45 protein-coding genes and 2 tRNA genes (1 of these 47 running past the window's edge) are annotated in these 57671 nt (G+C 71.3%); 29 read left to right on the plus strand and 18 right to left on the minus strand.

Annotation, left to right across the window (positions count from 1 at the left end):
* Window positions 1–237: 237 nt before the first annotated feature.
* Entirely contained in the window at window positions 238–2820 is a 2583-nt protein-coding gene (gene pepN / locus ADK86_RS16400; RefSeq protein WP_053697249.1) for an aminopeptidase N, read from the minus strand.
* A 122-nt stretch (window positions 2821–2942) separates the two neighbouring features.
* Here pepN and ADK86_RS16405 point away from each other — a divergent pair, with 122 nt between their 5' ends.
* Window positions 2943–3608 (plus strand): DsbA family protein, encoded by a 666-nt coding sequence (locus ADK86_RS16405; RefSeq protein WP_053697250.1) that lies wholly within the window; start codon window positions 2943–2945, stop codon window positions 3606–3608.
* 156 nt (window positions 3609–3764) lie between these two features.
* Here the strand turns inward: ADK86_RS16405 and ADK86_RS16410 are convergent, their stop codons facing one another.
* The 3 genes from ADK86_RS16410 to ADK86_RS16420 form a co-directional block, all read right to left on the minus strand.
* A complete protein-coding gene (locus ADK86_RS16410; protein WP_003983757.1) occupies window positions 3765–4406 on the minus strand; it encodes a superoxide dismutase in 642 nt (213 codons plus the stop codon).
* Window positions 4407–4599: 193 nt separating this feature from the next.
* Window positions 4600–6105 carry an amino acid permease gene (locus tag ADK86_RS16415; protein WP_053697251.1) on the minus strand — a complete coding sequence of 502 codons (1506 nt, stop codon included), beginning with the start codon at window positions 6103–6105 and terminating at the stop codon, window positions 4600–4602.
* A 220-nt stretch (window positions 6106–6325) separates the two neighbouring features.
* On the minus strand, window positions 6326–7738 hold the full coding sequence (locus tag ADK86_RS16420) for an amino acid permease (protein WP_053697252.1): 1413 nt from the start codon (window positions 7736–7738) through the stop codon (window positions 6326–6328).
* A gap of 312 nt (window positions 7739–8050) precedes the next feature.
* On the opposite strand from ADK86_RS16420, the gene ADK86_RS16425 reads away from it, so the two are divergent.
* Complete coding sequence (locus ADK86_RS16425) at window positions 8051–8650, plus strand: biotin transporter BioY (RefSeq protein WP_030375084.1); 600 nt, start codon at window positions 8051–8053, stop codon at window positions 8648–8650.
* A 91-nt stretch (window positions 8651–8741) separates the two neighbouring features.
* On the opposite strand, the gene ADK86_RS16430 is transcribed toward ADK86_RS16425, so the two are convergent.
* A complete protein-coding gene (locus ADK86_RS16430; protein WP_234345892.1) occupies window positions 8742–9581 on the minus strand; it encodes a hypothetical protein in 840 nt (279 codons plus the stop codon).
* On the opposite strand from ADK86_RS16430, the gene ADK86_RS16435 reads away from it, so the two are divergent.
* Window positions 9562–11301, plus strand: a complete 1740-nt coding sequence (locus ADK86_RS16435) for a serine/threonine-protein kinase (protein WP_053697254.1) — start codon at window positions 9562–9564, stop codon at window positions 11299–11301. The two genes, ADK86_RS16430 and ADK86_RS16435, sit on opposite strands and share 20 nt — an antisense overlap.
* Here the strand turns inward: ADK86_RS16435 and ADK86_RS16440 are convergent.
* Window positions 11262–12764, minus strand: coding sequence for an amino acid permease (locus tag ADK86_RS16440; RefSeq protein WP_053697255.1), 1503 nt, complete (start codon window positions 12762–12764; stop codon window positions 11262–11264). The two genes, ADK86_RS16435 and ADK86_RS16440, sit on opposite strands and share 40 nt — an antisense overlap.
* Window positions 12765–12968: 204 nt before the next feature.
* On the opposite strand from ADK86_RS16440, the gene ADK86_RS16445 reads away from it, so the two are divergent.
* Together ADK86_RS16445 and ADK86_RS16450 are read left to right on the plus strand one after the other, a co-directional pair.
* The gene (locus ADK86_RS16445) at window positions 12969–13457 is read left to right on the plus strand and encodes a ribose-5-phosphate isomerase (protein WP_053697256.1); all 489 of its coding nucleotides are present in this window, start codon (window positions 12969–12971) and stop codon (window positions 13455–13457) included.
* Between the two features lie 85 nt (window positions 13458–13542).
* The gene (locus tag ADK86_RS16450; RefSeq protein ID WP_053697257.1) at window positions 13543–14352 is read left to right on the plus strand and encodes an Fpg/Nei family DNA glycosylase; all 810 of its coding nucleotides are present in this window, start codon (window positions 13543–13545) and stop codon (window positions 14350–14352) included.
* 30 nt (window positions 14353–14382) lie between these two features.
* On the opposite strand, the gene ADK86_RS16455 is transcribed toward ADK86_RS16450, so the two are convergent.
* Entirely contained in the window at window positions 14383–15612 is a 1230-nt protein-coding gene (locus ADK86_RS16455; protein ID WP_053697258.1) for a GNAT family N-acetyltransferase, read from the minus strand.
* 127 nt (window positions 15613–15739) lie between these two features.
* Between ADK86_RS16455 and ADK86_RS16460 the strand changes: the two genes are divergently transcribed.
* Window positions 15740–16882, plus strand: coding sequence for a PP2C family protein-serine/threonine phosphatase (locus ADK86_RS16460; protein ID WP_053697259.1), 1143 nt, complete (start codon window positions 15740–15742; stop codon window positions 16880–16882).
* Between the two features lie 139 nt (window positions 16883–17021).
* Window positions 17022–17483, plus strand: coding sequence for an SRPBCC family protein (locus ADK86_RS16465; protein WP_053697260.1), 462 nt, complete (start codon window positions 17022–17024; stop codon window positions 17481–17483).
* Here ADK86_RS16465 and ADK86_RS16470 read toward each other — a convergent pair.
* Entirely contained in the window at window positions 17425–18630 is a 1206-nt protein-coding gene (locus ADK86_RS16470; RefSeq protein WP_053697261.1) for a cation:proton antiporter, read from the minus strand. The two genes, ADK86_RS16465 and ADK86_RS16470, sit on opposite strands and share 59 nt — an antisense overlap.
* Before the next feature lie 323 nt (window positions 18631–18953).
* On the opposite strand from ADK86_RS16470, the gene ADK86_RS16475 reads away from it, so the two are divergent.
* Entirely contained in the window at window positions 18954–19775 is an 822-nt protein-coding gene (locus ADK86_RS16475) for an ABC transporter ATP-binding protein (protein ID WP_053697262.1), read from the plus strand.
* A gap of 16 nt (window positions 19776–19791) precedes the next feature.
* On the opposite strand, the gene ADK86_RS16480 is transcribed toward ADK86_RS16475, so the two are convergent.
* Window positions 19792–20907 (minus strand): acyltransferase family protein, encoded by a 1116-nt coding sequence (locus ADK86_RS16480; protein ID WP_234345894.1) that lies wholly within the window; start codon window positions 20905–20907, stop codon window positions 19792–19794.
* 575 nt (window positions 20908–21482) lie between these two features.
* Between ADK86_RS16480 and ADK86_RS16485 the strand changes: the two genes are divergently transcribed.
* Window positions 21483–21677 carry a hypothetical protein gene (locus ADK86_RS16485; RefSeq protein WP_003983743.1) on the plus strand — a complete coding sequence of 65 codons (195 nt, stop codon included), beginning with the start codon at window positions 21483–21485 and terminating at the stop codon, window positions 21675–21677.
* 44 nt (window positions 21678–21721) lie between these two features.
* Here ADK86_RS16485 and ADK86_RS16490 read toward each other — a convergent pair whose 3' ends face one another.
* From ADK86_RS16490 to ADK86_RS16500, 3 genes are all read right to left on the minus strand, one after another.
* Entirely contained in the window at window positions 21722–22099 is a 378-nt protein-coding gene (locus ADK86_RS16490) for an arsenate reductase family protein (RefSeq protein WP_053697264.1), read from the minus strand.
* Window positions 22100–22163: 64 nt separating this feature from the next.
* The gene (locus tag ADK86_RS16495) at window positions 22164–22352 is read right to left on the minus strand and encodes a hypothetical protein (protein ID WP_053697265.1); all 189 of its coding nucleotides are present in this window, start codon (window positions 22350–22352) and stop codon (window positions 22164–22166) included.
* A 71-nt stretch (window positions 22353–22423) separates the two neighbouring features.
* A tRNA-Gly gene (locus ADK86_RS16500) sits at window positions 22424–22497 on the minus strand.
* Between the two features lie 182 nt (window positions 22498–22679).
* On the opposite strand from ADK86_RS16500, the gene ADK86_RS16505 reads away from it, so the two are divergent.
* From ADK86_RS16505 to clpX, 5 genes are all read left to right on the plus strand, one after another.
* A tRNA-Pro gene (locus ADK86_RS16505) sits at window positions 22680–22756 on the plus strand.
* Window positions 22757–23060: 304 nt separating this feature from the next.
* Window positions 23061–24449 carry a trigger factor gene (gene tig / locus ADK86_RS16510; RefSeq protein ID WP_053697266.1) on the plus strand — a complete coding sequence of 463 codons (1389 nt, stop codon included), beginning with the start codon at window positions 23061–23063 and terminating at the stop codon, window positions 24447–24449.
* 337 nt (window positions 24450–24786) lie between these two features.
* Window positions 24787–25389 carry an ATP-dependent Clp protease proteolytic subunit gene (locus ADK86_RS16515; protein ID WP_030020548.1) on the plus strand — a complete coding sequence of 201 codons (603 nt, stop codon included), beginning with the start codon at window positions 24787–24789 and terminating at the stop codon, window positions 25387–25389.
* A gap of 70 nt (window positions 25390–25459) precedes the next feature.
* Window positions 25460–26143 (plus strand): ATP-dependent Clp protease proteolytic subunit, encoded by a 684-nt coding sequence (locus tag ADK86_RS16520; protein ID WP_053697267.1) that lies wholly within the window; start codon window positions 25460–25462, stop codon window positions 26141–26143.
* Window positions 26144–26305: 162 nt separating this feature from the next.
* Window positions 26306–27595, plus strand: a complete 1290-nt coding sequence (gene clpX / locus ADK86_RS16525; protein WP_030588820.1) for an ATP-dependent Clp protease ATP-binding subunit ClpX — start codon at window positions 26306–26308, stop codon at window positions 27593–27595.
* Window positions 27596–27674: 79 nt separating this feature from the next.
* On the opposite strand, the gene ADK86_RS16530 is transcribed toward clpX, so the two are convergent.
* Together ADK86_RS16530 and ADK86_RS16535 are read right to left on the minus strand one after the other, a co-directional pair.
* Window positions 27675–28535: a hypothetical protein gene (locus tag ADK86_RS16530; protein WP_053697268.1), complete on the minus strand. Its 861-nt coding sequence runs from the start codon at window positions 28533–28535 to the stop codon at window positions 27675–27677.
* 35 nt (window positions 28536–28570) lie between these two features.
* Window positions 28571–29479 carry a hypothetical protein gene (locus ADK86_RS16535; RefSeq protein WP_053697269.1) on the minus strand — a complete coding sequence of 303 codons (909 nt, stop codon included), beginning with the start codon at window positions 29477–29479 and terminating at the stop codon, window positions 28571–28573.
* Between the two features lie 159 nt (window positions 29480–29638).
* Between ADK86_RS16535 and ADK86_RS16540 the strand changes: the two genes are divergently transcribed.
* Window positions 29639–32278: a valine--tRNA ligase gene (locus ADK86_RS16540; RefSeq protein WP_053697270.1), complete on the plus strand. Its 2640-nt coding sequence runs from the start codon at window positions 29639–29641 to the stop codon at window positions 32276–32278.
* Here ADK86_RS16540 and ADK86_RS16545 read toward each other — a convergent pair.
* Window positions 32244–33467 (minus strand): hypothetical protein, encoded by a 1224-nt coding sequence (locus tag ADK86_RS16545; RefSeq protein ID WP_234345895.1) that lies wholly within the window; start codon window positions 33465–33467, stop codon window positions 32244–32246. The two genes, ADK86_RS16540 and ADK86_RS16545, sit on opposite strands and share 35 nt — an antisense overlap.
* Window positions 33468–33784: 317 nt before the next feature.
* On the opposite strand from ADK86_RS16545, the gene ADK86_RS16550 reads away from it, so the two are divergent.
* The 9 genes from ADK86_RS16550 to rodA all read left to right on the plus strand — a co-directional run bounded on the left by ADK86_RS16550 (window position 33785) and on the right by rodA (window position 44333).
* Entirely contained in the window at window positions 33785–35233 is a 1449-nt protein-coding gene (locus ADK86_RS16550) for a peptidoglycan D,D-transpeptidase FtsI family protein (RefSeq protein ID WP_053697272.1), read from the plus strand.
* Between the two features lie 72 nt (window positions 35234–35305).
* On the plus strand, window positions 35306–36844 hold the full coding sequence (gene folC / locus ADK86_RS16555; protein WP_053697273.1) for a bifunctional tetrahydrofolate synthase/dihydrofolate synthase: 1539 nt from the start codon (window positions 35306–35308) through the stop codon (window positions 36842–36844).
* 2 nt (window positions 36845–36846) lie between these two features.
* Window positions 36847–37206 (plus strand): DUF4233 domain-containing protein, encoded by a 360-nt coding sequence (locus ADK86_RS16560; RefSeq protein WP_030373684.1) that lies wholly within the window; start codon window positions 36847–36849, stop codon window positions 37204–37206.
* Between the two features lie 229 nt (window positions 37207–37435).
* Window positions 37436–37849 carry a nucleoside-diphosphate kinase gene (gene ndk, locus ADK86_RS16565; protein WP_003985181.1) on the plus strand — a complete coding sequence of 138 codons (414 nt, stop codon included), beginning with the start codon at window positions 37436–37438 and terminating at the stop codon, window positions 37847–37849.
* A gap of 287 nt (window positions 37850–38136) precedes the next feature.
* Window positions 38137–39156, plus strand: a complete 1020-nt coding sequence (locus ADK86_RS16570) for a rod shape-determining protein (protein WP_003985182.1) — start codon at window positions 38137–38139, stop codon at window positions 39154–39156.
* A gap of 175 nt (window positions 39157–39331) precedes the next feature.
* The gene (gene mreC / locus ADK86_RS16575) at window positions 39332–40264 is read left to right on the plus strand and encodes a rod shape-determining protein MreC (protein ID WP_053697274.1); all 933 of its coding nucleotides are present in this window, start codon (window positions 39332–39334) and stop codon (window positions 40262–40264) included.
* A 3-nt stretch (window positions 40265–40267) separates the two neighbouring features.
* Window positions 40268–40990 carry a rod shape-determining protein MreD gene (mreD, locus tag ADK86_RS16580; RefSeq protein WP_030588847.1) on the plus strand — a complete coding sequence of 241 codons (723 nt, stop codon included), beginning with the start codon at window positions 40268–40270 and terminating at the stop codon, window positions 40988–40990.
* On the plus strand, window positions 40987–43128 hold the full coding sequence (gene mrdA, locus ADK86_RS16585; protein WP_053697275.1) for a penicillin-binding protein 2: 2142 nt from the start codon (window positions 40987–40989) through the stop codon (window positions 43126–43128). Before mreD ends, mrdA begins: the two co-directional genes overlap by 4 nt.
* Complete coding sequence (rodA, locus tag ADK86_RS16590) at window positions 43125–44333, plus strand: rod shape-determining protein RodA (protein WP_030588852.1); 1209 nt, start codon at window positions 43125–43127, stop codon at window positions 44331–44333. Before mrdA ends, rodA begins: the two co-directional genes overlap by 4 nt.
* A 33-nt stretch (window positions 44334–44366) precedes the next feature.
* Here the strand turns inward: rodA and ADK86_RS16595 are convergent, their stop codons facing one another.
* From ADK86_RS16595 to ADK86_RS16605, 3 genes are all read right to left on the minus strand, one after another.
* Entirely contained in the window at window positions 44367–44831 is a 465-nt protein-coding gene (locus ADK86_RS16595; RefSeq protein ID WP_053697276.1) for a hypothetical protein, read from the minus strand.
* Between the two features lie 144 nt (window positions 44832–44975).
* Entirely contained in the window at window positions 44976–46793 is a 1818-nt protein-coding gene (locus ADK86_RS16600; RefSeq protein WP_053697277.1) for a SufS family cysteine desulfurase, read from the minus strand.
* Window positions 46780–48159 carry a family 2B encapsulin nanocompartment shell protein gene (locus ADK86_RS16605; RefSeq protein ID WP_053697278.1) on the minus strand — a complete coding sequence of 460 codons (1380 nt, stop codon included), beginning with the start codon at window positions 48157–48159 and terminating at the stop codon, window positions 46780–46782. The genes ADK86_RS16600 and ADK86_RS16605 overlap by 14 nt, the downstream gene beginning before the upstream one ends.
* A 297-nt stretch (window positions 48160–48456) precedes the next feature.
* Here ADK86_RS16605 and ADK86_RS16610 point away from each other — a divergent pair, with 297 nt between their 5' ends.
* The 5 genes from ADK86_RS16610 to ADK86_RS16630 form a co-directional block, all read left to right on the plus strand.
* Entirely contained in the window at window positions 48457–50247 is a 1791-nt protein-coding gene (locus tag ADK86_RS16610; RefSeq protein WP_053697279.1) for a CYTH and CHAD domain-containing protein, read from the plus strand.
* A 184-nt stretch (window positions 50248–50431) separates the two neighbouring features.
* Entirely contained in the window at window positions 50432–52357 is a 1926-nt protein-coding gene (locus tag ADK86_RS16615; protein ID WP_030588867.1) for a TIGR03960 family B12-binding radical SAM protein, read from the plus strand.
* Window positions 52358–52460: 103 nt separating this feature from the next.
* Entirely contained in the window at window positions 52461–53675 is a 1215-nt protein-coding gene (locus tag ADK86_RS16620; protein ID WP_063789015.1) for a hypothetical protein, read from the plus strand.
* Window positions 53676–53791: 116 nt separating this feature from the next.
* Complete coding sequence (locus tag ADK86_RS16625) at window positions 53792–54535, plus strand: TIGR03936 family radical SAM-associated protein (RefSeq protein ID WP_053697280.1); 744 nt, start codon at window positions 53792–53794, stop codon at window positions 54533–54535.
* Between the two features lie 251 nt (window positions 54536–54786).
* On the plus strand, window positions 54787–57671 hold the 5' portion of the coding sequence (locus ADK86_RS16630) for an Rne/Rng family ribonuclease (protein ID WP_053697281.1). 1087 nt of this gene lie beyond the right edge of the window; 2885 of the gene's 3972 nt are visible here — the first part of the coding sequence; the start codon lies at window positions 54787–54789; its stop codon lies beyond the right edge, outside the window.

Here is a 57671-nt window from a genome sequence, read left to right on the forward strand (position 1 = left end):
TACCCGCCCCATTCCCGCCCCCGTCCCGCCTCCTAACGCCTGTTACACGCCCGTCGACAAACCCGGACAACGCCGTCCTAAAGTACGGGCGTTCGATCGCCGAAAATGGCAGGTTCGGCCCGGGGCGGCGAGCGCCGGGGTGCGCGCCCGGTCAGACGTACGGGTGCGAACCCCGGCCGCCCGGTCGTACGGACGCGCCCACCGGTCGCCCGCCGGGCGGGAGTTCGGCGGCAGGCCCTACCGCGCGGCCTGCGCGTCGCAGGTCTGCGCCCGCAGCGCCCGCGCCAGGTCGTCCCGCGCCTCCGACACCAGCCGCCGCAGCGCGGGCGGTGCCGACGGGTGCTCCGTCAGCCACGCGTCCGCCGCGTCCAGCGTCTCCCGGTCGCCCTGGAGCATGGGGAACAGCCCCCGCACCACGGCCATGCCGATCTCGATCGACCGCTCCCGCCACACGCGCTCGATGGCGGCGAAGTACTTGGGCGCGTACGGGGCCAGCAGCTCCCGCTGGTTCGCCTGCACCAAGCCGGAGATCGTCGCCTCGACCAGGGCGTTGGACAGCGCGTCGGACTCCACCACGTCCGCCCAGGCGCGCGCGTTGACCTCGGGCGAGGGGCGGGCGGCCAGGCAGCGGACGTGGTGGCGGCGGCCGGAGGCGGTGTCGTCGCGCCGCAGTTCGGCGTCGATCGCCGCCTCGCCGGCGGCGTCGTGCGCGGCCAGCGGCTCCAGGAACGTCCAGCGCAGCTCCTGGTCCACGTCCAGGCCGTCGATCCGCGCCGTACCGTCCAGCAGGCCCTGGAGCAGCTGGAGGTCGGCCGCCGTGGTGGCCACCGAGGCGAAGAACCGGGCCCAGGACAGCTGGTGGCCGCTGCCCGGCTCGGCCAGCCGCAGTTCGTGCAGCGCGCCCTGCGCCAGCTCCTGCGCGGCCAGGTCGCGGTGGTCGGCCGCCGTGTAGTGGGTGAGCGCGTAGCGGGCCTGTGCGTGCAGCGTCTGGAGCACGCCGATGTCCGACTCGCGGCCCGCGAAGGCGAGCACCAGCGCGAGGTAGTCGCGGGCGGGCATCAGGCCGTCCCGGGTCAGTCCCCACACCGCGGACCAGCACAGCGCGCGCGACAGCGGCTCGGTGATCTCGCCGAGGTGGCCGCGCAGCGTGGCCAGCGAACGCTCGTCGAATCGGACCTTGCAGTACGTCAGGTCGTCGTCGTTGACCAGGATCAGTTCCGGGCGGTCGGCGCCGGTCAGCTCGGTGACGACGGTGCGCGGGCCCGAGATGTCCAGTTCGGCGCGGGCGTAGCGCACCAGCGCGCCGTCCGCGTCCTCCCGCCGGTACAGGCCCACGGCCACCCGGTGCGGCCGCAGTTCGGGGTGCCCGGCCGCCGCCTCCTGCTGGATGCTCAGCTCGGTGATACGGCCCTCGGCGTCGTAGGTGACCTGCGGGGTCAGCGCGTTGACGCCGGCGGTCTCCAGCCAGGCGCGCGACCAGGTGGCCAGGTCGCGGCCCGAGGTCTCCTCCAGGACGGACAGCAGGTCGGCCAGGCGCGTGTTGCCGTACGCGTGGCGCTTGAAGTAGCGCCGCGCGCCCTCCAGGAACGCGTCCCGCCCCACGTACGCCACCAGCTGCTTGAGGACGGCCGCGCCCTTGGCGTACGTGATGCCGTCGAAGTTGAGCTTGGCGTCCTCCAGGTCGCGGATGTCGGCCGTGACCGGGTGGGTGGACGGCAGCTGGTCGGCGCGGTACGCCCAGGCCTTGCGGCCGTTGGCGAAGGTGATCCAGCCGTTGGTGAAGCGGGTCGCCTCCACCAGCGACAGCGCGCCCATGAAGTCGGCGAACGACTCCTTGAGCCACAGGTCGTCCCACCACTGCATGGTGACCAGGTCGCCGAACCACATGTGCGCCATCTCGTGGAGGATGACGTTGGCGCGGCGCTCGTAGGACGCCTCGGTCACCTTGCCGCGGAAGACGAACTCCTCGCGGAAGGTGACACAGCCCGGGTTCTCCATCGCGCCGATGTTGTACTCGGGCACGAACGCCTGGTCGTACTTCCCGAACGGGTACGGATAGTCGAAGTGGTCGTGGAAGAAGTCCAGGCCCTGCTTGGTGACGATGAAGATGTCCTCGGGGTCGAAGTGCCGCGCCAGCCCCTTGCGGCACAGCGCGCCGAGCGGGATCTCCAGCTCGGTGCCGTCGCCGAGGGTGCGCCGGTAGGTGTCCGAGACGTAGTGGTACGGGCCCGCCACGACGGCCGTGATGTACGTGGAGATCGGCCGCGTCTGCGCGAAGCGGTACGTACCCGCCTCCGGCTCGCCCACCTGGGCGCCGTTGCTGAGCACCACCCAGCCGTCGGGCGCGGTCACCTCGAAGCGGAACGGTGCCTTCAGGTCGGGCTGCTCGAAGTTCGCGAACACCCGGCGGGCGTCGGCGGGCTCGTACTGCGTGTAGAGGTAGACCTCGCCGTCCTCGGGGTCGACGAAGCGGTGCAGGCCCTCACCGGTGCGGCTGTACGCGCACTGGGCGTCCACCACCAGGGTGTTCTCCGCCGCCAGGTCCGCCAGGGCGATACGGGTGCCGTCGAAGACGACGGCCGGGTCCAGCGCGCGGCCGTTGAGGGTGACGGCGGTGACCGACGGCGCCACGAGGTCCGCGAAGCTCGCGGCGCCGGGCTCGGCGCAGGTGAAGCGCACGGTGGTACGCGAGCGGAAGGTCCGCGCGGCCTCGCCCTCCCCGACGGCCGACCGCAGGTCCAGCGCCACGTCGTACCCCTCGACGCTCAGCAGTCCGGCCCGCTCCCGGGCCTCGTCTCGGGTCAGATTCTCACCGGGCACGACGTGACTCCCTCGTCCTCGTCTCGTATATCGAACACTGGGAATCATGGCACGCCGGACACCGGTTGAAGCGGTCACCGATCCGCCGATCGGCCACCGAAGCGAACGCCCGAGGAGCCACCGTGACCGAGACCGCCGCCGCAGCCGCCGGGACCGCCAGGACCCCGGCCGACTTCTGGTTCGACCCGTCCTGCCCGTGGGCCTGGCTGACCTCCCGCTGGATGCTGGAGGTGGAGAAGGTGCGCCCTGTGGAGGTGCGCTGGCACGTGATGAGCCTGGGCGTGCTGAACGAGGACAAACTCGACGAACTGCCCGAGGAGTACCGCGAGAAGAACCGCCCCGGCGGGGTGGTGTGGGGCCCCGTACGGGTGTGCATCGCGGCCGAGCAGCAGTACGGGCCCGAGGTCCTTGCCCGCCTCTACACCGCGCTCGGCACCCGCTTCCACAACCAGGGCCTGCCGCGCACCAAGGAGACGATCGCCGCCGCCCTGGAGGAGGCCGGCCTGCCCGCGTCCCTGGCCGAAGCGGCCGACACCGACACGTACGACACGGAACTGCGCGCCTCCCACAAGGCGGGCATCGACCTGGTGGGCCAGGAGGTCGGCACCCCGGTCATCGCGGTCCCCGGCCCCGACGGCGAGCAGATCGCCTTCTTCGGCCCGGTCGTCACCCCCGCCCCCAAGGGCGAGCAGGCCGCCCAGCTCTGGGACGGCACCCTGATGGTCGCCTCCATCCCCGGCTTCTACGAGATCAAGCGGACGCGGACGCGGGGGCCGGAGTTCGGCTGAGGCGCGGCGCGCGCCGGCCCGGCACGCCGCCGCGCACAGAAAGGCCCCCGCGAGTCACGTCCTCACGGGGGCCTTTCCTTCATCCGCCTGCCGGGTGAAGGTTGAGAAGACGATCACGAGGCAGGGCGTCTGTCCGCGCCGGACGGCGCCCGCCGCTTACGGGGCGAGCAGCAGGTTGTTGGCGCGCTCCTTGGCGGCGGTGTAGCGCTTGGCCACGTCCTGCCAGTTGACGACGTTCCACATCGCCTCGATGAAGTCCACCTTCTGGTTCTTGTACTGGAGGTAGAAGGCGTGCTCCCAGGCGTCGAAGACCAGGATCGGGACCGAGCCCTGGCCGACGTTGCCCTGGTGGTCGTAGATCTGCTCGACGATGAGGCGGCCGGTGACCGGCTCGTAGGCGAGTACGCCCCAGCCGGAGCCCTGCGTGGTGGCGGCTGCCTTGGACAGCTGGGCCTTGAACTTGGCGAACGAGCCGAAGTTCTCCGCGATGGCGTCCGCCAGCTCGCCGACGCCGTCCTTCTCCAGCGGCTCGCCGCCGCCGTCGCCGGTCATGTTGTGCCAGTAGATGCTGTGCAGGATGTGGCCGGAGAGGTGGAACGCGAGGTTCTTCTCCAGGCCGTTGATCGAGCCCCACTGATCCTTGTCGCGCGCCTCGGCGAGCTGCTCCAGGGTGTCGTTGGCGCCCTTGACGTACGCCGCGTGGTGCTTGTCGTGGTGCAGCTCGATGATCTCGGGGCTGATGACGGGCGCGAGCGCCGAGTAGTCGTACGGAAGTTCCGGAAGTGTGTACGTGGCCATGTCGAGCCCTCCAGCTGCTTACGACCTTTAATTGCAACCGACTTGCATCTGCACGTTATCAGCATGAGTGATCACGAACCGGCCGTGGGGAGGGGTCTGGGCCAAAAGAAGGAGGCGGCGCCCGACCTCGGTCCGAGGTCCGGCGCCGCCTCCGAAAAGGGCCGCGCTATTTAGTGAGGTAAGCCTTACCGAACTAGTGGGAATTCTGCGAGGTGACGGCCGACAGATCCTGTCCGGCGGCCTTTTGACCCGCCATTCGCTGCCGGATCAGACCGATGACGACGAGCACCACACCGAATCCGCCGGTGAAGTAGAGCTGCATGCGCTGGTTCTCGTCCCGCAGCATCAGCACCAGCACCGCCACCACACCGGCCAGCGCCACCCACGTCAGCGCGGGGAAGAGCCACATCCGCACCACCAGCTTCTCCGGCGTCTCGCGCTCCAGCCGGCGGCGCATCCGCAGCTGCGCCACGGCGATGAAGCCCCACACGACGAGGATCGCCGCGCCCACCATGTTCAGCAGCCACTGGAAGACGGTCTCCGGCCACCAGTAGCTGAACAGCACCGCGAGGAAGCCGAAGGCCGAGCAGAGGACCACCGCGCGGCGCGGCACGCCGCCGCTGACCGTGCGCAGGAAGCGCGGGCCCTGGCCGCGGGCGGACAGGGAGTGCGCCATCCGGGAGGAGCCGTAGATGTTGGCGTTCATCGCGGACAGCAGCGCGATCAGGATGACCACGTTCATGATCTGGCCGGCCGCCGGGATGTGCAGGTAGTCCAGGACCGCGACGTACGGGCCGTTCTTGGCGATGTCCGCGTTGTTCCAGGGGATGACGGTCACGATGACCGCCATCGAGCCGACGTAGAACAGCGCGATGCGCCACATCGCGGTGCGCACGGCCCGCGCCACGCCGCGCACCGGGTCCTTGGACTCGGCCGCCGCGATCGTCACGGTCTCCAGGCCGCCGTACGCGAAGACGGAGGCCAGCAGGCCGATCACCAGGCCGTCCGAGCCGTTGGGCAGGAACCCGCCGTCGCCGGTCAGATGGGCCGCGCCGGGCGCCGACGTACCGGGCAGCACGCCGAAGATGGCGAGCAGGCCGAGGACGAGGAAGATGCCGATCGCGGTGATCTTCAGCGCCGCGAACCAGAACTCGAACTCGCCGAAGTTGCTGACCGCCGCCAGGTTGGCGCCGCAGAAGACCACCATGAACAGCAGCACCCACATCCAGGGCTGCGTGTCCGGGAACCAGCCGGTCATGATCCCGGCGGCGCCGATCGCCTCGGCGGCCACCGCCACGCACAGCTGCGCGGTGAACATCCAGCCCGTCGTGAAGCCCGCCCACGGGCCGATCGAGCGCCCGGCGTGCACGGAGAACGAGCCGGAGGCGGGGCTGGCCGCCGCCATCTCGCCGAGCATCCGCATCACCAGCATGACCAGGCAGCCGGAGACGGCGTAGGCGAGGACGATGGAGGGGCCGGCCGCCGCGATGCCTTCCTTGGAGCCGACGAACAGCCCGGCGCCGATCACACCGCCGAGGGCGATCATCGACAGATGCCGCTGCTTGAGCCCGTTGGACAGCGGCGGGGCGGCGTCCGGGCCCGCCGGTGCCGGTCCGGTGCTGTCCGGGGACCGCTGGGCGCCCGGGACCCGGCCGGTCCGCTCGCGCTCGGGCGTGGTGGACGAAGGTGTCCGATTCATGGTCGTACCTGTCCCATTAAGTGAGAGCGGAGCGAGACGATCGACGGAAAACGCGCTTAGTTTGAGTGTCCGTGTCCGCTGAGGGCAACAGTCGTGCAGCAGTTGTTCGGTATTCAGACGAGATCGTGACCGGCCGCATTCACACCGTTGTGACACGTGACCCTGGGTGATCCGGAGTGGAAGTGGGGCGACCGGTTCCGGCCGCCCGCCCCCGGCGCGGTCAGCCGCCGGACCGCCGCGCCCGCAGCTCCCGTACGCCCGCGACCACCAGCACCGCGCCGGTCGCGCCGGCCGACCACAGCAGCTGCGGCCGCGCCCCGTCGTCGGTCAGCATCAGCACCAGCACCGCCGCCATGGCCGCCAGCGCCGTCCAGGTCAGATACGGGAACGCCCACATGCGCAGGGTCAGCTTCTCCGGCGCCGTGCGCTCGATCTGCCGCCGCAGCCGCAGCTGCGACACCGCGATCAGGCCCCAGACGAACAGCAGCACCGCGCCGACCGAATTGAGCATGTAGAGGAAGACGGTGTCCGGCCACAGCAGATTCAGCAGTACGGAGACGAAGCCGAACGCCACCGACGACAGCACCGCCCGGCGCGGCACCCCGCCCGCCGTCACCTTCAGCAGCGAACGCGGCGCCTCGCCCCGCTCGGCCAGCGAGAAGACCATCCGCGAGGAGCCGTAGAGGTTGGCGTTGAGCGCGGACAGCAGCGCCACGAACACCACCACGTTCATGATCTGACCCGCGCCCGGTACGCCGATGCTGTCCAGCACCGCCACGTACGGGCTCTTGCCCGGCTGCATCGACGACCAGGGCAGCAGGGTCACCACGACCAGCATCGAGCCCACGTAGAAGAAGAGGATGCGCCACACCGCACTGCGCACCGCGCGCGCCACGTTGCGCGCCGGGTCGTCGGACTCGGCCGCGGCGATGGTGACGACCTCCAGGCCGCCGAAGGCGAAGGCGACGGCGAGGACGCCGGATACCACGCCCTGCCAGCCGTTCGGCAGGAAACCGCCCTGCCCGGTGAGGTTGGTCAGCCCGACCGGGTCGGTGTCCGGCAGCACACCGAAGATCGCGAGCAGGCTGAGCACCAGGAACAGCACGATCGCGGCGACCTTCAGCGTCGCGAACCAGAACTCGAACTCGCCGAAGCTCTTGACCGCGGTGAGGTTGGCCGCCGTGAACACCAGCATGAAGATCAGCACCCAGCCCCACTGCGGGACCGCCGGCACCCACCCGTTGGCAATCTGCGCCGCACCGGTGGCCTCCACCGCCAGCACCACCACCAGCAGGAACCAGTACAGCCACCCCACGCTGAAGCCCGCCCAGCGGCCGAGCGCGCGCTCCGCGTGCACCGAGAAGGCGCCCGAAGCGGGCATCGCCGAGGACATCTCGCCCAGCATCCGCATGATCAGCATGGCCAGCGCGCCCGCGATCAGATACGACAGCACGATGCCCGGCCCGGCCACCGCGATCCCGGCGCCGGAGCCCACGAACAGGCCCGCGCCGATCACCCCGCCCAGCCCGAGCATGGTCAGATGGCGCTGTTTGAGCCCGGCGGACAGCGGCTCGCGCTCCCCGCCGCCATCGCTGAGCGGCGGCGTTCCTGCGGCGGTGGGTGCGTCGTGCATGGGCTCGTACTCTCGCAAAAGGTCTTTGGGGGAACTCCACAGGGCCCCGCGTCGTTCCCCCAGTTTCCCCGCCCGTCGCGCGCTACCACAAAATGCGCGCCCGTCCGTGGCGTCTGCCGTGATGAGCATCACGTGACCTGCGAAGACCGCCGGCGGGCCGGTACGCCCCGGGGGTCCGGGCGATGTTCGGAACTCTCCAAGGAGACCATTGCGCCTTTGTCGCCGCCACACGATGATCGGCCGAGGGGCGCTGGACTAACGTCAACGCGTCCCCAGACTGTCCCCGCCCGACCTCACACCCGCGGAGTCCCGATGAGCACTGCCGACGCAACCACCAGGCCCGGTGCGGTCCTGGCCGATCTGCTGCCCGCAGCCGGCGCCACCCGCGCCCGTGTCCGCGACGCCGCGCTGATCGCCGGCGGCGCCGCGCTCACCGGCATCGCCGCGCAGATCGCCCTCCCGGTCCCCGGCTCCCCGGTCCCGGTCACCGGCCAGACCTTCGCCGCGCTGCTCGTCGGCGCCTCGCTCGGCGCGGGACGCGGCTTCCTGTCGCTCGGCCTGTACGCACTGCTCGGCATGGCGGGCCTGCCCTGGTTCGCGAACGGCGCCTCCGGCGCGGGCGGCGCGACCTTCGGTTACGTCCTCGGCATGCTCCTCGCCGCCACCGCGGTCGGCGCGCTGGCCCGCCGCGGCGGCGACCGCGGCCCGCTGCGCACCGTCGGCACGATGGCCGTCGGCACGGCCCTGATCTACGCGGTCGGCGTCCCCTTCCTCGCGCTGAGCACCGGCATGCCGTTCGGCCAGGCCGTCGCGGCCGGTCTCGTCCCGTTCCTGATCGGCGACGCCCTCAAGGCCGCGCTGGCGATGGGCGCGCTGCCCACCGCGTGGAAGCTGCTCGGCCGCCGCGGCTGACCCCGCGCCCCGCGCCGTACGGACCGGGCCCCGCACCACCACCTCACGTGGCGGCGCGGGGCCCGTCCGCGTTCCGTACGGTCTTATCTCCTCACCTGCGGCTCTGCCGACGGGTGGTGATCCACACCCCGGTCCCCCCGAGGACCAGCAGCGCCGCGGCGGCGCCCGCCAGCGGCAGCACCGAGGGAGCGCCCGTCTGCGGCAGCCGCTCGTCGGGCGCCGCGGAACCGGACTCCGACGGCGCCGGGGTGCTGGTCGCCGAACCGGCCGGTACGTTCGCCGTGTTCAGCATCAGCGGGGTGTCCGGCGCGTCCGACACCGGATTACGGGTGCCGAAATTCACCGGCCCCTGCTGCCACAGCACCGTGTCCGAGTTTCCCAGTGTCACCGGCAGACAGATCTGCCCCTGCTTTTTCAGATCGAAATGCGCGGTGACGTCGAACGTACGGCTCTTGCCGCTCGCCAGGGAACTGATGGCACACGAATAAGCGCTGTTCGCGCCCGCCGGCAACCGCCCCTCGGGCACCTTCGTGCACCCGGCCACATTCTTCACCGTCAGCCCCTGGAATCCGGCCACCGTCAGCCGGATCGCCCCGGTGTCCTTGCCGCCCTTGTTGGTGACCTTGGCGGTCAGCGTGGTCGCGCCGGTGGCGGTCTTCACCGAAATCCGCTCCGGCAGCTCAGTCGTCACCCGATAGCCGGCCGGCGCGGCGGAACCCGCCTTTCCGCCCGCGCTGCTGCCGGGCGTCGGATCGGCCGCCAGGGCCGCCGGACCGGCCGCCAGCGCCAGCCCGGCGGCGGCCGCCGAAATCATGAACGCACCTTTTCCCGGTCGGATCGTGTCCATTCCCGACCCCCCCTTTTCCGCATCCTCGGCCGAGGTATTTGATGGGTACCACAAGATTCCACGGGTGCTGTGGGGGCTGGGCATGGTGGGGAATACGAGCGAGGCGGGTCCCGGCCGGCTGGCGGCCGGCCGTTACCGTCTGCTGGAACTGATCGGCCGCGGCGGAATGGGACGGGTGTGGCGCGCCCGCGACGAAATCCTCGACCGGTGGGTCGCGGTCAAGGAAATACGCATCGACGAACGCGCCGGCGAGGAGAGCGTGGTGCAGCGCGAGCGCAGCCTGCGCGAGGCCCGCGCCACCGCCCGTATCGACCATCCCAATGTGGTGCGGGTGCACGACGTGGCCGAGGAAGGCGACCGGCTGTGGATCGTGATGCAGTTGGTCCAGGCCCGCTCGCTGGAACAGATCCTCGCCCAGGACGGCCCGCTGACCCCGGAGGCGGCGGCCCGGGTCGGCACCGGACTGGCCCGCGCGCTGCGCGAGGTGCACGCGGTGGGCGTACTCCACCGGGACATCAAGCCCGGCAACGTCCTGATCGACGACCGCGGCGCGGTGGTGCTCACCGACTTCGGCATCGCGGCCATGCAGGACGCCACCGCCCTCACCATGGCGGGCATGCTCATCGGCTCGCCGGACTACATGGCGCCCGAGCGGGTGGCGGGCGAGGAACAGGGCCCGCCCTCCGACCTGTGGTCGCTGGGCGCCACCCTGTGCGCGGCGGTGGCGGGCCAGTCACCGTTCACCCGCGCCACGACCCTCGCCACGCTGCACGCGGTGCTGCACGAGGAGCCCGCGATCCCGGCCGCCGCGGGCCCGCTGCGCGAGGTGCTGGTCGCCCTGTTCAACAAGGCGCCCGAGGCGCGCCCCACTCTGGCGGAGGTCGAGGCGCGGCTGGAGCCGCTGGTGCGGCAGGCCGCGGCGGTGGCCCCGACGGCGGCGATGAGCGCGGCGGAGGCCGTGGACGTCCGTACGCCCACGGTGGCCGACCCGGCACCGGACCGCTCCGAGGCGGGGGAGCGGGTGAGGGCGGAACCAGCGGAAGCGGTGCCGCCCGAAGCCGAGGTGCCGTTGGCCGAGATGCCGCCCGAAGCCGGGATGCCGCCCGCCAAGGCGCCGTCCGAATCCGGGACGCCGCCGGAAACCGCCCCCGTGAAGCCCCCCTCCGCGCACCCGCCACCCCCGCCGGCCCGCCCCCGTCGCAAGGGCCACGCCCTGCTCGCCGCCGGGGGCGTCGCCGTGTCGGCCGCCGCGGTCGTGGTGGTCGTCGTGCTGGCGCAGGGCGCGGATTCCGGTGGTACGGGCGGTGCCGGTACGGGGTCCGGGCGTCCGACCACGGCCGGTGCGAGTACCGCCCCCACGACCGGCGGCCCGGCGGCCACGGCCGGGTCCCGCCGTACGGAGAACGGGTTCAGCTGGATTCCGCCCGCGGGCTGGAACCGCACCGAGGAGTCGTCCAGCCACGTCACGTACAGCACGAAGGACGGCTCCACGCTCGTCTCGGCGCGCCAGGACCCGTCCTCGGGCGGCGATCTGCTGACCGTCTGGCGGCAGTACGAGGCGCAGCAGCACGACGTGCCGGGCTACCGCAGGACCCGGCTGGAGCGCACGACCTTCCAGGGGCACCCGGCCGTCGTGTGGGAATTCGCCTACCTCAGGGACGGCCGGCCGGCCCATGGGCGGCAGCTCGGCTTCCGTACCGGGTACCGGACCTATCAGGTCAACCTCTGGTACCTGGATTCCGCCGGGGCCGCCGCCCTGCGCGCCTACGACCGGGTCAAGGAGTCCTTCCGCACGTCCCCCTGATCCGCCGGGCCGCCGTCCGCCGCGGTCGCCGCACCGTCCGCAGCCTTGCGGCGGCGGTCCAGCACCAGGCCCACGGCCAGCACGACCACGGCCGCGACCACCGACAGCACCATCTGCTTGCGCCCGTCGGGGCTGTAGAACATGTAGCCGATGACGAACAGGATCAGCGCGATCGTGGCGTACGTCAGGTACGGGTACAGCCACATCCGTACCGTCAGCCGCTCCGGCATGTCCCGCTCGATGACCTTGCGCATCCGCAGCTGCGAGAAGCAGATGACCAGCCAGACGAAGAGCGCCACCGCGCCGGAGGAGTTCAGCAGGAACTCGAAGACGGTGTCCTTCGAGGTGTAGCTGAAGATCGTCGCGACGAAGCCGAAGGCGACCGAGGCCCAGATGGCGGTCGCCGGGACGCCGCCCTTGTTCACCCGCGCGAAGGACTTCGGCGCGTCGCCGCGCTCACCGAGCGAGAACGCCATCCGGGAGGCGGTGTAGAGGCCGGAGTTCAGGCAGGACAGCACGGCGGTGAGCACCACGATGTCCATGACGGTGCCGGCCGCCGGGATGTCCAGCGACTTCAGCACGGCCACGTACGGGCTCTTGTCGAGCGCCGGGTCGTCCCACGGCAGCAGCGTCACGATCACCGTGATCGAGCCGATGTAGAAGAGCGCGATCCGCCAGATGACGCTGTTGACGGCCTTGCGGACGGCCTGCACCGGGTTGGGCGACTCGCTCGCCGCAAGGGTGACGATCTCGCTGCCCATGAAGGAGAAGACCACCAGCAGCATGCCGGAGAGGATCGCGCCGGGCCCGTTCGGCAGGAATCCGCCGTGGCCGGTCAGGTTCGCCATGCCCACCGCGTGGTCGCCGGGCGGCAGACCGAAGATCGCCAGCGCGCCGATCACGATGAACACCACGATCGCCACGACCTTGATGCCGGCGAACCAGAACTCGAACTCGCCGAAGGACCCGACGGAGATCAGGTTGGTGCCGGTCAGCACGATCATCACCAGCAGCGCCCACGCCCACTGCGGGACGGCGGGGACCCAGCCGGTGAGGATCGAGGCGGCGGCGGTCGCCTCGACGGCCAGCACGACCGACCAGAAGAACCAGTACAGCCAGCCGATGGTGAAGCCCGCCCAGCGGCCCAGCGCCCGGTCCGCGTAGGCGGAGAACGAGCCGGAGGTGGGGGAGGCGGCGGCCATCTCGCCCAGCATCCGCATCACCAGGACGACCAGCAGGCCGGTCAGCGCGTACGAGATCAGGATGCCGGGGCCGGCGGCCGCGATGCCGGCGCCGGAGCCCACGAACAGGCCCGCGCCGATCACACCGCCGATGGCGATCATCGACAGGTGGCGGTTCTTGAGACCTGCCTGAAGGCCGTCGGGAGACTGGCCTCCGCCGGGGCCGCCGCCGGGGTTCCCGGCCGCCCTGCCTGCGTTCATGGTCGGCGGATGCGCGCCCATGTGCACCGTCCTTCTGTGGTTCTCGGTGTCGAGTCCCCGCATTAGAACTGCGTCAACGGCCGCTTTGGAAGGTTTGAATCCGGATCGTTGCGTGGATCTCATTTCCGCATGTCATCGCGTGTACACCGCACGTATGACCGGCGGCAACCCCGGCGGCGCCTACCCCGGGCCCGATCGCCCACACACTCGTGCAACACTCGGCACATGCGCGTGTATCTCGGCTCCGACCATGCCGGTTTCGAACTGAAGAACCACCTCGTCGAGTGGCTCAAGGCCCACGGCCACGAGCCCGTGGACTGCGGCCCGCACATCTACGACGCCGTGGACGACTACCCGCCGTTCTGCCTGCGCGCCGCCGAGCGGACCGCGGCCGACCCGGAGAGCCTGGGCATCGTCATCGGCGGTTCGGGCAACGGCGAGCAGATCGCCGCCAACAAGGTCAAGGGCGTACGGGCGGTACTGGCCTGGAGCGAGGAGACCGCCAGGCTGGGCCGCGAGCACAACGACGCCAACGTGATCTCGGTCGGCGGCCGGATGCACAGCCAGGACGAGGCGACGAAGTTCATCGAGGTGTTCCTGGCCACGCCGTACTCGGGCGAGGAGCGGCACACCCGCCGCATCGAGATGCTCTCCCGCTACGAGAGCACCGGTGAGCTCCCGGAGATCCCGGCCCACCACCCGCAGCAGGGCTGAGCCCGTCTTCCGTACCGCCCGCGCCACCGAAGGCGCGGGCGGGCGCGGTCCGTTCCCGTACCACCCGCCGAGGAGGCACCGGCCCATGCCCGAGGGGCACACGATCCACCGCCTCGCGCTGGACCACCGTGCGCGCTTCGAGGGCGCGCCGGTTAGGGCGAGCAGCCCCCAGGGCAAGTTCTCCGACAGCGCGGCGCTGATCGACGGCCAGGTCATGACCACCGCCGAGGCGCACGGCAAGCACCTCTTCCTCGGCTTCGGGCCCGCCGGGTGGGTGCACATCCACCTCGGCCTCTTCGGCAAGCTGAACTTCGGCGACGCCCCGGCGCCGCCGCCGACCGACACCGTACGGCTGCGGCTGGCCAACGACACGGCCTACGCGGACCTGCGCGGGCCCACCGCCTGCGCGCTGCTCACCGGCGCCGAGAAGCAGGCGATACACGACCGGCTCGGCCCCGATCCGCTGCGTCCCGGGGACGACGGCGAGCGGGCCTGGGCGCGGATCTCGCGCAGCCGTACGTCGGTCGCCGCCCTGCTGATGGACCAGAAGGTGATCGCGGGCGTCGGCAACGTCTACCGCGCCGAAGTGCTCTTCCGGCACCACATCGACCCCTACCGCGCCGGACGTGATCTGCTGCGGTCCGAATGGGACGCGATCTGGGCGGACCTGGTCGACCTGATGCGCGAAGGCGTCCGGCACAATCGCATCGACACGGTGCGCGACGAGCACCTCCCCGAGGCCATGGGCCGTCCGCCGCGCGTCGACGATCATGGCGGCGAGGTCTACGTCTACCGCCGTGCCCTCCAGGAGTGCCACATCTGCCGCTCCGAGATCCGCACCGCGTCCCTGGCCAACCGCAACCTCTTCTGGTGCCCCACCTGCCAGCCGAAGTGAGGCCCCGGCCGGGACAAGCCCCGCGCGTCCTCAGAAGCCGTGCGGCAGCCACGGCTTGATGTGCCAGCCGAAGGCCACCGACGCCTCGCGCAGCGCGCCGGGCCGCAGTTCCCGCACCCGGCCCGCCGCCGCCAGCGCGCTCAGCGAGAAGCCGCCCAGATACGCGGAGCCCAGTTCCCGTACGGACAGGGCCAGATCGGCCGGGTCGTCGGTCCGCTCGCAGGAAGCGCCCCGCCCGTCGCCGGTGAGCCGCCACCGGCCCTCGTTCCAGGGGCAGCCGGCATCGGCCACCTCCAGGACCACGTCCAGCGGCGCCGCGTACGCCCGCGCGGCGAGCGCCGCGCCGACGTCCACCAGCCGGACGAACAGCGACTCGCGCACCTTGGCCTGGCAGCGCCGGATGTCGTCCACCAGGTGCAGCAGCGGATCGTCGGCCGGGCGGTTGCGCACCGTCACACGGGACGTCAGGTCGATGCCGAACAGATAGCGCCACAGCGCCGCGTGGACCGCCGGGTCCAGCGCCTCGATGTCGCGCAGGACCACCGTGCCGTCCGGGCCGCCACCGTCCCAGCCCGCCTTGACCGCGTAGCGCGCGTACCCGCGCACCTCGCCGGCCACCTCGGCCAGCACGCACAGCACCGGACCGGCGCCGTCCCGGTCGGCCTCCGGGTCGAGCAGCGGCAGCCGCTCCCAGCCCGGCTGCCGGGCGAGCATCCCCGGACGGCCGGCGACCAGCTGGTCGTAGACCTTCTCGCAGTCCGGCAGCGCGGTCTCCGGATCGACCAGCCGCAGCCGTACGGCGTCGGTGCCGGGCAGGGCCGGGACGGACAGCCGGAGCGTGTCGAGCGTCATGCTCACCGCCTCGGTCGCCGCGCCGTAGCCGAAGCGTCCGTAGATGGCCGGTTCGGAGGCGGTCAGCACGGCCACCGGCTCGCGCCGGGCCCGTATGTCCGCGAGCTGGTGGCGCATCATCTCGCGCAGCAGGCCGCGCCGCCGGTGCGTCGGCTGCACGCTGACCATCGTCACGCCGGCCGCCGGGACGACCGCGCCGCCGGGCAGCGACAGCCGGAAGGTGAACGCCCCCGCCGTGCCGACGACATCGCCCCCGTCCCGGACGGTCAGGCTGCGCTCGGGCTCCCCCAGACCGCACCACAGGGCGCGTTCCTCCGGGGCCTCCGGAGCACCGCCGAAGACCCGCTCCACCGATGCGTACCAGTCGTCCCACTCGTCCGGGCGCAGCTGCCGTAACTCCGTCGTCATGGGCCATGGGTAGCAGGACGCCTTACGGGCGCGCGACCGTTTTTCGAACGCCGTTTCCGGGCGATTGCGCCAGGCGGCGCGCCGCGAATCGACGCGCCGCCGAACGGGTGGATAAGGTCCCAGAACAATGGCGAGCAGCTCGGGAGCGGAGTCCCTGACGGCCCGGTGGCGCAAGGCGGTCCACCGGGCCCGCATCAGCGTGCGCAAGGCCGGGGTCGACTACTTCCGCGGCGACGGCTCGGACTGGATCGCCCTGGTCGCCCTTCTGATCGCCATCCCCGCCATCGCCTGCGGCACCATCTGGCGCCCCGACTGGATCGCGCCGACCGCGCTGGTCCTGCCGGTCATCGCGGGCGGACTGCTGCTGCGCCCGGCCAATCTGCTCGCCCTGTACGGCACGTCCGCCGCCGCCCTGATCGTCGAGGCGTCGCTGCTCGGCCCGTACGACCAGGGCCGCGACCGGATCACCCCGGGCACCGTCCTGGTGGTCGCCGCCGTCGGCCTGTCCGGGCTGCTGATCGCGCAGTTCCGCAGCCGGGTCGGCGTGCCGTGGCGGCGCGGCGGGACGATGCTCTTCGACCTGCGCGAACGCATCCGCGTCCAGAGCAAGCTGCCCAAGCTCCCGGCCGGCTGGCACCACGAGATGGCGCTGCGGCCGGCCGGCGGGCAGTCCTTCTCCGGCGACTTCGTCGTCGCCTCCCGCACCCACGGCGGCAACATCCTCGAAGTCGTGCTGACCGACGTGTCCGGCAAGGGCATGGACGCGGCCTCCCGCGCCCTGCTGCTGTCCGGCGCCTTCGGCGGCCTGCTCGGCTCGCTGCCGCCGCACGGCTTCCTGCCCGCCGCCAACGGCTACCTGCTGCGCCAGGACTGGGACGAGGGCTTCGCCACCTCCATCCACCTGGTGCTGGACCTGGAGTCCGGCGACTACGAGCTGCTGTCCGCCGGGCATCTGCCCGCCCTCCAGCTCAGCGCGGGCACCGGCCGCTGGGAGGAGAAGGCGGCGGAGGGGCCGCTGCTCGGGGTGTACGACGGGGCGCAGTTCGACCCCGTCAAAGGGACGCTGCGCCCCGGCGATGTGCTGATGCTCTTCACGGACGGCCTGGTCGAGGCCGCCGACCGGGACATCGCCGAGGGCATCGACCGGCTGACCGGTGAGGCCGACCGCTATGTGGCCTGCGGCTTCGCGGGCGCCGCCTGGCATCTGATCGAGGCGGTGGCCAAGGACGTGAACGACGACCGGGCGCTGCTGCTGATCTGCCGCGACTGAGCCGTACGGCGTTTTCCGGCCGTGTCCGGACGCCGCCAACCCGGTGAACACGGTGCGCCGCGGGAGGCGGAAGCCCCGCCGCCCCGGCTCCGCCGCGCTTCATGGGAGCCCGAGACTTCGCACGATCCACGGAGGACCCATGGCCGGTACGCTCACCTTCCGCTACGTCACCTACCTCGCGAGCACGCCCGAAAAGGTCTGGCACGCCCTCACCGACCCGGAGCTGAGCGGCGCGTACTGGGGGCACGGCAACGTCTCCGACTGGCGGCCCGGCTCGCGCTGGGAGCACCGGCGCACCGACGGCTCCGGCATCGCCGACGTCGAGGGGGTGGTGCTGGAGAGCGCTCCGCCCACGCGGCTGGTGACCACGTGGGCGGAGCCCGGTGCGCCGGCCGGCCGGGGCGGGCCGGGCGTCTCCACCGTGACGTTCGGCATCGAGCCGTACGAGGAGATCGTCCGGCTGACCCTGACGCACGAGGACCTGGCCGACGAGGCCGAGCGGGAGGCGGCGGCCGGGGGCTGGTTCGCGGTGCTCGCCAACCTCAAGACGCTTCTGGAGACCGGGCGCCCGCTGCCGAAGGAGCCGTGGACGATGCCGTGAGCGTACGGTCCTCGCCGCCCGGCAGGAGCCGCGCCAGCCACGCCGACCGGCCGGCCGCCAGCGGTCCCAGTACGGCCAGGATCAGCACGTACCCGGCGATGAACGGCGCCAGCCGCTCGTCCAGCCCGGCGCCCGCCGCCATCGTCGCGAGGATCAGCGCAAACTCGCCGCGGGCGAGCAGCGCGGTGGCGATGTTCGCGGCCGGGCGCGGCCCGAAGCCGTAGATCCGGGCCGCGACCAGCCCGGCGACCACGTTCATCACCAGCGTCAGCGCCACCGCGATCAGCACCGGCCACACCACCGAGGGCAGGTCGCCGGGGTCGATGGACAGGCCGAAGGCGAAGAAGAAGATCGCGCCGAAGGCGTCCCGCAGCGGGTGCACCAGCTCCATGATCCGCTTGCCGGAGCCGGTGCTGCCGAGCATCAGACCGACCATGAACGCGCCGATCGCGTCCGCGACGCCGAACCACTCCGAGACGCCCGCCACGAAGACGGCGGCCCCGAGGAAGGAGATGACCAGCAGCTCGTTGTCCTTGGTGGCGATCAGCTTGCCGATCACCGTCGTGCCCCAGCGCGCGACCACGGCCAGGAGCAGCAGGAAGCCGAACGCCTTGCCCGCGTCGGCGGCGGCCGAGGCGAGGGAGTCGGCGCCGGAGATCACCGGCTGGAGGGCGGCCAGGTACAGGGCGAGGAAGATGTCCTCGACCACGATGATGCCGAGGATCGGCTTGGTCTCGGGGTTGCCGAGACGGCCGGTGTCCATCAGGACCTTGGTGACGATCGCCGACGAGGAGATGCCGAGCACCCCGGCCAGCACCAGCGCCTCGGAGGTGCCCCAGCCGACCAGGAAGCCGAAGACGAGGCCGGCGCCGACGTTCAGCGCCAGGTAGGCGGCCCCGGCGACGGCCATCTTCCGGCCGCCTTCTTTGAGGTCGTCCAGGTGGAATTCGAGGCCGAGGTAGAAGAGCAGCAGCACCAGACCCAGCAGGGAGAGCATTTCCAGCTCGTGCGGGTCGTCGACCAGGGCGATGCCGGGGGTGTGCGGGCCGAGCAGTATCCCGGCCAGGATGAACAGGGGGATCGTGGGGAGCCCGATGCGGCTGCCCAGGCGGGCGAGGACGGCGGCGGCCAGAAAGGCCCCGCCCATCGCGAGGAGGGTGTCTGCGTGTCCGATGGCTCCTCCAGAGGTTCGGCCGGACGGTGTTCGGTCAAGGGGGAGTCAAGAAAGCGTTATTAGTTAGTTTACCAAACGACTTTTCCGGCCGGTACGTCCGCTTCCGCCGCACGCTTCGCCGGACCGCCGCCCACCGCTCCACCGACCCGCCTCCGGGACCTTCCCGGGCCTCCCGTCGAGAGCCCTGCCTGGGGTTTTCCCCACCCCGAAGCCACCGGCAGCCGTCATGGCCCAGGTTCACCCCGGCTCCGTACGGTCGAGGGGTGGAACGGACGCGGGAAACGGGGGACGACGCGATGGGCCCGAGGGGCGAGGAGCACCGGCACGGACCGGGGCGCGAGGGGCACCGGCACGGACCGGGGCGGGACGGCGGCGCCTGTGCCGTGGAGCTGCGCGGGGTCCGGCGGCAGTACGGCCGCGGCGCGGGCGCCGTGCACGCCCTGCGCGGCATCGACCTCGCCCTGCCGCACGGCACCTTCACCGCCGTGATGGGGCCCTCCGGTTCCGGCAAGTCCACGTTCCTGCAGTGCGCGGCGGGCCTGGACCGGCCGACCGGCGGCACGGTCCGCGTCGGCGGCACGGACATCACCCGCCTGCGGGAGGGCCGGCTCACCGCCCTGCGCCGCGAACGCCTCGGCTTCGTCTTCCAGGCGTTCAACCTGCTGCCGTCACTGACCGTCGAGCAGAACGTCGCCCTGCCGATGCGGCTCGCCGGACAGCGCGCCGACCGGCGGCGGACGGCCGAGGCGCTGGCCCGGGTGGGCCTGGGGGAGCACGCCGGGCGGCGCCCCGGCCAGCTCTCCGGCGGCCAGCAGCAGCGCGTGGCCATCGCCCGCGCCCTGGTCACCGGCCCCGACGTGCTCTTCGCCGACGAGCCGACCGGCGCGCTCGACGCCGCCACCGCCGCCGAGGTCCTCGCCGTACTGCGGCACGCCGTCGACGCGCTCGGCACCACCGTCGTCATGGTCACCCACGACCCGGTGGCCGCCTCCTGGGCCGACCGGGTGCTCTTCCTCGCCGACGGCGCGCTCACCGGCAGCCTGGAGCGGCCCTCGGCCGAGGAGGTCGCGGCCCGGATGGCGGCCCTCGCGGGACGCGCCCGGAGGGCGGCGGCCTGAGCCGCGCGCCCGGCGCTCAGCGCCCGGCCGGTTCCTTACGGAACGCCCACGCCATCCGGGGCTCCACCACACAGCGCAGGGCCCGGCGGACCGGCGGGGTGCACAGCGCGGTCACCGCGGCCGCCGCCGTCAGGCTGACCGCGATCTCGCCGGGCGGCGAGTGCAGCCACGGATGGTCCTCGAACCAGCCCGCGAAGCGCGTGCCCTTGGTCAGGAAGCCGTGCAGCAGATAGCCGTAGAGGGTGCCGGCGCCCAGCACCGTGAACCACGTACGGCGGGCCGGCACCCAGGCGAGGAAGCAGGCGACGAGCACCAGCGAGCAGCCGAACAGCGCGAGCGTCATCACCGCCCCCGCCCACCAGGGCGCCCCCAACTCCTGCGCGCTCTCCCGGTGGTAGAGCCACGTCGCCGTCATCCGCGGCACCGCCCAGTAGGCGAGCGCCAGGGCGCACGCGAAGACCGGCACCGCCGCGATCCGTACGCCCCGCCGCCGCAGCAGCGCGAAGTGCTCCGGCCGCAGGTTCAGGCCCAGCACGAAGAACGGCAGGAACTGGAGCAGCCGTTGCATGTCCAGGTCGTGGCCGATCTCCGGGGACACCGAGGCCAGTACGGCGACGGCCAGTGCCAGCGGAACCGGCCACCGTACGATCCGCCACAGCGGAGTGGTCAGCCGCCACACGAACAGTGCCGCCAGGAACCAGGTGAGGTACCAGGGGTCCAGGAGACTGACCGGCATACCGGGGTCGGGGACCGCCCGGCGGGCGAAGAGGGTGTAGGCCGTCTCGAAGACGACATACGGCACCACGACACCGGTGACCAGCCGCCGCAGCCGGTCCGGCCGCAGGTCGAAACCGCGCGAGAAATAGCCGGAAATGACGATGAACGCCGGCATATGGAAGGCGTACACCGTCATGTAGAGCGCGCCGGCGGTGCGGCTCTGCCCGGTCAGCGGTTCCCAGGAATGGCCCATGGCGACCAGCACGATCGCCAGGTACTTCGCATTGTCGAAGAAAGCGTCCCGGCCGCTTCCGCCGCCGGTCCCGATGGTCTCCGGCGCGGCCGCCGGGCCCCGGTCGGGAGCCCGCGCGGGCGGCGGAAGCACACGTCGTGAGGTCGGTGCGGCGGAAAGCATCTGCCGCACCCTAGTGGCGGCCGGTGAATGCGCAAAACCCTCGCCGCCGAATGCGCATTACGGGCGGTGCGGCGGGGAATTCTCTTTCGGGCGGCGCTCGGGATTGCGCCGCGATGGCGCTTCCGGGTTTTTGCGGAGGGCCGGTGAATAACTGGTTCCGTACCGCTCTTCCGGTCATGGAAGGGCATATGCACCGCGGCGGACGCGGGGGTGATGTCCGCTTCGCTGCCGGTATGTCGGTGGCGGAAGGGGGGGTGCTGGTCGTGTCCGCGTCAGGTGAATTCACGTACGCACAAAGGGGGTCAGGACGGTCTGCGGACCTTCGGCCGGGCGCCGCGAAAGGATCCGGCCGTTGGCCGGAACGCACCCGGTGGCGTCAATTCCCGTGCGGCCGACGGCGGTACGGCCGGGAGTTGCCGCCCGGCCGTACCGCCTCCTGGCAAAGCCTTGGCCGATGATTCGCCACCCGCCTCCACTGGGCAAGGACTTGGTGGCACGATGGTGCCGAGCGGGGGTGTGCGCGGCTGCATGCTTCCGGGGCCGGCCAGGCGTTCCGACCGAGGGTGTGATCAGTTGTGGCTCTTTCGCTGTCCGTCGTGCTGTTGTTGGGCATCATCATGGTCGTGTTGATACGCGGTAAATCGCTCAAGGCCGGTCCGGCGCTCGTCGCCATCCTCTTCGGCTTCTTCCTCGCCTCCACCGGCATCGCGCCGTCCATCAACCGGTTCCTGAACTCGGTGGCCGAGACCATCAACAACATCAGCTTCTAGCGCATCCGGGCCCCTACCGCGCCCGCAGGGGCCCGGCCGGCACGTCAGCGGTCGTCGCGTCCGCTCCGCGCGACCGCCTCCCGCACGGCCTCCTCGCTGCGCCCCACCAGCGCCGTGCCGTCGTCCGCCGTGATGATCGGCCGCTGGATCAGCCGGGGGTGGCCGGCCAGCGCCTCGATCCACCGCTCCCGCTCGGCGTCCGTACGCCCCCAGTCGCCGATCCCCAGCTCCTTCGCCTCGGCCTCCTGCGTACGCGTGATGTCCCACGGCTCCAGCCCCAGCCGGTCCAGGACCTCCCGCAACTCGGCGGCGGTCGGCGGCTGTTCGAGGTAGTGCCGCACCGTGTACTGCACCCCTTCCCCGTCGAGCAGGTCGACGGCGGAACGGCACTTGGAACACGCGGGATTGAGCCAGATCTCCATGGGGGCAGCCTAGCCAGGCGTACTCGCGACGGGCACCTGTTCGTTCCCGGGCCCGGTGCCGCCGCTATCGCTTCAGGGCCCGGTACCGCTTCAGCAGGGCCGTGAGCTTCGCGGGATCGGCTCCGGCGTTCAGCTCCCCGACCAGATCGTCCGGGCACAGCTCGTAGAGGTCGCCCCACCAGCGCCGCCCCCGGTTGTCCCAGATCCGGTAGCCGCCGGGCACACCTCGCGCGACGTACCGCCTCCTGGCCACGGCCCCGCCCCTCCTGGAAAACACTCAGGGCCAGGCCGAGAAAACATCCTCTGACCTGGCCCTGGACCATATGGAGCGGGCGACGGGAATCGAACCCGCGTAGCCAGTTTGGAAGACTGGGGCTCTACCATTGAGCTACGCCCGCATGCGCCGCCGGTCGGGTGACCGTGGCACGCGATGCATCGTAGCGGGTCACCCGGGTCCGCCGCACACTCCGCCCCGTTCCGCCCGGCGCGCGGCGGGACGCCGCCCCGTGTCCGCGGTGTGCGCCCGTGGATATCCGGCAGCCGTGCCGTCCGCGGCCATGTACCCTACGTGTCGCACCGACGGGGTGTGGCGCAGCTTGGTAGCGCGTCCGCTTTGGGAGCGGAAGGTCGTCGGTTCGAATCCGGCCACCCCGACCAGCAGGTTCTCCTCGTTCAGCCGTACGGCGTCCCGGCCCGGTCTCCCGGCCGGCCGCGCGGCGTGGCGGCGCCGCGCGCGCCCCGTTCGCCCGGCCGTCACGGCCACCGGCCACCCGGCCGCGGACCGGCGGGCCCATAAGCGGCCCGTCAAGATCACATTGCGGCTGCCAACCCGCTTGCGGTTACTATGCAAGCTGCGTGCCCGTGTGTCTTTCTCCCGGGCGCGATCCGCAGGGCGCCTGGACCCCGGGCGCCGGCAGATCTCAAGCAGAACCCCAGAAGTCAGCCCCAAGGAGACCGAACCGTGAAGAGCGCCGTGGAGACCCTGAACCCGACCCGGGTTCGGCTCACTGTCGAGGTGCCCTTCGAGGAGCTCAAGCCCAGCCTCGACGCGGCGTACAAGAAGATCAACCAGCAGGTCACGGTGAAGGGCTTCCGCCAGGGCAAGGTCCCGGCCCGCGTCATCGACCAGCGGTTCGGTCGCGGCGCCGTGCTGGAGGAGGCCGTCAACGACGCGCTCCCGAAGTTCTACACCGAAGCGGTCAACGAGGGTGAGCTGAACGTCCTCGGCCAGCCCGAGGTCGACATCACCGAGCTGAAGGACGGCGAGCTGCTGGCCTTCACCGCCGAGGTCGACATCCGCCCGGCCCTGGAGATCCCGGACTACTCCGGCATCGAGGTCGAGGTCGACGCCGTCGACGTGTCGGACGAGGACATCGACAAGTCCGTCGAGCAGCTGCGCGAGCGCTTCGCCTCCACCACCCCGGTCGAGCGCGCCGCCGAGGACGGCGACGTGCTCACCGTCGACCTGGAGGCCAAGGTCGACGGCGAGGTCCTGGAGGACGGCGTCGCCCAGGGCGTCAGCTACACCATCGGCTCCGGCGAGCTGCTCGACGGCATCGACGACGCCGTCAAGGGTCTGAAGGCCGGCGAGTCCGGCACCTTCACCTCCGAGCTGAAGGGCGGCTCCGCCGCCGGCAAGGAGGCCGAGGTCAAGGTCGACGTCACCGCCGTGGCCGCCCGTGAGCTTCCCGCGCTGGACGACGACTTCGCCCAGCTGGCGAGCGAGTTCGACACGCTGGAGGAGCTGCGCGCCGACAGCGCCAAGCGCCTCGCCCAGATGAAGAAGTACGACCAGGCCACCCAGGCGCAGGAGAAGGTCCTCGACGAGCTGCTGAAGCTGGTCGAGGTCCCGATGCCGGAGAAGCTGCTCGCGGACGAGATCGAGACCCGCAAGCACAACCTGGTCAACCACCAGCTCGCCCAGATGGGCCTCGACCTCGCGAAGTACCTGGAGATCCAGGGCAAGACCGAGGAGGAGTTCGACGCCGAGACCAAGGAGCAGGCGGAGAAGGGCATCAAGACCCAGTTCATCCTCGACGAGCTGGTCAACAAGGAGAAGCTGAACGTCAGCCAGGAGGAGCTCACCGAGCACCTCATGCGCCGCGCGCAGTCCTCCGGCATGTCCCCCGACCAGTTCGCCCAGGCCGTCGTCGAGGGCGGCCAGGTGCCGATGCTCGTCGGCGAGGTCGCCCGCGGCAAGGCCCTCGCGGTCGTCGTCGAGGCCGCCACCGTCAAGGACACCAACGGTGAGATCGTCGACCTGGACGACGAGGACGAGACGGCCGAGACCGTCGAGGCTTCCGAGGCCGAGGGCACCGACGCCGAGAAGGCCGAGAAGACCGAGGGCTGAGCCCCGGCCTCCCCGGTGGCACGGGCGGCCCCGGCCGCCCGGTGGCGCCAGTCGTATGTACGGGCCCGAACACGCCACGCCCGCGTGTTCGGGCCCGTACGTCATCAGGCCCCCGGAAGGGCCCCGGGACGCCGGTGAGCCTGCGCTCACAGCGAACAGTTGACAATGCGGGATGGCGCCCGCCGACCAGCGCGTTAGGGTCCGTAGATACGAGGGCAGGGGAGTACCCGAAACCGCGCCGGCGGACCACGCCGCGCCCTCCCCACGCCCCCAGAAGACGACGCTGAGACGGCCCCGGGCCGTCCGACAACGAGCAGGTGGACACGTGACGATCCCGATGCCTTCCGCCGCCGCTGAGCCGACCTTCGGTGGCCTCGGCGACCAGGTCTACAACCGGCTGCTCGGCGAGCGGATCATCTTCCTCGGCCAGCCGGTCGACGACGACATCGCCAACAAGATCACCGCGCAGCTGCTGCTCCTCGCCGCTGACCCGGACAAGGACATCTTCCTTTACATCAACAGCCCGGGCGGCTCGATCTCGGCCGGCATGGCGATCTACGACACCATGCAGTACATCAAGAACGACGTGGTCACCATCGCCATGGGCCTCGCCGCCTCGATGGGCCAGTTCCTGCTGAGCGCCGGCACCCCCGGCAAGCGCTTCGCGCTGCCCAACGCCGAGATCCTCATCCACCAGCCCTCCGCGGGCCTGGCGGGCTCCGCGTCGGACATCAAGATCCACGCCGAGCGGCTGCTGCACACCAAGAAGCGCATGGCCGAGCTCACCGCCCAGCACACGGGCCAGACCGTCGAGCAGATCACCCGCGACTCCGACCGGGACCGCTGGTTCGACCCGCAGGAGGCCAAGGAGTACGGCCTCATCGACGACGTCATGACCACCGCGGCGGGCGTTCCGGGCGGGGGCGGCACCGGGGCCTGAGCGCCCCGCACGACGCACCCAGCAGCCGACCCAGCCTCTTCTGACCGCCACCAGGACGGTGAACCTCCAGATGAACAACTTCCCCGGCCGTAGCCTCTACGAGCGCCACGACGCCCCGCAGGCCGAGTTCCAGGGCCAGCCCGCCGAGTCCCGCTACATCGTCCCGCGCTTCGTCGAGCGCACCTCGCAGGGCGTGCGCGAGTACGACCCGTACGCGAAGCTCTTCGAGGAGCGCGTGATCTTCCTCGGCGTGCAGATCGACGACGCGTCGGCGAACGACGTCATGGCGCAGCTGCTGTGCCTGGAGTCGATGGACCCGGACCGGGACATCTCGATCTACATCAACTCGCCCGGCGGCTCCTTCACGGCGCTGACCGCGATCTACGACACGATGCAGTTCGTCAAGCCGGACATCCAGACCGTCTGCATGGGCCAGGCGGCGTCCGCCGCGGCCGTGCTGCTCGCCGCCGGCACCCCCGGCAAGCGGATGGCGCTGCCCAACGCCCGCGTGCTGATCCACCAGCCGTACAGCGAGACCGGCCGCGGCCAGGTCTCCGACCTGGAGATCGCCGCCAACGAGATTCTGCGGATGCGTACGCAGCTGGAGGAGATGCTCGCCAAGCACTCCACCACGCCGATCGAGAAGATCCGCGACGACATCGAGCGCGACAAGATCCTGACCGCCGAGGAGTCCCTGGCGTACGGTCTGGTCGACCAGATCGTCTCGACCCGTAAGACGGCCGCTTCTGTCTGATCGCGACTCGTCGCGAAGTGAGCCGGAGACACGCCCCCTTGGACCGGGTTGACCGAGTCGGTCCAAGGGGGGCCCGTACGGGGGGCCCGGCAAGGTACCGTCGATAGGCAAGCACCCGGGTCCGCGGAGCAATGCGGATCCCAGGCGAAGGGGAAGCACCTCGTGGCACGCATCGGTGACGGCGGCGACCTGCTCAAGTGCTCGTTCTGCGGGAAGAGTCAGAAGCAGGTGAAGAAGCTCATCGCGGGTCCTGGTGTGTACATCTGCGACGAGTGCATCGACCTCTGCAACGAGATCATCGAGGAGGAGCTCGCCGAGACCTCCGAGGTCCGCTGGGAGGAACTGCCCAAGCCCCGGGAGATCTACGAGTTCCTGGAGAGCTATGTCGTAGGCCAGGAGCCCGCCAAGAAGGCGCTCTCGGTCGCCGTCTACAACCACTACAAGCGGGTCCAGGCGGGCGAGAACGGTGGCGCGCGCGGCGGCGACGACGGCATCGAGCTCGGCAAGTCCAACATCCTGCTGCTCGGCCCCACCGGCTCCGGCAAGACGCTGCTCGCGCAGACGCTCGCCCGGATGCTCAACGTCCCGTTCGCCTTCGCCGACGCGACGGCGCTGACGGAGGCCGGCTATGTCGGCGAGGACGTCGAGAACATCCTCCTGAAGCTGATCCAGGCCGCGGACTTCGACATCAAGAAGGCCGAGACCGGCATCATCTACATCGACGAGATCGACAAGGTCGCCCGCAAGAGCGAAAACCCGTCGATCACCCGTGACGTCTCGGGCGAGGGCGTCCAGCAGGCCCTGCTGAAGATCCTGGAGGGCACCACCGCCTCGGTGCCGCCGCAGGGCGGCCGCAAGCACCCCCACCAGGAATTCATCCAGATCGACACGACGAACGTGCTGTTCATCGTGGGCGGCGCGTTCGCCGGCCTGGAGAAGATCATCGAGGCCCGGTCCGGCGCCAAGGGCATCGGCTTCGGCGCCAACATCCGCTCCAAGCGCGAGGTCGAGGCCAAGGACCAGCTCCAGGACGTGATGCCGGAGGACCTGGTGAAGTTCGGGATGATCCCGGAGTTCATCGGCCGGCTGCCGGTGCTGACCTCGGTGCACAACCTCGACCGCGAGGCGCTGCTGCAGATCCTCCTGGAGCCGCGCAACGCGCTCGTCAAGCAGTACCAGCGCCTGTTCGAACTGGACGGCGTGGAGTTGGACTTCGACCGCCCGGCCCTGGAGGCCATCGCCGACCAGGCGATCCTGCGCGGCACCGGCGCACGCGGCCTGCGCGCCATCATGGAGGAGGTCCTCCAGTCGGTGATGTACGAAGTCCCGTCCCGCAAGGACGTGGCCCGCGTCGTCATCACCGAAGAGGTCGTCCACTCGAACGTGAACCCGACGCTGGTGCCGCGCAACCGCGGCGGCGAGTCGGGCGAGCACCACGAGAAGAGCGCGTAGCCGCCGTCCGTTCCCCCCGCACGGACGGCGAGGGCCGCCCCGCGACCACCGGTCGCGGGGCGGCCCTTCCGTTTGCCGCCTACTCCGGCTTACGGGTCTCGCCGCGCACCACGGCGGTGGTGTCCGCGTACTGCGACAGGTTGATGTCCGAGGACGAGCGCAGCTCGCCGTTCATGTAGAGCAGCACCGCGGCGGTCGAGCCGTCGGCCCAGCCGCACACCGGCGCGTAGCCGAACGACGCGTTCCGTACGACCTCACAGTCGATCTTGACGTTGCCGCCGGCCGCGTCGGGCCGGAACGTCTCGCGCTGCTTGACGACCGTGGTGCCCGCGCCGGACACGCCGCTGAACATGCCGTCCACCACGCTGTCCGGGTGGGAGATGGTGCCGTAGCCGCCGGAGATCATCAGACCGGTGGTGCTGCTGTCGCGGGTGCCGCGGTAGCGGGCGATCTCCTGCGTCATACCGGGCGGCGGCGACCCCAGCTTCAGGCCGTCGCGCTGGAGGGCCGCCTTGTCCTTCTCCAGGGTGTACGCGCCGCCGTCGACCGTACGGGGCGTCGTCAGCCGCATCCGCCGGCCGGTGTCCTCCGCTGCGGAGTTGCTGCCGTCGGCCCGGGTGCGGCCGCCCTTGTCCTCGCCCGCGGTGAGCATGACGGCCCCGCCGATGATCGCACCGATGAGCACGACGCCCGCGGCCACCCCGGCGATGATCTTTCCGGTGTTGTTGCCGGAGCCCGGGGGCGGGCCGGGCGGTCCCGGCGGCGGGAACTGCGGGGGCTGCATCGGCTGCGGGGCCGGCCCGTAGGCGTACGGGCCGGGCGGCTGCGGAGGCGGTCCCGGCGGCGGGCCCTGGGGCGGGCCTTGGGGCGGCCCGAAGCCCCCGCCCTGCGGCTGCCCGCTGCTGCCGTACGGGCCCGGCGGCGGTTGGTTGAAGCTCATGGCGTGTCCTCCCCTGGGGGGTGCGGGCGCGGTGGTTACTTCTCGCGGCGGACGGCGTCGCGGATTTCGCGGGTCTTCTCCGAGAATTCCTGTGCGGAGAAGGCGTCGCCGGTGGAACGGGTGGGTGTGTTCAGGCCCTGGTTCATGACCACGGCGACCGCGCTGGAGTCGCCCCAGATGCAGTACGTCGTCGTGGACGACGCGCTGATGCTGCCCACCGACTTGGAGGACTTGATCGCCTTGCACTTCATGACGGAGCCGTCGAAGCCGTCGGGGGAGTACTCCGTCACCGGCGTGACGGTCTCCGTCTTCACGCCCTTGTCGTCGGTCCCGTTGACCGCCTTCTTGTCGATCTCGGCCGTCATCTTGTTCACCGCGCTCTTGGGATCGGCCACCTTGCCGTAAACGCCGATGATCATGAGCTGCCGGCCCTTGGCGTCGCTGTAGGCACTCTCCACGCTGGTGGCCCCGGTGATGCCCATGGCTTTGGTCTCGGCGTCGTTGGACTCGTCCTTCGTCTTGTCCTTGCCCTCCGCCTTCTTGTACGTCCCGCCGAGCAGGTCGGCCGGGAAGGCGATCGTGTACGGCTTCACATCCCCGCCCGGCCCGAACGCGTAATACGCCCCCACGCCGATGCCCGCCACGGCCGCCACCGCCAGGACGCTCAGGCCGATCTTCAGCCCCTTGCCCTTGCCGCCGCTCTGGGGCGGCTGCTGGCCGTAGGGTGCCTGCTGGCCGTACGGGGGCTGCTGCGGCGGCTGGCCGTACGGCGGCTGGGGTGCCTGCTGCGGGTAGCCGTAAGGCTGCTGCGGGGGAACCTGGCCGCCCTGCTGCGGAAAGCCGTAACCGGGCTGCCCGACCGGCTGCGGGACGGGCTGGCCGTACGGGCCGGGCTGCTGGGGCGGCTGGCCGTACGGGCCGGGAGGCGGCTGGTTGAAGCTCATGGAGCGGGTTCCCCTCGTGGCAACTGATGGCGTCCGATGACGCCCGTCACAGTTGATGTCTCTGCGTTTCCCACATCCTGTACGACGCCACTGTCAGCCGGTGCTCCGGGGGCCAAACCGATTCGAGACCGGGACATCCACGCCCGTACACTGAGCGTCGTGACCGAGAACACTCAGCAGAGCCCCCAGGACGGCGGGCCGAACAGCATCCCCGCACAACTGCCGACCCAGTACGCGCCGGCCGAGGTAGAGGGGCCGCTGTACGAGCGCTGGGTAGAGCGGGGTTACTTCGAGGCGGACGAGAAGAGCGAGAAGCCGCCGTACACGATCGTCATCCCGCCGCCGAACGTCACGGGCAGCCTGCACCTCGGGCACGCCTTCGAGCACACCCTGATCGACGCCCTCACCCGCCGTAAGCGCATGCAGGGTTACGAGACGTTGTGGCAGCCCGGCATGGACCACGCCGGCATCGCCACCCAGAACGTCGTCGAGCGCGAGCTGGCCAAGGAGGGCGTCTCGCGCCACGACCTGGGCCGGGAGGCGTTCGTCGAGCGGGTGTGGCGCTGGAAGAGCGAGTCCGGCGGGCAGATCTCCGGGCAGATGAAGCGCCTGGGTGACGGCGTCGCCTGGTCGCGCGAGCGGTTCACGATGGACGAGGGCCTGTCCAAGGCCGTCCAGACGATCTTCAAGCGGCTCTACGACGACGAGCTGATCTACCGCGCCGAGCGCATCATCAACTGGTGCCCGCGCTGCCTGACCGCCATCTCGGACATCGAGGTGGAGTACCAGGACGACGAGGGCGAGCTGGTCTCGATCCGCTACGGGGAGGGTGACGCGTCGATCGTCGTGGCCACCACCCGCGCCGAGACGATGCTCGGTGACACCGCCGTCGCGGTCCACCCGGACGACGAGCGCTACCGGCACCTGGTCGGCACGGAGATCGAGCTGCCGCTGACCGGCCGCCGTATCCCGGTCGTCGCGGACGAGCACGTCGATCCCGAGTTCGGCACCGGCGCGGTCAAGGTCACCCCGGCCCACGACCCGAACGACTTCGAGATCGGCCGCCGGCACGACCTGCCCAACCTCGCGGTGCTGGACGAGCGCGGCGTGATCACCGCGCACGGCCCGTTCGAGGGTCTGGACCGCTTCGAGGCCCGCTCCGCGATCGTCGCCGCGCTGCGCGCCGAGGGCCGCATCGTGGCCGAGAAGCGCCCGTACACCCACTCGGTCGGCCACTGCTCGCGCTGCAAGACGACCATCGAGCCCCGGCTGTCCATGCAGTGGTGGGTCAAGGTCGGCCCGCTGGCCAAGGCCGCCGGTGACGCGGTCCGCGAGGGCAAGGTGGACATCCACCCCAAGGAGATGGAGTCCCGCTACTTCGGCTGGGTCGACAACCTCCATGACTGGTGCATCTCGCGTCAGCTGTGGTGGGGCCACCGCATCCCGGTCTGGTACGGCCCGAACGGCGAGGTCGTCTGCGTCGGACCGGACGACGAGGCCCCGACGGGCGAGGGCTGGACGCAGGACACGGACGTCCTGGACACCTGGTTCTCGTCCGGCCTGTGGCCGTTCTCCACGCTCGGCTGGCCCGAGAAGACCCCGAGCGTCGAAAAGTTCTACCCGAACTCGGTCCTGGTCACCGGCTACGACATCCTCTTCTTCTGGGTCGCCCGGATGATGATGTTCGGCCTGTACGCGATGGACGGCACCCCGCCGTTCAAGACCATCGCCCTGCACGGCATGGTCCGCGACGAGCGCGGCAAGAAGATGTCGAAGTCCTTCGGCAACGCGGTCAACCCGCTGGACTGGATGGACAAGTACGGCTCGGACGCCGTCCGCTTCACCCTCGCCCGCGGCGCCAACCCCGGTACCGACGTGCCGATCGGCGAGGACTGGGTCCAGGGTTCGCGCAACTTCGCCAACAAGATCTGGAACGCCACCCGCTTCGCGCTGATGAACGGCGCGACCGCCGAGGGCGAGCTGCCGCCGGCCGAACAGCTGTCGGCGACCGACCGGTGGATCCTCTCCCGCCTCAACACGGTCGTCGCCGAGGTGGACGCGTACTACGACGACTACCAGTTCGCCAAGCTGTCGGACACCCTCTTCCACTTCGCGTGGGACGAGGTCTTCGACTGGTACGTGGAGCTGTCCAAGACCACGTTCATGGCGGGCGGCCCGGCCGCGGACGCCTCGCGCCGCGTCCTCGGCGAGGTGCTGGACGTCACGCTGCGCCTGCTGCACCCGATCGTGCCGTTCGTCACGGAAACCCTCTGGACGGCGCTGACCGGCGGCGAGTCCCTCGTCATCGCCCCCTGGCCCACCGACTCCGGCTTCCGCGACCCCGCCGCCGAGCGGGAGATCGAGACGGTCCAGCAGGTCGTCACCGAGGTCCGCCGCTTCCGGTCCGACCAGGGCCTGCAGCCCGGCCAGAAGGTCCCGGCCCGGCTGGACCTGGCCGGTACGCAGCTCGCCGCGCACGAGGCCGCGATGCGGTCGCTGCTGCGGCTCCAGCCGGCGGGGGAGGAGTTCACCGCCACCGCGTCGCTGCCGGTCGCGGGCGCGACCGTGGCGCTGGACCTGTCGGGCGCCATCGACGTCGAGGCCGAGCGCAAGCGGCTGTCGAAGGACCTGGCCGCCGCCGAGAAGGAGAAGGCGCAGGCCAACGCGAAGCTGGGCAACGAGGCGTTCCTGGGCAAGGCCCCGGAGCACGTCGTCGCCAAGATCCGTACGCGGCTGGAGACGGCCGAGGCCGACATCGTGCGCATCAGTGCGCAGCTGGAGGCCCTGCCCAAGGCGTAGTGCCCGGCGCCGGGAACGGCCCCGGCGTGTGCGTTTCCGCAGGCCCCTCGTCCGTACGGGCGGGGGGCCTGCGCCGTCCCTTGCCGCGCCGGTCGCCGCGTTCGCGTACCGGCCAGAGCAGGACGTACGCCGTCGACACGGCCACGAACGCCAGCCGGATGAAGCCGCGGGCCGAGTCGTCCGGCACCGCGAAGACACTGCCGTACAGGATCAGCAGCGCCAGCCAGCTCCACCAGGGCACCAGCCTCCGCTGCCCGATGACGTCCCACAGCAGCGTGCCGAGCAGGACGGACGCGGTGTAGTACGTGTAGACGCTGGGGTCCAGGACGATCCGGGCGTTGGCGCCCAGCAGGACGACCGCCGCCCAGCGTCCCCGCCACACCGCCAGGCAGCCCAGCAGCAGGCCCAGCGCGAACTGCGCGGGCCGGTCCCAGCCCGGCGTCTCGGGATCGGCGACGCCCAGCCAGCGCAGCGCGGACGCCGGGTGGTTGGGGATGGCGAACTTGGCCGCCGAGAACGAATTCATGTCGCCGATGAAGAACGGCAGCCAGGCGACCGCGACCAGCCCCGCCATCCACACGCCCGCGCGCAGCCACTTCTCCTTCGGCAGGGCGAGCAGCAGCGGTACGAAGGCCAGCGCCGTCGGTTTGGAGTCCATCGCCAGGGCCAGGAAGACGCCGGTCAGGGCGGCGTTGCCGCGGGTCACCGACCGTACGGCCAGGGCGGTGAAGAACAGCGCGAGCACGTCGTCCAGGTGTCCGAAGCGGACCGAGACCTCGATCCACATCGGGATGAACGCGAGGCCCGCTATCAGGACGCGCTGCCGCAGCCGCTGGTGGTTGGTGCCCGTGCCCAGGAAGTGCCAGGCGGCGCTGCGCCCGGCCAGCACCACGATCACCAGGCCGAGCAGCGACATCAGGGCCGCCGCCAGGAACTGGCCGGTGTGTTCGGGGAACGGGTTGAACAGGCCCGCCACCAGGAAGCTGATGGGGCCCATCTGGAGTTCGGGGTGGTGGGCGTAGAGGTTGAGGCCGCCGGTGCCGTCGCCGGAGGAGCCCTGGTAGATCAGCTCACCGCCGGTGCGCAGGTAGTGCCAGGAGAAACCCCCGTTCGGCTCGACCACGACGAACCACAGCACGGTCCACGCGGTGAGCAGCACCAGGTGCATCCGCTGACTGATTGCCGGCATGCGCACGCTTTTTCAGCTCCCACCCTGCCCGGTGGAACCCTGCGGCCGACCGCCGCCGTCCCCCGGAACCTCTGATCTTCTTGTCGTAAAGGCTCACAGAGCCCGCCGGTGAAGATGACGGCAGGGGGGTGGTGCGTTGCCCGGGACGGGCGATCAGAGGTGTGTGTCACGGTGGGGCGGCGGGCGTCCGCGTTCTCATCCGCGTTCTCATAGGTCTCTCATGGAGACGGTGGAGCATGGCCCGCGAACGGGAGTTTCCGGCAAAAACGCACGATCCGGCCGCACCCGCCGGCCAGCGACGAGGAGCCGCGCCACCCATGAACAAGCCCCTGCGCCGCGTCTCGGTCTTCTGCATCCTGCTGATACTCGCGCTGCTGGCGTGGGTCACCTGGCTGCAAGGGGCCAAGGCGGCCACGTTCTCGGACGATCCGCACAATCCGCGCGTATCCATAGCGAAGTACGCGAACCCGCTGGGCAACATCCTCGTCGACGGACAGCCGGTGACCGGTTCCACCGCCACCGACGGCACCCTGAAGTACCAGCGCACGTACAAGAACGGCCCGCTCTACGCGCCCGTGACCGGCTTCAGCTCGCAGATCTTCGGCAGCAACCAGCTGGAGAGCCTGTACGGGGACCTCCTCGACGGCTCGGACAGCCGCCTGCAGACCCCGGGCGACGCGCTGACCCGCCAGCGCCCCAAGGGCGGTGACGTGGCCACCACCATCGACGCCAAGGTGCAGCAGGCCGGGTACCAGGCGCTCGGCGGCAAGACCGGCGCCGCGGTCGCCCTCGACCCGGCCACCGGCAAGATCCTCGGCATGGTCAGCACCCCGTCGTACGACCCGGGCAAGTTCGCCGGGTCCGGCAGCGGCGACCAGAAGGCGTGGAAGGACCTCTCCGGCAACAAGGACCACCCCGAGATCAACCGCGCGCTGCGCCAGCCGCTGCCGCCCGGCTCCACGTTCAAGCTGGTCGTCGCGGCGGCCGCGCTGGAGAACGGCCTCTACTCCTCCGTGGACCAGCCCACCGACAGCCCCGACCCGTACACGCTGCCCAACACCCGTACGGTGCTGAAGAACGAGAGCGCCTCCGCCCCCTGCAAGAACGCCACCATCCGCACCGCGCTCCAGTACTCCTGCAACACCGTCTTCGCGAAGATTGCCGCCGACCTCGGCCAGGACAAGGTCCGCGCGCAGGCGGAGAAGTTCGGCTTCAACGACGGCAAGCTGGACACCCCCGTACGGGCGGGCAAGAGCCTCTACCCGAAGGGCATGGACAAGGCGCAGACCGCGCAGTCCGGCATCGGCCAGTTCGACGACACCGCGACGCCGCTCCAGATGGCCATGGTCTCCTCGGCCATCGCCAACGGCGGCGACCTCCAGACGCCGCGGATGGTGGACAAGCTCACCGACGGCGGCGGCAACACGCTCCAGGAGTACGAGTCGAAGAAGTACGGCAAGGCGATCTCGCAGCGCACCGCCGAGCAGCTCCAGTCGTCGATGGAGACCGTCGTCAACGAGGGCACCGGCTCCAACGCCAAGATCGACGGCCTGACGGTCGGCGGCAAGACGGGCACCGCCCAGCACGGCGTGAACAACGAGGGCACCCCGTACGCCTGGTTCGTCTCCTACGCCAAGGACGGCAAGGGCCACCAGGTCGCCGTCGCGGTCATGGTCGAGGACAGCGACGCGGCCCGCAGTGACGTCTCCGGTGGCGGGCTGGCGGCTCCGGTGGCGAAGGCGATGATGAAGGCGGCGTTGTCGTAGCGGCTCGGGCCGCGGGCGGTCGCCGTCCGCCCGCACCCGCCCGTGTCGGTGGTGGCTCGTAGACTGGAGGGTGTGAGCGACGACCGCCCCCAGAACGACGACCCCGACCCGATTCCCGGCCCGGACGGCCCGGCCGACCCCTTCGAGGAGATGGTGGAGGCCGAGACCGACAGGGACCCCGACCTCGCGGTGATCGAGGCCGGCAGCCGGACCTTGCGCGCGCAGGCCGGACCGCCCCAGGGGGACGGCATTCCCGCACGTCCCGAAGACCCTGAGGTGGACCGCGCGCTGCGTGAGGTGGAGGCCGAGCTGGCCGGCCGCTGGGGCGAGACCAAGCTCGATCCCTCGGTGCGGCGCATCGAGGCGCTGATGGACGTCCTGGGCTCGCCGCAGCGCGCGTACCCCTCCATCCACATCACCGGCACCAACGGCAAGACCAGCACCGCCCGCATGATCGAGGCCCTGCTGACCGCCTTCGACCTGCGCACCGGCCGGTACACCAGCCCGCATGTGCAGTCCGTGACCGAGCGGATCAGCCTGGACGGCGCCCCGATCTCCGCCGAGCGCTTCATCGAGACATACCGGGACATCGCGCCGTACGTGCAGATGGTCGACGAGCGCGAGCAGTACCGCCTGTCCTTCTTCGAGGTGCTCACCGCCATGGCGTACGCGGCCTTCGCGGACGCCCCGGTGGACGTCGCGGTCGTCGAGGTCGGCATGGGCGGCACCTGGGACGCGACCAATGTGATCGACGGTGACGTCGCCGTCGTCACGCCCATCTCGCTGGACCACACCGACCGCCTCGGCGATACGCCCGAGCAGATCGCCGGCGAGAAGTCCGGGATCATCAAGAAGGACGCGACGGTCGTGCTGGCGCAGCAGCCGGTGGACGCGGCGTCTGTGATGCTCAAGCGCGCGGTCGAGGTGGACGCCACGGTCGCCCGCGAGGGCATGGAGTTCGGCGTGCTCGCCCGGGAGGTGGCGGTCGGCGGCCAGCTGCTGACGCTGCGCGGCCTCGGCGGCGAGTACCCGGAGATCTTCCTGCCGCTGCACGGCGCCCACCAGGCGCACAACGCCGCGGTGGCGCTCGCCGCCGTGGAGGCGTTCTTCGGCATCGGCTCCGAGCACGCCCGCACCCTGGACATCGACACCATCCGCTCCGCGTTCGCCGCGGTGGCCTCGCCGGGCCGCCTGGAGGTCGTGCGCAGCAGCCCGACCGTCATCCTGGACGCGGCGCACAACCCGGCGGGCGCGCGGGCCGCGGCCGAGGCGGTCAGCGAGGCGTTCGGATTCAGCCGACTCGTCGGGGTGGTCGCCCCCAGCGCCGACAAGGACGTACGCGGTGTCCTGGAGGCCTTCGAGCCGATCTTCGCCGAGGTCGTGGTGACCCGTAACTCCAGCCACCGCGCCATGGACCCGGACGAGCTGGCCGCCGCCGCGGTGGAGATCTTCGGCTCCGAGCGGGTGCAGGTCGAGCCGCGGCTCGACGACGCGCTGGAGGCGGCGATCACCCTCGCGGAGGAGGAGGGCGAGTACGCCGGCGCCGGCGTGCTGGTCACCGGCTCCGTGATCACGGTCGGCGAGGCCCGGCTGCTCCTGGGGAGGAACTGACCATGCGCACGCTGTGTGCGAGCACGCTGATCGGCGAGTTCTTCGTGATCGGCTTCGCCGGTCTGGTCGCGATGCAGACCTCCGGCCATTCCACGGCCACGGTCTGGACGGTCAGCGGCGTCGCCATGCTGCTGTGTGTCCTGCTGTGCGGTGTGCTCACCCGCCCCGGCGGCGTGCAGCTGGGCTGGGTGCTCCAGGCCGCGCTGATCGCCAGCGGTTTCGTGGTCGGCACGATGTTCTTCCTCGGGGCGGTCTTCGCCGCGCTGTGGTGGGCGTCGGTGCACTTCGGCCGCAAGATCGACGAGGCGAAGGCCCGCTGGGCGGCGCAGGCCGAGGAGGGTCCGCAGCCGGGCGCGGCGTGAGGACGGCCGCGTACGACCGTGTGCGCAAGCGGGTCCAGTGGTCCGGGCAAGCGGGACGTACGCGCCCGGACCGGACATCTGTCCGCGCCCGCTCCGGACGTCTGTGCGAAACCCGGCCCGCGTCACCCGTACGGCCCCGTAGCGGTCCCGGTACCGCGTACGGACCAGCGCCGTCACCCATGTAGCCTCAGGTCACCTGCCGACTTCCGTCACCCAAGGAGTCCTTCCCGTGAGCCAGCGCACGCTCGTCCTCCTCAAGCCCGACGCGGTCCGCCGCGGCCTGGTCGGTGAGATTCTCGGCCGTATCGAGCGCAAGGCGGGCTGGACGATCAGCGCGCTGGAACTGCGCACGCTCGACCGCGCGATCCTGGAGCAGCACTACGCCGAGCACGTCGGCCGCGACTTCTACGAGCCATTGGTGCAGTTCATGTCCTCGGGCCCGGTGGTCAGCCTGGTCGTCGAGGGCGAGCGGGTGATCGAGGGCGTGCGGACGCTGGCCGGCCCCACCGACCCGATCAAGGCGCCGGGCGGTTCCATCCGCGGCGACTTCGGGACCATCACCCGGGAGAACCTGATCCACGCCTCGGACTCCGAGGAGTCCGCCGAGCGCGAGATCAAGATTTTCTTCCCCGGTCTTTCCTGACCTTCCGTCCGTTCGCACCCCGGTGACCTGGGGCGACCGCGCCGCCGCGGCCGCCCCACGGCAAGCCGGCGGCGAACGGGGGAACGCTTCGGTGCGACACGGCGTCCCATTGAAGGGGGCGGGTCCGTGTTCCGCCGACAATGGCGAAGGAACCCCGCACTGCGTTCGAGCGGTGGGGACTTCGTGACTACGATGGAGTTTCCGCGCCCCGGCGCACCACACCTGCCGACCTCAAGTAAGCATTCGCTCCAGTTGGGAAGGCCAGACGTATCCTCATGGGGAACAACATGTCGTTCATCGGCCGTGACATGGCTGTCGACCTCGGGACCGCCAACACGCTGGTGTACGTCAGGGGTCGCGGGATCGTCCTCAACGAGCCGTCGGTCGTGGCCATCAACACCAACACCGGCGGCATCCTGGCCGTCGGGGCCGAGGCGAAGAAGATGATCGGCCGCACCCCCGGCAACATCGTCGCGGTGCGCCCGCTGAAGGACGGCGTGATCGCCGACTTCGAGATCACCGAGCGGATGCTCCGCTACTTCATCCTCAAGATCCACAAGCGCCGCTACCTGGCCCGCCCGCGCGTGGTCGTCTGTGTCCCCTCCGGCATCACCGGAGTCGAGCGCCGCGCGGTCATCGAGGCGTCCACCCAGGCCGGCGCCCGCCAGGTGCACATCATCGAGGAGCCGATGGCCGCCGCGATCGGCTCCGGCCTCCCGGTCCACGAGGCCACCGGCAACATGGTCGTGGACATCGGCGGCGGCACCACCGAGGTCGCGGTGATCTCGCTCGGCGGCATCGTCACGGCGCAGTCGATCCGGGTGGCCGGCGACGAGCTGGACAACGCGATCATCCAGCACATCAAGAAGGAGTACAGCCTCCTGCTGGGCGAGCGCACCGCCGAGAGCATCAAGATCACCATCGGCTCGGCGTACGACCTGGAGCAGGACGAGCACACCGAGATCCGGGGCCGCGATCTGGTCTCCGGACTTCCCAAGACCGTCGTGATCTCCGCGGCCGAGGTGCGCAAGGCCATCGAGGAACCGGTCAACTCCATCGTCGACGCGGTCAAGACGACGCTCGACAAGTGCCCGCCGGAGCTCTCCGGCGACGTGATGGACCGCGGCATCGTGCTCACCGGCGGCGGCGCCCTGCTGCGCGGCCTCGACGAGCGCCTGCGCCGCGAGACCGGCATGCCGATCCACATCGCCGAGGACCCGCTCGACTCCGTCGCGCTCGGCAGCGGCAAGTGCGTCGAGGAGTTCGAGGCGCTCCAGCAGGTCCTGGACTCCCAGCCGCGCCGCTGAGGAACCCGACATTCCGCCGTACGGGCGGCTGATCGTCCGTACGGCGGATCGTTGATATACAGGCACCACGCCCCAACAGGCGAGCACTGCGTATAAAGGCACAACGCACTCCCCAGCGCGACCGGCGCGGGCCCGCAGCCGGCCGGTCCTACGAGGAAGGACACGGCCGCCGCACGTGAGGGACACACGAGAGAGCCGGCTGCTGCTGGTGCTGCTGGTCGCCATCGCGTTCGCGCTGATCACGGTGGACATCCGCGGCGGCGAACGGTCCCCGCTCGCCGGTGCCCGGCAGGCCGCCGCGGCGGTCTTCGGGCCGGTCGAGAGCGGCATCGCCACGGTCGTCGACCCGGTGGGCAACGCCGTCGGCGCCGTACGCGACTCCGGCGAGCGGCACACCCGTATCAGCGCCCTGGAGCGGGAGAACGCCGCCCTCAAGGCGAAGCTGGGCTCCTCCGACCGTAACCGCAACCGCGCCGCCGAGCTGGACAAGATGCTCAAGACCGCCGGCACCGGCCAGTACGGCATCAAGGGCGCCCAGGTCATCGCCATCGGCGCGGCGCAGGGCTTCTCCTGGACCGTCACCATCGACGCCGGCTCCCAGGACGGCATCGCCCGCGACATGACGGTCCTCAACGGCGACGGCCTGGTCGGCCGCGTCACCACCGTCGGCCGCACCACCGCCACCGTGCTGCTCGCCAACGACCCCGACTTCACCGTCGGCACCCGCATGGAGAAGACCAACGAAATCGGGTTCGCCACCGGCCAGGGCGGCAACTCGCTGCGCGTGCAGCTGCTGAACGGCAAGGCCGAGGTCAAGAGGGGCGACCGGCTGGTCACCTTCGGCTCCAGCGCCGACAAGCCCTTCGTGCCCGGCGTCCCGGTCGGACAGGTCGTCAGGGTCGACCCGTCCAACGGCGATCTGACCCGCTCCCTCCAGGTCCGCCCGTTCGTCGGCTTCTCCAAGCTGGACATCGTCGGCGTGGTCGTCCAGCCGCCCCGCGAGGACCCGCGCGACACCGTGCTGCCGCCCAAGCCCGCCAAGCCCAAGCCGACGCCGACGGTCACCGTCACGGCCACCCCCACCGCGAGCGCCTCTCCCAGGAGCTGACCGATGCGCATCAAGAGGATCCTGCTCTCGGCCGCGCTGGTCGTCGTGGCGCTGCTGGTCCAGGTCGCCGTACTGGCCCGGCTTCAGCTGCCCGGCGCCGTACCGGACCTGCTGCTCCTGGTCGTCCTCGGCCTCGCGCTGGTCTACGGGCACGTCTCCGGCGCCCTGATCGGCTTCGGCGCCGGCCTGCTCGCCGACCTCGCGCCGCCCTCCGACCACGCCATCGGCCGCTACGCCCTGGTGCTGTGCGTCATCGGGTACGTGGCCGGGCTGACCAAACCGGACAGCGGACAGCACCGTTCGGCGACCATGCCGCTGGTGGTCGTGGTCGGCGCGGCCCTCGGCTCGACCCTGCTGTACGCGGGCGTCGGCTCGCTCGTCGGCGACTCCGCCGCCGCCCGCGTGGGCCTGGGCTGGCTGCTGTTCACCGCCACGCTCTACGACCTGCTGCTCGCCCCGTTCGCCGTACCCGTGGTGATGGCGCTGGCCCGCCGTACCGAACACGACCCGCTGGCCACCGACGCGGCCGGCGGGCCGGGCGGCTCCGGCAAGGGCCGCAAGAGCGCCTACGGCTGGCTCGGCTCCGGCACCGGCCTCAAGGCGAGCCGCTCGATGCGCACCAGCCTCCCGTCCAAGCCGGCCCGCATCGGCGGCCAGCGCGGCGGACTGCTCGGCAGATCGGCCCGTAGCAAGACAGGACGCATCAAGGGGGTCAAACGACTGTGACCAACCTCCCGGAGACCGGCCGCAGCTCACGCGTCACGATCCGGCTGGTCGCCATCCAGATCCTGGTCTTCTCCCTGCTGCTGACCCTCGGCGGCCGGCTGTGGTACCTCCAGATCCGCAACGGCCGGGAGTACGCCGACGAGGCCCGCAACAACCACGTCCAGCAGGTCGTCGAGCCGGCCACCCGCGGCTCCATCCTCGACGCCCGCGGCATCCCGCTCGCCGACAACCAGACCCGTCTGGTCGTCTCCGCCAACCGCACCGACCTGCTGAAGATGAAGGACGACGGCAAGGCCGTGCTCGGCCGGCTCGCCAAGGTCCTCGGCATGTCGGAGCAGGAGATCCGCAACAAGGTCCGGCTGTGCGACGCCAAGACGCCGCAGCCCTGCTGGAACGGCTCGCCCTTCCAGCCCATCCCGATCACCGACGAGGCCACCACCCAGCAGGCTCTCCAGATCCGCGAGCGCTCCGAGGACTTCCCCGGCATCTCCGCCGAGCCCACCGCCGTACGCCGCTACGCCGCGCCCGGCAAGGCCCAGACCGCCCAGGTCCTCGGCTACCTCTCGCCGGTCACCGACGAGGAGATCCAGAAGGCCAAGAACACCCGCTCGCCGCTGCTGCGCTCGGACCAGATCGGCCGCTCCGGGCTGGAGCGCACCTACGACAGCCAGCTGCGCGGCAAGGCCGGGGTGACGCGCTACGAGGTCGACAACCTCGGCCGGGTCATCGGCAAGGCCAAGAGCGACAAGGCGATCCCCGGCTCCAACGTCGTCACGAGCATAGACGCCCGCGTCCAGGCCATAGCGGAACGGGAACTGGAGCAGGCGATGAAGGACGCCCGTAAGGAGCACGACAAGAACACCGGCACCAATTACAAGGCCGACGCGGGCGCCGTGGTCGTCATGGAGAACAAGACCGGCCGGATCGTCTCCATGGCCTCCAACCCGTCCTACGACCCCAACGCCTGGGTCGGCGGCATCTCCGGCAAGGACTACGCCAAGCTGACCGGCAAGGACTCCAACTACCCGCTGCTCAACCGGGCCATCCAGGGCCAGTCGGCGCCCGGCTCGATCTTCAAGGTGATCTCCACCTCGGCCGCGGTCGCCGCCGGGTACGACTTCGACGGCACCTACCCCTGCACCGCCTCGTTCAGCATCGGCAACCAGGTCTTCAAGAACTTCGAGTCCAAGGGCTACGGGCCGATCAACCTCGGCCGCGCGCTGGAGGTCTCCTGCGACACCGTCTTCTACAGCCTCGCCTACCAGCAGTGGCAGAAGGACGGCGGCAACAAGCCGAACAACCCGAAGGACTGGTTCTACAAGACGGCCCATCAGTTCGGCCTCGGCAAGGAGACCGGCATCGACCTGCCCAACGAGGTCACCGGCCGGGTCCCGGACCGCGACTGGAAGAAGCGGTACTGGGAGGCCAACAAGGACAGCTGGTGCAAGCAGGGCAAGTCCGGCGACGACTATGTCTCGAAGATTGCCCGGGAGAACTGCGAGTCCGGCATGAAGATGCGCGCCGGTGACTCGGTGAACTACTCCATCGGGCAGGGCGACACCCAGGTCACCCCGATACAGATGGCGACGATCTACGCGGCGATCGCCAACGGCGGCACGCTCTACAACCCGACCGTGGGCAAGGCGATCGTCAGCCCCGACGGCAAGCGCATCGAGAACATCGCGCCCAAGTCGCACGGGAAGCTGCCGGTGACCGCCAAGACCCTGTCCCAGATCGACGGCGCGCTGGCCGGCGTCGCCACCCGCGGCACCGCCGCCTGGCGCTTCCAGGGCTGGCCGCAGGACAAGATCCCGATGCACGCCAAGACCGGTACGGCCGAGGTCTACGGCAAGCAGACGACGGGCTGGTTCGCCACGTACACCAAGGACTACACGATCGTCATGACCATCTCCCAGGGCGGCACCGGCTCGGGCTCCGCCGGCCCCGCCGTGCGCAAGATCTACAACGCGCTGTACGGGGTGGACGACAAGGGCAAGATCGACGAGTCGAAGGCGCTGCTGCCCAGGCCGCAGACCGGACTGCCCAAGATCCTCGGTGACGGCACGATCCAGGCGCAGCCCATCCAGCCCGTCACCGCACCACAGCAGCCCGCCGCGGCCGGAAGGCGGGGTCAGTGACCAGTTCCCACACCGCGAACGGCTTCACCGTCCGCCGCTACAGCCCCGACCGCGGCGCCTGGGGCAAACTGACGGCACGCGACTCGGTCGTGCGCCGGCTGGACTGGGTCATGCTGCTGTGCAGCCTGGCCCTGTCCCTGATCGGCGCGGTGCTGGTGTTCTCCGCGACCCGCAACCGCACCGAACTCACCCACGGCGACGAGTACGGCTACCTCCTGCGCCACCTGCTGAACACCGGCATCGGACTGGCCCTGGCGGCCGGCGCGATCTGGCTCGGGCACCGCACGCTGCGCGGCGCGGTGCCGATCCTCTACGGCCTCTCGCTGGTGCTGTCGCTGCTCGTCCTCACGCCCCTGGGCGCCACGATCAACGGCTCCCGCTCCTGGCTGGCCATCCCCGGCGGCCTCTCCCTCCAGCCCGCCGAATTCGCCAAGATCACGATCACGCTGGGGATGGCGGTGATCCTCGCGGGCCGGGTCGACGCGGGCGACCGCCCGCACCCCGACCACCGCACCGTCGTCCAGGCTCTGGGCCTGGCCGCCGTCCCGGTCGTCATCATCATGCTGATGCCGGACCTCGGCTCGGTCATGGTCCTCGGCGCGATCATCCTGGGCGTCCTGCTCGCCTCCGGCGCCTCCAACCGGTGGATCCTCGGGCTGCTGGGCGCCGGTGTCATCGGCTGTGTGGCCATCTGGCAGCTGGGCCTGCTGGACGACTACCAGATCGCCCGGTTCGCCGCCTTCGCCAACCCGAGCCTGGACCCGGCGGGCGTCGGCTACAACACCAACCAGGCACGCATCGCCATCGGCGGCGGCGGACTGACCGGCTCCGGCCTCTTCCACGGCAGCCAGACCACCGGCCAGTTCGTGCCCGAGCAGCAGACCGACTTCATCTTCACCGTCGCCGGCGAGGAACTGGGCTTCCTCGGCGCGGGCCTGATCATCGTGCTGCTGGGCGTCGTCCTGTGGCGCGCCTGCCGCATCGCCCGCGAGGCCAGCGAGCTGTACAGCACGATCGTGGCGGCGGGCTTCATCGCCTGGTTCTCGTTCCAGTCGTTCGAGAACATCGGCATGACGCTGGGCATCATGCCCGTCACCGGCCTGCCGCTGCCGTTCGTTTCCTACGGCGGCACGTCCATGTTCGCGGTCTGGATCGCCATAGGGCTGCTGCAATCGATTCACGTACAGCGGCCGGTGTCGGCCTGACGGGTGTACGCCCCCGGGCCGTGGGGGCGTACGTCAGCGGCCGGACGCGGCGCTGTAGGAGCTGTACGCGACGAGGGCGGCGAGCACGGAGGCGCTGGTCACCGTGGCGAGCAGCACCCACAGGGCGATACGTGCCTTCCGCGGCCGATTGCGGGCCTGCCGCGGCGACCGCGCGTACTCCGGCGCGCGGGGCGCCGACGGCTCGGAGCCCATCGCGATGTCGGCCAGCAACCGGCGGCAGGCGGCGGCCAGTTCGCCCGTGCCGCTGTCCAGCCGCATGACGGTCTCCGCCCGCGCGGGCGCGCTCGTACCGCCGTCCAGGATGCGGCCCGCCCGTATGAGCACCTCCCCGCGGGTGCCGGTGACGGACAGACTGATCCACCGCTCGACGTGCTCGCCGCGTATGACCACACCGCCCGTGCGGTCGCGGTAGACCGTGTGCTGCTGCCACAGAACGGCCGCCAACTGCCGTGCGGTGTCCGCCAGATGCGCGAGCATCGTCCCCCCTGCCGGATGTGCGCCAACCGAGGAGGGAACTGTACCGGGAGGCAGTGACAACGAAGGACCGGGGCTGTTGACCACCGCACCGAAGAGGCCGGGGAGCGCCCGCCCCGGTGACTCGGGACGGGCGCTCCGGTCGGGTCACGGCGACTGCTGCAGCCGCAGCAGCGAAGCCACCAGCTGGTCGACCTCCTCGGGGGTGTTGTAGAGGGCCAGGGAGGCGCGGACGGCGCTGTCCAGGCCGTAGTGGGCCAGGGCCGGCTGGGCGCAGTGGTGGCCGGAGCGGACCGCGATGCCGTCCAGGTCCAGGGACTGCGCCACGGCCGTCGGGTCGTGCCCCGCGAGCGTGAACGCCAGCACCGCGATACGGTCCGGGGCATCCCCCAGGACTTCGAGGCCGGGCACCATGGCCAGCGCCTGCCGCGCGTACGCCAGCAGGTCGGCCTCGTACTTGGCGATGGCCCCGTGGTCGAAGGACGACAGCCAGTCGAGGGCGGCGAGCAGCCCGACCACGCCGGAGATATGGCCCGTACCGGCCTCGAAGCGGTGCGGCGCGGGCGCGAACGTCGTCCGGTCGAAGGACACGGACTCGATCATGTTGCCGCCGCCCTGCCACGGCACCATGGCCGCCAGCAGCTCGGGCTTGGCGTACAGCGCCCCGATGCCCGTGGGCGCGAACAGCTTGTGGCCGGAGAAGGCGTAGAAGTCGGCGTCCATGGCCTGTACGTCGACCGGGAAATGGGCCACCGCCTGGGCGCCGTCCACCAGCACCTTGGCGCCGTACCGGTGGGCCAGCGCCGTCATCTCCGCCACCGGGGGAACGGTTCCCAGCACATTGGAGGCATGGCTGACGGCCACCAGCCGGGTACGGGAGGACAGCAGGTCGGCGTAGGCGAACTGGTCGATCTGCCCGTCCGGCAGCAGCGGTACCGGCACCACCCGGGCATGCGTCTCGGCGGCCAGCTGCTGCCACGGAACGATGTCGGAGTGGTGCTCCAGCACGGGGACGAGGATGTCGTCACCCGGACCGATGTTGGCCCGGCCCCAGGTCTCGGCGACCAGGTTGATCGCCTCGGTGGTGCCGCGGACGAAGACGATCTCCTCGGGGGACGGGGCGCCCAGGAAGTCCGCGACGGCGGCCCGGCCCGCCTCGTACAGGGCGGTGGCGTCGCGGGCCATGGTGTGGGCACCGCGGTGGATGTTGGAGTTGGCCGAACCGTAGAAGGCCGCCACCGCCTCGATCACCTGGCGCGGCTTCTGCGTGGTGGCCCCGTTGTCGAGCCAGACGAGCGGCCGGCCGTTGACCAGCCGGTGCAGGATCGGGAAGTCCCGCCGCGCCATCTCGGGGGAGAAGGCGCCGCGTTGGGCCCCGGGGAGGTGGTGGGTGGGGGTGGTTGTGGGGTTGGTGGTGGGGATGGCTGTCGTGGGGTTGGTCGTGGGAGTGGTTGTGGTGGAGGTCTGGGGAGGGGTGGTCGGGACCGCGCTCATGCCCGGGACCGTCTCCATGCCCGGAGCTGTCCCCATGCTCGGGACTGCCTCCAAGCCCGGAACCGCCTCCATGCCCGGGACCGTCCCCACGCCCGGTACGGCGCTTGTATCCGTCAGCGCGCTCGTGCCCGGGACGGGGCTCATACCCGGGACCGCGCCCGCGTCCGGCATCGCACTCGTACCTGGCATCGCACTCGTATCCGGCACCGCATCCGTACCCGTAGCCGCGCTCGGGACCGGCTGCATGCCCGGCAGGCCCGCCATGGCCGCGGCCGGGACGACGGTCGCCCCCGCGCCCGGAGCCGCGCCTGTGCCGGGGGACGGTGCCGTGCTCGCGGCCGTGTCCGTACGGACGGCCGTGTTCGTGCCGGTGGCAGGGGCCGCTGCCGCATCCGCCGCGCCGGTCTTCGCCTCCTTGCCCAGGAGCGCGCTCAGCGGTGCCGCGAGCCCCGTGAACTCAGGAGTAGTCATGGTACTTGGACACCTCGACGTTCTGGAGGACGGCGAGGGCGTCCTCCACCAGGACGGCCGTGTTGAAGTACGCCGTGACCAGGTACGAGGTGATCGCCTTCTGGTCGACGCCCATGTTCCGTACGGACAGGCCCGGTTCCGCCTCGTCCGGTACGGAGGCCGGGCGCAGGCCCACCACGCCCTGCTCGGCCTCGCCCACCCGCATCAGCAGGATCTCGGTCGTGCCCGCGCCGTTGATGTTCACCTTGTCGGACGGCAGCAGCGGCACGCCGCGCCAGGTCAGCAGCGGACTGCCGAACCGGGTGTCGGTCACCGGGGGCACACCCCGGCGGGTACATTCCCGGCCGAACGCGGCGATCGCCCGCGGGTGCGCGACGAAGTACCCGGGCTGCTTCCACACCTTTGCCAGCATCTCGTCCAGGTCGTCCGGCGTCGGCGCGCCGGTGCGCGTCTGCACCCGCATGCCCGGCGCGACCTGGTTGAACAGCCCGAAGTCCGGGTGGTTGAGCATCATCGACTCCTGGCGCTCGCGCAGCGCGTGCACGGTCAGATTGCTCTGCGCCCGGGTCTGGTCGATCGGCTGGTTGTAGAGGTCGGCGACGCGGGTGTGCACGCGCAGCACGGTCTGCGCGAGGCTCATGTGGTACTCGCGCGGCGCGTCCTCGTACTCCACGTACGTACCCGGCAGGTCCGGTTCGCCGACGTGCCCGGCGGCGAGGTCGACCGGCGCCTCGGCGCCCGGCGTCGGCATCTCGCCGGCGCAGTAGGACTCCAGCGTGGTGCGCAGCGACTCGTCGCGGTCGGCCAGTTCCGCCAGCTTGGCGCGGCTGATGCACAGCGCGACGCCGGGGGTCAGCGTGCGCACCTGGTACGGCTGCGACTCGCCCTTGGCCCAGGCTTTCAGGTCGAAGAACTGGCCGTCACCGACGACCTCCAGTAACGCGTCCTCGCCGTACCGCCCGGTCACCCGCTTCTCGGCGCGGCCGCGTACGAGCACCCACAGGCGGTCGGCGTTGTCGCCCTCGGAGCACAGCGTCTGCCCGGCGTGGAAGGTGACCTCGTCGCACGTCTCGGCCAGTTCGCGCAGCTGCCCCTCGTCGGCCTGCCGCAGGAACGGCAGTTCCCGCAGGTCCTCGGGGACGATGCGGTGGCTGTCGCCCTCGGAGAAGGTGCTGATCCGGTCGTCGCCCAGGATGAAGGTACGGCGGCGGTTGACGCGGTAGACGCCGGACTCGACGTCCACCCACGGCAGGGCGCGCAGCAGGTAGCGCGGGGTGATGCCGCGCATCTGCGGCGTGGTCTTGGTGGTGGTGGCGAGCTGCCGTGCCGCATCGGGACCGAGGCTCAAACGGCCATTTGTGGTCATCACGACCTCCTCGTGAAAAGGCGCGCGGGCAGGCGGCGACCCTCGTGGCCGCCGCGGTCCGCACGGTATGGAGGGGACCGATCGTCCGAGCGGCAACTGCCGACGGCAAGACGGCGTATTTCCGCAACAGGCCGGAAAGGAGCTATCCGGCATTCGAAGGTGTTCGTGCAGAGATGAACTGTTTTTGTCACGTGTGCCGTGTGGCCAGCCCGGAATCCGTCCGCCGGGCCGAACGGCGCCGCACGAACGTCCGATCGGGGACTGCCTCGGCGCCCTACACGCGGCTAGATTCGATCCATGGCGGACACCGTGCGGGAAATCGAGCGGAAGTACGAAGCCGACGGCAGCACCGAACTGCCCGACCTGACCGGCGTCGCCGGGGTCGCGGCCCTCGCGGACCAGGGCACCGTCGTCCTGTCCGCCACCTACTACGACACCCCCGACCAGCGGCTCGCGGCCGACGGCATCACGCTGCGGCGGCGCACCGGCGGCGGCGACGCGGGCTGGCACCTCAAGCTCCCGGTGGCCCCCGGCGTACGGGACGAGGTGCGGATGCCCCTGGCCGAGCGGCTGCCGCGCAAGCTCGCCGCCCTCGTACGCTCACGGGTGCGCAGCGCGCCCCTGACGCCGGTCGCGCACCTGCGGACCCGGCGCACGCTGTGGGTGCTGGAGACCGCCGGCGGCGAACCGCTCGCGGAGGTCGCGGTGGACGACGTGGTGGCGCACCGCCTGGGCGACGGGGTGAGCCCGTACGGGACGGGCGAGGCGACATGCGCCGCGGATGTGGCGTACGAGATCCACGGCGATGCGGCTGATGTGGCCGACGCGGATGGGGCGGAAGAGGCGGAGCGGCGGCCGGCGCAGCCGGACCGGGTGACCACCGGGGTCCGCTGGCGCGAGATCGAAGTGGAGCTGGTGGCGAACGGCGACGCCGGGCTCCTGGACGCGGTGGACGAGGTCTTCGCGGCCGCGGGAATCCGCCCGGCCGGTTCGGCGTCCAAGCTGGCCCGCGCGCTGGCCGAGACGACGGACGCTGGCCGTACGACGGACGCCAAGACCATCAAGAAGACCGACGGAGCCGCCAAGAAGCCCACCAGGACCAACGCCAAGACCGCCGAACAACACCCCAAGAAGCCCAAGGCATCCGAGCAATCCAAGAAAGCCAAGCAATCCAAGAAACCCAAGACCGCACCCCCGACCCCCCGCACCGCCGGCGACGCCGTCCTCGCGTACATCCGCGAGCAGGTACGCACCCTCGTAGAGCTGGACCCCGCCGTCCGCCGCGACCTGCCCGACTCGGTGCACCAGATGCGCGTCGCCACCCGCCGCCTGCGCAGCGCCTTCCGCTCGTACAGCACGGTGCTGGACCGGTCCGTGACCGACCCGATCGGCGATGAACTCAAGTGGCTGGCAGGCGAGTTGGGCGTGGACCGGGACCGTGAGGTGCTGGCGGCGCGGCTGCGTGCCGGGCTGGCGGACCTGCCCCGCGAGCTGCGGCTCGGACCGGTGGCCGCACGGCTGCGCCTGTGGTCGCAGCGCCGCCGCCTCGGCTCGCGGCAGACCCTGCTCGCGGTCCTGGACGGCGCGCGGCACCTGACGCTGCTGGAGAGCCTGCACGCGCTTCTCGCGGACCCTCCGCTGCGCCCGGCCGCGGCCCGCCCGCCGGCGCGCCCCATGGGCAAGGCCGTGCTCAAGGACTACCGGCGGCTCGCCGGGCGCGTGGCGGACGCGCTGGCGGCACCGGCCGGGCCGGAGCGCGACGAGGCGCTGCACAGCGCCCGCAAGGCGGCCAAGCGCGTGCGGTACGCGGCGGAGGCGGCCGGGCCGGCGCTGGGCGGCCCGGCGAAGAAGTTCGCCAAGCGCATGAAGCGGGTGCAGCAGCTGCTCGGCGACCACCAGGACAGCGTGCTGGCCCGTGAGGCGCTGCGCGACCTCGCCGTACAGGCGCACGGCGCGGGCGAGGGCGGCTTCAGCTTCGGGCTGCTGTACGGACGGGAGGAAGCGGCGGCGGCCGCCCGGGAGCGCGAGCTGCCCGAGGTGTGGCGGAAGGCGTCGAGGCCGGGGCTGCGCAGGAAGCTGGGCGGGTGACGGGGGCGGGGTGACCGGTTGCGGTGTGGGCGACGCGGGCCCGGCCGCCCGCACCGTGACCCACCGCAGCCATGCCGTAACCGCCCGCCCACCACCGATGCCGCCCCCATGCGGCCCGTCAACGGCATCCCGTTCCCGAGGTACGCTGGATGGTCACCCCTGCCAGCTCATGAAAGACGCCGCGATGCCTGTCGAGACGGTCTTCCCGCGCCTGGAAGCGCTTCTCCCGCATGTCCAGAAGCCCATCCAGTACGTCGGTGGCGAGCTCAACTCCACCGTCAAAGACTGGGATGCCTGCGATGTGCGCTGGGCGCTGATGTACCCGGACGCCTACGAGGTCGGGCTGCCCAACCAGGGCGTCATGATCCTCTACGAGGTCCTCAACGAGCGTGAGGGCATCCTGGCCGAGCGCACCTACAGCGTGTGGCCGGACCTCGAAGCGCTGATGCGCGAGCACGACGTGCCGCAGTTCACCGTCGACGCCCACCGCCCGGTGAGCGCCTTCGACGTGCTCGGCGTCTCCTTCTCCACCGAGCTGGGCTACACCAACCTGCTCACCGCCCTGGACCTCTCGGGCATCCCGATCGAGGCCAAGGACCGTACGGACGAGCACCCGCTGATCCTCGCGGGCGGCCACGCGGCCTTCAACCCGGAGCCGATCGCCGACTTCCTGGACTGCGCGGTCGTCGGCGACGGCGAGCAGGCCGTCCTGGAGATCAGCGACATCATCCGCGCCTGGAAGGCCGAGGGCCGTCCGGGCGGGCGCGACGAGCTGCTGTTCCGCCTCGCGAAGACCGGCAGCGTGTACGTCCCGAAGTTCTACGACGTGGAGTACCTGCCCGACGGGCGCATCTCGCGCGTCGTGCCCAACCGCTCCGGCGTCCCGTGGCGGGTGTCCAAGCACACTGTCATGGACCTGGACGAGTGGCCCTACCCGAAGCAGCCCCTCGTCCCCCTGGCCGAGACCGTCCACGAACGGATGTCGGTCGAGATCTTCCGTGGCTGCACCCGCGGCTGCCGTTTCTGCCAGGCCGGCATGATCACGCGCCCCGTGCGGGAGCGAAGCATCACCGGCATCGGCGAGATGGTGGACAAGGGGCTGAAGGCCACGGGATTCGAGGAGGTCGGCCTGCTGTCGCTGTCCTCCGCGGACCACACCGAGATCGGCGACATCGCCAAGGGCCTCGCCGACCGGTACGAGGAAGACAAGATCGGCCTGTCGCTGCCGTCGACCCGCGTCGACGCCTTCAACGTCGATCTTGCCAATGAGCTGACGCGCAACGGCCGACGCTCGGGACTGACCTTCGCGCCCGAGGGCGGCAGCGAGCGGATGCGCAAGGTCATCAACAAGATGGTCTCCGAAGAGGACCTGATCCGCACCGTCGCCACCGCCTACGGCAACGGCTGGCGGCAGGTGAAGCTGTACTTCATGTGCGGCCTGCCCACCGAGACCGACGAGGACGTCCTCCAGATCGGCGACATGGCGGTCAACGTGATCGCCAAGGGCCGCGAGGTCGCCAAGTCCAACGACATCCGCTGCACCGTCTCCATCGGCGGCTTCGTGCCCAAGCCGCACACGCCGTTCCAGTGGGCGCCGCAGCTGTCCGCCGAGGAGACCGACGCGCGCCTGGAGAAGCTGCGCGACAAGATCCGCGGTGACAAGAAGTACGGCCGCTCCATCGGCTTCCGCTACCACGACGGCAAGCCCGGCATCGTCGAGGGCCTGCTCTCCCGCGGCGACCGCCGCGTCGGCGCCGTCATCCGCGCCGTCTACGAGGACGGCGGCCGCTTCGACGGCTGGCGCGAACACTTCTCGTACGACCGCTGGATGCTCGCCGCCGAGAAGACCCTGCCCGAGTACGGCGTGGACGTCGCCTGGTACACCACCCGCGAACGCACCTACGAGGAGGTCCTCCCCTGGGACCACCTCGATTCCGGCCTGGACAAGGACTGGCTCTGGGAGGACTGGCAGGACGCCCTCGACGAGACCGAGGTCGAGGACTGCCGGTGGACGCCTTGCTTCGATTGCGGGGTGTGTCCGCAGATGGACACGGAGATCCAGATCGGCCCGACCGGCAAGAAGCTGCTGCCGCTGACCGTCGTCAAGTAAGCGTTCCAGGTACGTGCCCCGGCCCGGCCCCGCGTGATGCGGGAGCCGGGCCGCGGCATGTACGCGACAGTGCCCATATCGGGTGCGAGGGGGAGAAAGCCGTATGGAGCCCACGGGTGGGCCGTCGCTGTCCAAAGAGCATGAACGGGACCGGGCGCCTGTACGGGAGCGGGCGCCCGCGCCCTACGAGCCGGGGGAGGGGTGTCTGACCCGGCTGGTTCGGGTGCCGGTTCGGGTTGTGGTGCTGGTGCTTGTGGTGCCGGTGCGTTTGGTGTGGGATTTGGTGGTCGCTGGTGCTCGGGGGCTTGAGCGGGGGGTTCTGCGGCCTGTTGGGCGGGGGCTTGCCTGGTTGGGGCGGGTTCTTGTTGTTGCGCCGCTGACCTGGGTGTATCGGTGGATTCTGACTCCGGTGGGGCATGGCATCGCCTGGACTGTGCGGGCCTTCGGGGTGGCGCTGGGCTGGGTGGGGAAAGCGTTCTTCTACTGGCCGTGGGTTGGGTTGTGGCGGTATGTACTGGTGCCGGTCGGTACGGCCGTCGGTGTGGCCGTGGCCTGGCTGGGGCACCACCTGGTCGTGGTGCCGGCGCTCTGGTTCTACCGCCGGGTGCTGACGCCGGTCGGGCACGCCGTCCTGTGGGTGTTCCGGAGGCTGGGCGCGGGCTTCGCCTGGCTCGGTCTTCATCTGGTCGTGCTTCCCGCCCGGTGGTGCTACCGCCGGGTGCTGACGCCGGTCGGGCACGGCATCGCCTGGGTGGTCCGCGGCATCGGCGCCGCCGTCGCCGCACTCGTACGGTGGACGGTCGTCGTGCCGGCCGTCGCGGTGTGGCGGTACGTCCTGGCCCCGGTGGGCCGGGCGGTCGGGACGGCCGTCACCGTGGTGGCGCGCGAGACCGGAGCCGCCTTTGGACACGCCTGGCGGGTGGCCGGGTACGTCTCCCGGGCCGTCGGCCGGTTCCTCGCGACACTCCTGCGGTGGGTCTTCGTCGAGCCGTTCCGGTGGGTCTACCGCGCCGTCCTCACCCCGGTCGGCCACGCCGTACGGGACGTGCTGTGGCGCCCGGTGCGCAACGCGGCACGGGCGGCGGGCCGGTCCGTACGCCGTGCGCTGGGCGCCGCGCGGGAGTCCGTACGCCGGACCCGTGCCGAGATCCGGCGGGCCGTGTTCGGGGGTTCCGGGGTGCCGGAGCGGCCGGAGCCGGGCGCCGTGCCCGAGCCCCGGCGGGAACAGTCGGTACCGGTGGCACGTACTCTAGGTAAGACGTCCGGGCGCGACGTGTCCCCGCCCACGCGGGGGCCCGGACTGGGCGACGCTGGGTAGGCGTCATCCGGGACCGTCCCCGCCCCACGCGGGGGTGACGTCCAGTAGCGCCCTCACACCAAGGAGAAGTAACACTGGGCAAGCGACAGCCCGAAGGCCCGCCGCCCGCACCGGCGGTGCAGCGCATCCGACTGCGCTACACCAAGCGCGGCCGCCTCCGGTTCACCAGCCACCGCGACTTCCAGCGCGCTTTCGAGCGGGCGCTGCGCCGCGCCGAGGTCCCCATGGCGTATTCGGCGGGCTTCACCCCGCACCCCAAGGTGTCGTACGCCAACGCCGCGCCGACCGGTACCGGCAGCGAGGCCGAGTACCTGGAGATCCAGCTCGCCGAGCGCCGTGACCCGGACATGCTCCGCACCCTGCTGGACGAGTCGCTGCCGGCGGGCCTGGACATCACCGACGCGGTCGAGGCCCGTACGTCCGGGCTCGCCGACCGGCTCCAGGCGTCGGTGTGGGAGCTGCGCCTCGACGGCGTCGCTCCCGCCGCCGCGGCGCGCGCCGTCGAGACCTTCCTCGCCGCCGAAGAAGTGCAGGTCGAACGCCGTACGAAGAACGGCATGCGGACCTTCGACGCGCGGGCCGCGGTGGCCCGCCTCGAAGCCGCGGCGCCCGAGGGCGATAGGCCGGGTGGCGATGCCTGTGCGATACTGCGGCTGGTTGTTCGGCATGCGACACCTGCCGTACGACCCGACGACGTCCTGTCCGGCCTCCGAGCTACGGCCGACCTGGCGCCGCCGGTCCCCGCTGCGGTGACCAGGCTGGCGCAGGGGCTGCTCGATGAGGAGACCGGCGCGGTGACCGACCCGCTCGCGCCCGACCGCGACGCTGCCGAGGCCGACACAACGACGGCCGCCGGCTGAGTGCCGCGAGGCGCCGGACGGTCCTGTAGCAGGGCCGCCGTCGTCGCGTCGCCGATCAACCAGGGAGCCACCCCGGTCCGGCAGACGCACTGACCAGCAGACTTTCGCCGGTCCCCGCCAGACGGGCCCGGCGAGCGAGACGACAGCTCCCGTGCGGCGCCCGCGCCCCGGAGGGCGGCACCGCGCACATCACGCGGGCCGCGTCCGGAACCAGGCGCGGCGCCCGGGAGCGTGACGGGAGAACCGCCCGCATGCTCGAACCCATTGAGCCCAACGAATCCAGCGGTCCTGCGGAACAGCATTCCGAGGGCAGCACCCCCAGCGACACGCTGCCGCCGCGCCGCCGGCGCCGCGCCGCCTCCCGGCCGGCCGGCCCGCCCACGGCGGCGAGCACGCCCGCCGAGGCCCCGGTGGTCGCGGAGAGCGGCACGGCCGCGAGCTCCGCACAGGACGACACGAGCGCCGCCTCGACGGTCGTCTCCGGCGATGACGCCAAGCCCGCCCGTACGCGCCGCCGTGCGACCCGTAAGGCCACCGCCCCCGCGGGCTCCCCGCAGGTGAGCGAGGCCGCGGAGAGCGCGCCCGAGGCCCCGGCCGCGCAGCCGGAGCAGCCCGCCGCCGAGGACGAGGCGCCGCGCGCCCGGCCCCGCCGCCGTGCCACCCGCCGCGCCTCCGCGCCGGCTGGTTCGCCCGCGGCCGAGGCCCCTGAGGCCGCCGCCGCGCCGCAGGCCGACGAGGACACCGCGCCCGCCGCCGAGGAGCAGGCCGCCGAGGCTCCGGCCGCCGCCCCCGCCGAGGAGACCAAGCCCGCCCGTACGCGCCGCCGTGCGACCCGTAAGGCCACCGCCCCGGCCGGTCCGCCGCAGGGCGCCGCCGAGCCGCAGAGCGCCGAGCCCGCGAGCACGGACGCCGTGGCGCAGGCCGAGGACGAGGAAGAGGCCGAGGAGGCCGCCGAGGCCGCCGCGCCTGCGGAGGCCCCGGCCGCCGCCCCCGTCGAGGACACCAAGCCCGCCCGTACGCGCCGCCGTGCGACCCGTAAGGCCACCGCCCCCGCGGGCTCCCCGCAGGCCGCCGACGCCGTGGAGAGCGCCCCGGCCGCCGAGCCCGCCGCGACGGAGGCCCCGGCCGCCGAGCAGGCCGCCGAGGCGCCCCGCCGCCGTTCGCGCCGCCGCGCGGAGCGCGCGTCCGAGGCCCCGGCCGCCAAGCAGGAGCGGCCCGCCGCCGAGGAGTCGCGCGCCGAGGCCGAGGCCGCGCCGGAGGAGCCCGTACGCGGCAGCCGCCGCCGTGAGCGGCGCGCGCCGACGGCCGTGTTCCAGGCGCCGGTCTTCACCGAGCCGATGTTCCAGACCCCGGAGACCGCCGCGGCCGCCGCCGCAGCCGCCGCCGAGCAGGCCGAGCCCGCCGCCGAGGAGGAGGAGCAGCCCGCGACCGGCAACCGCCGCCGTCGCCGCCGGGGCGCTGCCGCCGAGGCCGAGCAGCAGGTTGCCGAGCAGGCGCCCGTCCAGGACACCGAAGAAATCGACGAGGCCGAGGACGACTCCGACGACGAGCAGGCCGAGGCCGCGCAGGGCGACGACGAGTCGGGCGACCGCCCCTCCCGCCGTCGTCGTCGCGGTGGCCGCCGCCGTCGCCGTGGCGAGGCCGCCGACGGCACCGACGAGCAGACCGGCGAGGGCCGCCAGGCCGACGCCGGGCAGCAGGCCGCGGAGGAGGAGCCGGCCGAGCAGGCCGCGCCCGCCGCCGAGGAGGACGAGCAGTCGGGCGCCGGTTCCAGCAGCAGCCGCCGGCGCCGTCGCCGCCGCCGTCGCAGCGGTGACCTCGGTGACGGGGACGCCGCCCACCAGGGCGACGACCCGGAGCGTACGGTCGTCAAGGTCCGCGAGCCGCGCAAGAAGGACGAGCCGTCCGACGAGGTCCAGTCCATCAAGGGCTCGACGCGTCTGGAGGCCAAGAAGCAGCGCCGCCGCGAGGGCCGCGAGCAGGGCCGCCGCCGGGTGCCGATCATCACCGAGGCGGAGTTCCTGGCGCGCCGCGAGGCCGTCGAGCGCGTGATGGTCGTCCGCCAGAGCGGCGAGCGCACCCAGATCGGCGTCCTTGAGGACAACGTGCTCGTGGAGCACTTCGTCAACAAGGAGCAGTCGACGTCGTACGTCGGCAACGTCTACCTCGGCAAGGTGCAGAACGTCCTGCCGTCGATGGAGGCCGCCTTCGTCGACATCGGCAAGGGCCGCAACGCCGTGCTGTACGCGGGCGAGGTCAACTTCGAGGCGCTCGGCATGGCCAACGGGCCGCGCCGCATCGAGACCGCGCTGAAGTCCGGGCAGTCCGTGCTGGTGCAGGTCACCAAGGACCCGATCGGCCACAAGGGCGCCCGGCTGACCAGCCAGGTCTCGCTGCCCGGCCGCTACCTGGTCTATGTGCCCGAGGGCTCGATGACCGGCATCAGCCGCAAGCTGCCGGACACCGAGCGGGCGCGCCTGAAGCAGATCCTGAAGAAGATCGTTCCCGAGGACGCGGGCGTCATCGTCCGCACCGCCGCGGAGGGCGCCAGCGAGGACGAGCTGCGCCGCGACGTGGAGCGCCTCCAGGCGCAGTGGGAGGACATCCAGAAGAAGGCCAAGGCGGGCTCCACCAGCTCGCCGAGCCTGCTGTACGGCGAGCCCGACATGACCGTCCGGGTCGTCCGCGACATCTTCAACGAGGACTTCTCCAAGGTCATCGTCAGCGGTGACGAGGCGTGGCAGACCATCCACGGCTATGTCTCGCACGTCGCCCCGGACCTGGTCGACCGCCTCCAGAAGTGGACCTCGGACGTCGACGTCTTCGCGACGTACCGCATCGACGAGCAGCTGATGAAGGCGCTGGACCGCAAGGTCTGGCTGCCCTCCGGCGGCTCGCTGGTGATCGACAAGACCGAGGCCATGGTCGTCATCGACGTGAACACCGGAAAGTTCACCGGTCAGGGCGGCAACCTCGAAGAGACCGTGACCAGGAACAACCTGGAGGCGGCCGAGGAGATCGTGCGCCAGCTGCGGCTGCGCGACCTCGGCGGCATCGTCGTCATCGACTTCATCGACATGGTGCTGGAGTCCAACCGCGACCTGGTGCTGCGGCGGATGCTGGAGTGCCTGGGCCG

Origin of the sequence: Streptomyces sp. NRRL F-5755, assembly GCF_001279365.1 — a bacterium.
Taxonomy (GTDB): Bacteria; Actinomycetota; Actinomycetes; order Streptomycetales; family Streptomycetaceae; genus Streptomyces; species Streptomyces rimosus.

What these genes read in the sequence shown, in the direction of transcription:
- ADK86_RS16410 (WP_003983757.1), bottom strand. Translation starts at nt 4,406, where the DNA reads ATGGCCACGTACACACTTCCGGAACTTCCGTACGACTACTCGGCGCTC.
- ADK86_RS16415 (WP_053697251.1), bottom strand. Translation starts at nt 6,105, where the DNA reads ATGAATCGGACACCTTCGTCCACCACGCCCGAGCGCGAGCGGACCGGC.
- ADK86_RS16420 (WP_053697252.1), bottom strand. Translation starts at nt 7,738, where the DNA reads ATGCACGACGCACCCACCGCCGCAGGAACGCCGCCGCTCAGCGATGGC.
- ADK86_RS16425 (WP_030375084.1), top strand. Translation starts at nt 8,051, where the DNA reads ATGAGCACTGCCGACGCAACCACCAGGCCCGGTGCGGTCCTGGCCGAT.
- ADK86_RS16430 (WP_234345892.1), bottom strand. Translation starts at nt 9,581, where the DNA reads ATGCCCAGCCCCCACAGCACCCGTGGAATCTTGTGGTACCCATCAAAT.
- ADK86_RS16440 (WP_053697255.1), bottom strand. Translation starts at nt 12,764, where the DNA reads ATGGGCGCGCATCCGCCGACCATGAACGCAGGCAGGGCGGCCGGGAAC.
- ADK86_RS16445 (WP_053697256.1), top strand. Translation starts at nt 12,969, where the DNA reads ATGCGCGTGTATCTCGGCTCCGACCATGCCGGTTTCGAACTGAAGAAC.
- ADK86_RS16450 (WP_053697257.1), top strand. Translation starts at nt 13,543, where the DNA reads ATGCCCGAGGGGCACACGATCCACCGCCTCGCGCTGGACCACCGTGCG.
- ADK86_RS16455 (WP_053697258.1), bottom strand. Translation starts at nt 15,612, where the DNA reads ATGACGACGGAGTTACGGCAGCTGCGCCCGGACGAGTGGGACGACTGG.
- ADK86_RS16460 (WP_053697259.1), top strand. Translation starts at nt 15,740, where the DNA reads ATGGCGAGCAGCTCGGGAGCGGAGTCCCTGACGGCCCGGTGGCGCAAG.
- ADK86_RS16465 (WP_053697260.1), top strand. Translation starts at nt 17,022, where the DNA reads ATGGCCGGTACGCTCACCTTCCGCTACGTCACCTACCTCGCGAGCACG.
- ADK86_RS16470 (WP_053697261.1), bottom strand. Translation starts at nt 18,630, where the DNA reads ATGGGCGGGGCCTTTCTGGCCGCCGCCGTCCTCGCCCGCCTGGGCAGC.
- ADK86_RS16475 (WP_053697262.1), top strand. Translation starts at nt 18,954, where the DNA reads ATGGGCCCGAGGGGCGAGGAGCACCGGCACGGACCGGGGCGCGAGGGG.
- ADK86_RS16480 (WP_234345894.1), bottom strand. Translation starts at nt 20,907, where the DNA reads ATGCTTTCCGCCGCACCGACCTCACGACGTGTGCTTCCGCCGCCCGCG.
- ADK86_RS16490 (WP_053697264.1), bottom strand. Translation starts at nt 22,099, where the DNA reads ATGGAGATCTGGCTCAATCCCGCGTGTTCCAAGTGCCGTTCCGCCGTC.
- ADK86_RS16515 (WP_030020548.1), top strand. Translation starts at nt 24,787, where the DNA reads ATGCCTTCCGCCGCCGCTGAGCCGACCTTCGGTGGCCTCGGCGACCAG.
- ADK86_RS16520 (WP_053697267.1), top strand. Translation starts at nt 25,460, where the DNA reads ATGAACAACTTCCCCGGCCGTAGCCTCTACGAGCGCCACGACGCCCCG.
- ADK86_RS16530 (WP_053697268.1), bottom strand. Translation starts at nt 28,535, where the DNA reads ATGAGCTTCAACCAACCGCCGCCGGGCCCGTACGGCAGCAGCGGGCAG.
- ADK86_RS16535 (WP_053697269.1), bottom strand. Translation starts at nt 29,479, where the DNA reads ATGAGCTTCAACCAGCCGCCTCCCGGCCCGTACGGCCAGCCGCCCCAG.
- ADK86_RS16545 (WP_234345895.1), bottom strand. Translation starts at nt 33,467, where the DNA reads ATGCCGGCAATCAGTCAGCGGATGCACCTGGTGCTGCTCACCGCGTGG.
- ADK86_RS16550 (WP_053697272.1), top strand. Translation starts at nt 33,785, where the DNA reads ATGAACAAGCCCCTGCGCCGCGTCTCGGTCTTCTGCATCCTGCTGATA.
- ADK86_RS16560 (WP_030373684.1), top strand. Translation starts at nt 36,847, where the DNA reads ATGCGCACGCTGTGTGCGAGCACGCTGATCGGCGAGTTCTTCGTGATC.
- ADK86_RS16570 (WP_003985182.1), top strand. Translation starts at nt 38,137, where the DNA reads ATGTCGTTCATCGGCCGTGACATGGCTGTCGACCTCGGGACCGCCAAC.
- mreD (WP_030588847.1), top strand. Translation starts at nt 40,268, where the DNA reads ATGCGCATCAAGAGGATCCTGCTCTCGGCCGCGCTGGTCGTCGTGGCG.
- ADK86_RS16595 (WP_053697276.1), bottom strand. Translation starts at nt 44,831, where the DNA reads ATGCTCGCGCATCTGGCGGACACCGCACGGCAGTTGGCGGCCGTTCTG.
- ADK86_RS16600 (WP_053697277.1), bottom strand. Translation starts at nt 46,793, where the DNA reads ATGACTACTCCTGAGTTCACGGGGCTCGCGGCACCGCTGAGCGCGCTC.
- ADK86_RS16605 (WP_053697278.1), bottom strand. Translation starts at nt 48,159, where the DNA reads ATGACCACAAATGGCCGTTTGAGCCTCGGTCCCGATGCGGCACGGCAG.
- ADK86_RS16610 (WP_053697279.1), top strand. Translation starts at nt 48,457, where the DNA reads ATGGCGGACACCGTGCGGGAAATCGAGCGGAAGTACGAAGCCGACGGC.
- ADK86_RS16615 (WP_030588867.1), top strand. Translation starts at nt 50,432, where the DNA reads ATGCCTGTCGAGACGGTCTTCCCGCGCCTGGAAGCGCTTCTCCCGCAT.
- ADK86_RS16620 (WP_063789015.1), top strand. Translation starts at nt 52,461, where the DNA reads ATGGAGCCCACGGGTGGGCCGTCGCTGTCCAAAGAGCATGAACGGGAC.